Annotated in this window: 59 protein-coding genes (2 of these 59 only partly in view); 33 read left to right on the top strand and 26 right to left on the bottom strand. The window is 65.9% G+C overall.

What is annotated here, in order from left to right; genetic code table 11:
* From ON32_RS23220 to ON32_RS23190, 7 genes are all read left to right on the top strand, one after another.
* Positions 1–178 carry the final stretch of an MCE family protein gene (locus ON32_RS23220; protein WP_040793152.1) on the top strand. 818 nt of this gene lie to the left of the window's left edge, so the window shows 178 of its 996 coding nt (coding positions 819–996); its start codon lies off the left edge, out of view; it ends in the stop codon at positions 176–178.
* A complete protein-coding gene (locus ON32_RS23215) occupies positions 175–1,254 on the top strand; it encodes an MCE family protein (RefSeq protein WP_040793086.1) in 1,080 nt (359 codons plus the stop codon). The genes ON32_RS23220 and ON32_RS23215 overlap by 4 nt, the downstream gene beginning before the upstream one ends.
* The gene (locus ON32_RS23210; RefSeq protein ID WP_040793085.1) at positions 1,251–2,354 is read left to right on the top strand and encodes an MCE family protein; all 1,104 of its coding nucleotides are present in this window, start codon (positions 1,251–1,253) and stop codon (positions 2,352–2,354) included. The genes ON32_RS23215 and ON32_RS23210 overlap by 4 nt, the downstream gene beginning before the upstream one ends.
* On the top strand, positions 2,354–3,514 hold the full coding sequence (locus ON32_RS23205; protein ID WP_040793151.1) for an MlaD family protein: 1,161 nt from the start codon (positions 2,354–2,356) through the stop codon (positions 3,512–3,514). Before ON32_RS23210 ends, ON32_RS23205 begins: the two co-directional genes overlap by 1 nt.
* 140 nt (positions 3,515–3,654) lie before the next feature.
* On the top strand, positions 3,655–4,674 hold the full coding sequence (locus tag ON32_RS23200; protein ID WP_040793084.1) for a prolipoprotein diacylglyceryl transferase: 1,020 nt from the start codon (positions 3,655–3,657) through the stop codon (positions 4,672–4,674).
* A gap of 39 nt (positions 4,675–4,713) precedes the next feature.
* Positions 4,714–5,385: a hypothetical protein gene (locus ON32_RS23195; RefSeq protein ID WP_157224297.1), complete on the top strand. Its 672-nt coding sequence runs from the start codon at positions 4,714–4,716 to the stop codon at positions 5,383–5,385.
* A 447-nt stretch (positions 5,386–5,832) separates the two neighbouring features.
* On the top strand, positions 5,833–6,600 hold the full coding sequence (locus ON32_RS23190; protein ID WP_157224296.1) for a hypothetical protein: 768 nt from the start codon (positions 5,833–5,835) through the stop codon (positions 6,598–6,600).
* Positions 6,601–6,661: 61 nt separating this feature from the next.
* Here ON32_RS23190 and ON32_RS23185 read toward each other — a convergent pair whose 3' ends face one another.
* Positions 6,662–7,867, bottom strand: coding sequence for an IS256 family transposase (locus ON32_RS23185; protein WP_217998095.1), 1,206 nt, complete (start codon positions 7,865–7,867; stop codon positions 6,662–6,664).
* A gap of 227 nt (positions 7,868–8,094) precedes the next feature.
* Between ON32_RS23185 and ON32_RS23180 the strand changes: the two genes are divergently transcribed.
* The gene (locus ON32_RS23180; protein WP_157224295.1) at positions 8,095–8,436 is read left to right on the top strand and encodes a hypothetical protein; all 342 of its coding nucleotides are present in this window, start codon (positions 8,095–8,097) and stop codon (positions 8,434–8,436) included.
* Positions 8,429–8,749 carry a hypothetical protein gene (locus ON32_RS23175; protein WP_040793081.1) on the top strand — a complete coding sequence of 107 codons (321 nt, stop codon included), beginning with the start codon at positions 8,429–8,431 and terminating at the stop codon, positions 8,747–8,749. Before ON32_RS23180 ends, ON32_RS23175 begins: the two co-directional genes overlap by 8 nt.
* 79 nt (positions 8,750–8,828) lie before the next feature.
* On the opposite strand, the gene ON32_RS23170 is transcribed toward ON32_RS23175, so the two are convergent.
* Positions 8,829–9,989: a helix-turn-helix domain-containing protein gene (locus tag ON32_RS23170; protein ID WP_040793080.1), complete on the bottom strand. Its 1,161-nt coding sequence runs from the start codon at positions 9,987–9,989 to the stop codon at positions 8,829–8,831.
* Positions 9,990–10,190: 201 nt separating this feature from the next.
* Here ON32_RS23170 and ON32_RS30595 point away from each other — a divergent pair, with 201 nt between their 5' ends.
* Both ON32_RS30595 and ON32_RS23165 read left to right on the top strand, forming a co-directional pair.
* A complete protein-coding gene (locus ON32_RS30595) occupies positions 10,191–10,319 on the top strand; it encodes a hypothetical protein (RefSeq protein WP_281032248.1) in 129 nt (42 codons plus the stop codon).
* Between the two features lie 23 nt (positions 10,320–10,342).
* The gene (locus ON32_RS23165) at positions 10,343–10,681 is read left to right on the top strand and encodes a hypothetical protein (RefSeq protein ID WP_040793079.1); all 339 of its coding nucleotides are present in this window, start codon (positions 10,343–10,345) and stop codon (positions 10,679–10,681) included.
* A gap of 475 nt (positions 10,682–11,156) precedes the next feature.
* Here ON32_RS23165 and ON32_RS23160 read toward each other — a convergent pair whose 3' ends face one another.
* The 8 genes from ON32_RS23160 to ON32_RS27305 form a co-directional block, all read right to left on the bottom strand.
* Positions 11,157–11,801, bottom strand: coding sequence for a ribonuclease H family protein (locus tag ON32_RS23160; RefSeq protein WP_040793078.1), 645 nt, complete (start codon positions 11,799–11,801; stop codon positions 11,157–11,159).
* A 10-nt stretch (positions 11,802–11,811) separates the two neighbouring features.
* Positions 11,812–12,282 carry an SRPBCC family protein gene (locus ON32_RS23155; protein WP_040793077.1) on the bottom strand — a complete coding sequence of 157 codons (471 nt, stop codon included), beginning with the start codon at positions 12,280–12,282 and terminating at the stop codon, positions 11,812–11,814.
* Between the two features lie 122 nt (positions 12,283–12,404).
* Complete coding sequence (gene lhgD, locus ON32_RS23150; RefSeq protein WP_245551251.1) at positions 12,405–13,598, bottom strand: L-2-hydroxyglutarate dehydrogenase; 1,194 nt, start codon at positions 13,596–13,598, stop codon at positions 12,405–12,407.
* 199 nt (positions 13,599–13,797) lie between these two features.
* Complete coding sequence (locus ON32_RS23145; RefSeq protein WP_051133591.1) at positions 13,798–14,637, bottom strand: TIGR03084 family metal-binding protein; 840 nt, start codon at positions 14,635–14,637, stop codon at positions 13,798–13,800.
* 101 nt (positions 14,638–14,738) lie between these two features.
* Complete coding sequence (locus ON32_RS23140; RefSeq protein WP_040793076.1) at positions 14,739–16,094, bottom strand: DUF445 domain-containing protein; 1,356 nt, start codon at positions 16,092–16,094, stop codon at positions 14,739–14,741.
* 99 nt (positions 16,095–16,193) lie between these two features.
* Entirely contained in the window at positions 16,194–16,628 is a 435-nt protein-coding gene (locus ON32_RS23135; protein WP_040793075.1) for a PaaI family thioesterase, read from the bottom strand.
* Entirely contained in the window at positions 16,625–17,209 is a 585-nt protein-coding gene (locus ON32_RS23130) for a TetR/AcrR family transcriptional regulator (protein WP_051133590.1), read from the bottom strand. Before ON32_RS23130 ends, ON32_RS23135 begins: the two co-directional genes overlap by 4 nt.
* A 62-nt stretch (positions 17,210–17,271) precedes the next feature.
* Positions 17,272–17,877: a DUF1707 SHOCT-like domain-containing protein gene (locus ON32_RS27305; protein WP_157224293.1), complete on the bottom strand. Its 606-nt coding sequence runs from the start codon at positions 17,875–17,877 to the stop codon at positions 17,272–17,274.
* Positions 17,878–18,038: 161 nt separating this feature from the next.
* On the opposite strand from ON32_RS27305, the gene ON32_RS23120 reads away from it, so the two are divergent.
* The gene (locus ON32_RS23120; protein WP_040793074.1) at positions 18,039–18,464 is read left to right on the top strand and encodes a hypothetical protein; all 426 of its coding nucleotides are present in this window, start codon (positions 18,039–18,041) and stop codon (positions 18,462–18,464) included.
* 52 nt (positions 18,465–18,516) lie between these two features.
* Positions 18,517–20,055, top strand: a complete 1,539-nt coding sequence (locus ON32_RS23115) for a molybdopterin-dependent oxidoreductase (RefSeq protein WP_051133588.1) — start codon at positions 18,517–18,519, stop codon at positions 20,053–20,055.
* 62 nt (positions 20,056–20,117) lie between these two features.
* On the opposite strand, the gene ON32_RS23110 is transcribed toward ON32_RS23115, so the two are convergent.
* A complete protein-coding gene (locus ON32_RS23110) occupies positions 20,118–21,998 on the bottom strand; it encodes an ABC transporter ATP-binding protein (protein WP_040793073.1) in 1,881 nt (626 codons plus the stop codon).
* A 127-nt stretch (positions 21,999–22,125) separates the two neighbouring features.
* Between ON32_RS23110 and ON32_RS23105 the strand changes: the two genes are divergently transcribed.
* A complete protein-coding gene (locus ON32_RS23105; RefSeq protein WP_051133606.1) occupies positions 22,126–25,005 on the top strand; it encodes an FAD-binding and (Fe-S)-binding domain-containing protein in 2,880 nt (959 codons plus the stop codon).
* 276 nt (positions 25,006–25,281) lie between these two features.
* Positions 25,282–26,229, top strand: a complete 948-nt coding sequence (locus tag ON32_RS23100) for a DNA-3-methyladenine glycosylase family protein (RefSeq protein ID WP_051133605.1) — start codon at positions 25,282–25,284, stop codon at positions 26,227–26,229.
* An 11-nt stretch (positions 26,230–26,240) separates the two neighbouring features.
* Here ON32_RS23100 and ON32_RS23095 read toward each other — a convergent pair whose 3' ends face one another.
* The gene (locus ON32_RS23095) at positions 26,241–26,444 is read right to left on the bottom strand and encodes a hypothetical protein (protein WP_040793142.1); all 204 of its coding nucleotides are present in this window, start codon (positions 26,442–26,444) and stop codon (positions 26,241–26,243) included.
* Positions 26,445–26,906: 462 nt separating this feature from the next.
* Here ON32_RS23095 and ON32_RS23090 point away from each other — a divergent pair, with 462 nt between their 5' ends.
* The 3 genes from ON32_RS23090 to ON32_RS23080 all read left to right on the top strand — a co-directional run bounded on the left by ON32_RS23090 (position 26,907) and on the right by ON32_RS23080 (position 28,406).
* The gene (locus tag ON32_RS23090; protein ID WP_306307668.1) at positions 26,907–27,860 is read left to right on the top strand and encodes a helix-turn-helix domain-containing protein; all 954 of its coding nucleotides are present in this window, start codon (positions 26,907–26,909) and stop codon (positions 27,858–27,860) included.
* Positions 27,857–28,087, top strand: coding sequence for a DUF397 domain-containing protein (locus tag ON32_RS23085; RefSeq protein WP_040793072.1), 231 nt, complete (start codon positions 27,857–27,859; stop codon positions 28,085–28,087). Before ON32_RS23090 ends, ON32_RS23085 begins: the two co-directional genes overlap by 4 nt.
* Before the next feature lie 181 nt (positions 28,088–28,268).
* A complete protein-coding gene (locus ON32_RS23080) occupies positions 28,269–28,406 on the top strand; it encodes a hypothetical protein (RefSeq protein ID WP_245551249.1) in 138 nt (45 codons plus the stop codon).
* Positions 28,407–28,440: 34 nt separating this feature from the next.
* Here the strand turns inward: ON32_RS23080 and ON32_RS23075 are convergent, their stop codons facing one another.
* From ON32_RS23075 to ON32_RS23050, 6 genes are all read right to left on the bottom strand, one after another.
* Positions 28,441–29,187, bottom strand: coding sequence for a succinate dehydrogenase/fumarate reductase iron-sulfur subunit (locus ON32_RS23075; RefSeq protein ID WP_040793070.1), 747 nt, complete (start codon positions 29,185–29,187; stop codon positions 28,441–28,443).
* Between the two features lie 2 nt (positions 29,188–29,189).
* A complete protein-coding gene (locus tag ON32_RS23070; protein ID WP_040793069.1) occupies positions 29,190–31,133 on the bottom strand; it encodes a fumarate reductase/succinate dehydrogenase flavoprotein subunit in 1,944 nt (647 codons plus the stop codon).
* Positions 31,134–31,148: 15 nt separating this feature from the next.
* Positions 31,149–31,985, bottom strand: a complete 837-nt coding sequence (sdhC, locus tag ON32_RS23065) for a succinate dehydrogenase subunit SdhC (protein WP_040793068.1) — start codon at positions 31,983–31,985, stop codon at positions 31,149–31,151.
* 267 nt (positions 31,986–32,252) lie between these two features.
* On the bottom strand, positions 32,253–32,540 hold the full coding sequence (locus ON32_RS23060) for an Rv0250c family protein (protein WP_040793067.1): 288 nt from the start codon (positions 32,538–32,540) through the stop codon (positions 32,253–32,255).
* A gap of 161 nt (positions 32,541–32,701) precedes the next feature.
* Positions 32,702–33,748: an alpha/beta fold hydrolase gene (locus ON32_RS23055; protein ID WP_083874731.1), complete on the bottom strand. Its 1,047-nt coding sequence runs from the start codon at positions 33,746–33,748 to the stop codon at positions 32,702–32,704.
* 349 nt (positions 33,749–34,097) lie between these two features.
* Positions 34,098–35,279 (bottom strand): DUF8462 domain-containing protein, encoded by a 1,182-nt coding sequence (locus tag ON32_RS23050; protein WP_040793066.1) that lies wholly within the window; start codon positions 35,277–35,279, stop codon positions 34,098–34,100.
* 166 nt (positions 35,280–35,445) lie between these two features.
* On the opposite strand from ON32_RS23050, the gene ON32_RS23045 reads away from it, so the two are divergent.
* From ON32_RS23045 to ON32_RS23030, 4 genes are all read left to right on the top strand, one after another.
* Entirely contained in the window at positions 35,446–35,742 is a 297-nt protein-coding gene (locus tag ON32_RS23045; RefSeq protein WP_040793065.1) for a hypothetical protein, read from the top strand.
* A 484-nt stretch (positions 35,743–36,226) separates the two neighbouring features.
* The gene (locus tag ON32_RS23040) at positions 36,227–36,808 is read left to right on the top strand and encodes a C40 family peptidase (RefSeq protein ID WP_051133587.1); all 582 of its coding nucleotides are present in this window, start codon (positions 36,227–36,229) and stop codon (positions 36,806–36,808) included.
* Between the two features lie 3 nt (positions 36,809–36,811).
* Positions 36,812–37,213 (top strand): RNA-binding S4 domain-containing protein, encoded by a 402-nt coding sequence (locus ON32_RS23035; protein ID WP_051133586.1) that lies wholly within the window; start codon positions 36,812–36,814, stop codon positions 37,211–37,213.
* 251 nt (positions 37,214–37,464) lie between these two features.
* Positions 37,465–38,418, top strand: coding sequence for an MBL fold metallo-hydrolase (locus ON32_RS23030; protein WP_245551248.1), 954 nt, complete (start codon positions 37,465–37,467; stop codon positions 38,416–38,418).
* A 39-nt stretch (positions 38,419–38,457) separates the two neighbouring features.
* On the opposite strand, the gene ON32_RS23025 is transcribed toward ON32_RS23030, so the two are convergent.
* Positions 38,458–39,435, bottom strand: coding sequence for an NAD(P)H-dependent flavin oxidoreductase (locus tag ON32_RS23025; RefSeq protein WP_174361664.1), 978 nt, complete (start codon positions 39,433–39,435; stop codon positions 38,458–38,460).
* Positions 39,436–39,769: 334 nt separating this feature from the next.
* On the opposite strand from ON32_RS23025, the gene fadD5 reads away from it, so the two are divergent.
* Entirely contained in the window at positions 39,770–41,350 is a 1,581-nt protein-coding gene (fadD5, locus tag ON32_RS23020) for a fatty-acid--CoA ligase FadD5 (protein ID WP_040793063.1), read from the top strand.
* Positions 41,351–41,479: 129 nt separating this feature from the next.
* Here the strand turns inward: fadD5 and ON32_RS23015 are convergent, their stop codons facing one another.
* A complete protein-coding gene (locus ON32_RS23015; RefSeq protein ID WP_040793062.1) occupies positions 41,480–43,867 on the bottom strand; it encodes a lysylphosphatidylglycerol synthase transmembrane domain-containing protein in 2,388 nt (795 codons plus the stop codon).
* Positions 43,868–43,991: 124 nt separating this feature from the next.
* Positions 43,992–44,399, bottom strand: coding sequence for a MerR family transcriptional regulator (locus ON32_RS23010; RefSeq protein WP_040793061.1), 408 nt, complete (start codon positions 44,397–44,399; stop codon positions 43,992–43,994).
* 63 nt (positions 44,400–44,462) lie between these two features.
* Here ON32_RS23010 and ON32_RS23005 point away from each other — a divergent pair, with 63 nt between their 5' ends.
* From ON32_RS23005 to ON32_RS22995, 4 genes are all read left to right on the top strand, one after another.
* Positions 44,463–45,359: a polysaccharide deacetylase family protein gene (locus tag ON32_RS23005; RefSeq protein WP_040793060.1), complete on the top strand. Its 897-nt coding sequence runs from the start codon at positions 44,463–44,465 to the stop codon at positions 45,357–45,359.
* A 25-nt stretch (positions 45,360–45,384) separates the two neighbouring features.
* Complete coding sequence (locus ON32_RS29710; protein ID WP_217998094.1) at positions 45,385–45,630, top strand: SGNH/GDSL hydrolase family protein; 246 nt, start codon at positions 45,385–45,387, stop codon at positions 45,628–45,630.
* An 8-nt stretch (positions 45,631–45,638) separates the two neighbouring features.
* Positions 45,639–45,983: a GDSL-type esterase/lipase family protein gene (locus tag ON32_RS29705; RefSeq protein ID WP_217998093.1), complete on the top strand. Its 345-nt coding sequence runs from the start codon at positions 45,639–45,641 to the stop codon at positions 45,981–45,983.
* A 98-nt stretch (positions 45,984–46,081) separates the two neighbouring features.
* A complete protein-coding gene (locus tag ON32_RS22995; RefSeq protein WP_040793059.1) occupies positions 46,082–46,870 on the top strand; it encodes a GntR family transcriptional regulator in 789 nt (262 codons plus the stop codon).
* A gap of 59 nt (positions 46,871–46,929) precedes the next feature.
* Here ON32_RS22995 and ON32_RS22990 read toward each other — a convergent pair whose 3' ends face one another.
* Both ON32_RS22990 and ON32_RS22985 read right to left on the bottom strand, forming a co-directional pair.
* The gene (locus ON32_RS22990) at positions 46,930–47,442 is read right to left on the bottom strand and encodes a pyridoxamine 5'-phosphate oxidase family protein (protein WP_217998092.1); all 513 of its coding nucleotides are present in this window, start codon (positions 47,440–47,442) and stop codon (positions 46,930–46,932) included.
* 98 nt (positions 47,443–47,540) lie between these two features.
* A complete protein-coding gene (locus ON32_RS22985) occupies positions 47,541–47,930 on the bottom strand; it encodes a hypothetical protein (protein WP_040793057.1) in 390 nt (129 codons plus the stop codon).
* A 112-nt stretch (positions 47,931–48,042) separates the two neighbouring features.
* On the opposite strand from ON32_RS22985, the gene ON32_RS22980 reads away from it, so the two are divergent.
* The 4 genes from ON32_RS22980 (at position 48,043) to ON32_RS22965 (ending at position 51,131) form a co-directional block, all read left to right on the top strand.
* Positions 48,043–48,612: a TetR/AcrR family transcriptional regulator gene (locus ON32_RS22980; protein WP_040793136.1), complete on the top strand. Its 570-nt coding sequence runs from the start codon at positions 48,043–48,045 to the stop codon at positions 48,610–48,612.
* A 105-nt stretch (positions 48,613–48,717) separates the two neighbouring features.
* Entirely contained in the window at positions 48,718–49,176 is a 459-nt protein-coding gene (locus ON32_RS22975) for a nuclear transport factor 2 family protein (protein ID WP_040793056.1), read from the top strand.
* 378 nt (positions 49,177–49,554) lie between these two features.
* Complete coding sequence (locus ON32_RS22970) at positions 49,555–49,962, top strand: YciI family protein (protein WP_040793055.1); 408 nt, start codon at positions 49,555–49,557, stop codon at positions 49,960–49,962.
* Positions 49,959–51,131: an RNA polymerase sigma factor gene (locus ON32_RS22965; protein ID WP_040793054.1), complete on the top strand. Its 1,173-nt coding sequence runs from the start codon at positions 49,959–49,961 to the stop codon at positions 51,129–51,131. The genes ON32_RS22970 and ON32_RS22965 overlap by 4 nt, the downstream gene beginning before the upstream one ends.
* Before the next feature lie 63 nt (positions 51,132–51,194).
* On the opposite strand, the gene ON32_RS22960 is transcribed toward ON32_RS22965, so the two are convergent.
* Positions 51,195–51,659 (bottom strand): Hsp20/alpha crystallin family protein, encoded by a 465-nt coding sequence (locus ON32_RS22960; protein WP_040793053.1) that lies wholly within the window; start codon positions 51,657–51,659, stop codon positions 51,195–51,197.
* A gap of 238 nt (positions 51,660–51,897) precedes the next feature.
* Here ON32_RS22960 and ON32_RS22955 point away from each other — a divergent pair, with 238 nt between their 5' ends.
* The gene (locus ON32_RS22955; RefSeq protein ID WP_040793052.1) at positions 51,898–52,851 is read left to right on the top strand and encodes a DUF5996 family protein; all 954 of its coding nucleotides are present in this window, start codon (positions 51,898–51,900) and stop codon (positions 52,849–52,851) included.
* A 78-nt stretch (positions 52,852–52,929) separates the two neighbouring features.
* Here the strand turns inward: ON32_RS22955 and ON32_RS22950 are convergent, their stop codons facing one another.
* Both ON32_RS22950 and ON32_RS22945 read right to left on the bottom strand, forming a co-directional pair.
* Positions 52,930–54,057 carry an NAD(P)H-dependent flavin oxidoreductase gene (locus tag ON32_RS22950; protein ID WP_040793051.1) on the bottom strand — a complete coding sequence of 376 codons (1,128 nt, stop codon included), beginning with the start codon at positions 54,055–54,057 and terminating at the stop codon, positions 52,930–52,932.
* Positions 54,058–54,281: 224 nt separating this feature from the next.
* Positions 54,282–55,730, bottom strand: coding sequence for a glycosyltransferase family protein (locus tag ON32_RS22945; RefSeq protein ID WP_083874730.1), 1,449 nt, complete (start codon positions 55,728–55,730; stop codon positions 54,282–54,284).
* 196 nt (positions 55,731–55,926) lie between these two features.
* Between ON32_RS22945 and rpsF the strand changes: the two genes are divergently transcribed.
* Positions 55,927–56,154: the 5' portion of a 30S ribosomal protein S6 gene (rpsF, locus tag ON32_RS22940; protein WP_040793050.1), read on the top strand. The gene runs 60 nt beyond the window's last position; the window shows 228 of its 288 coding nt (coding positions 1–228); it begins with the start codon at positions 55,927–55,929; its stop codon lies beyond the right edge, outside the window.

The following is a 56,154-nucleotide window of genomic DNA, read 5'->3' as shown; positions in this document are numbered from 1 at the left end:
CACCGGTCTGCAGAAGAACAAGGACAACCTGGACCGACTGTTGTCGATCATGCCGCCCTCGGTGCGCTACCTGACCAATGCCTGGGGTAACGGCAACTACGCCGAGGTCGGCGCCCCGTGGCTGTTCCCCGACAACTGGCTGTGCTTCGCGCAGGTTGCCGAAGGGTGCGAGGGATGAATCTGAAGAACACCGCCAAAGCCCTGATCATCGGGGTGACCGCGCTTGCGCTCGGCAGCTGCTCGGTGGTGAACAACGCGGTCGGCAACACCATCCAGGTGACCGCCGACTTCGAGAACATCGCAGGCATGTTCGAGGGCAACCCGATCACCGTCCTCGGACTCGAGGTCGGCAAGGTCGACAAGATCGTGCCGCACGGTGATCTGGTCGAGGTGCACATGTCGCTGGACGGCGATGTGAAGATCCCCAAGGACGCGATGGCCGTCCTCATCTCGCCGTCGATCGTCACCGATCGGCATATCGAGATGACCCCCGTCTATACCGAGGGCGAGACCCTCTCCGACGGCGACCATCTGCCGCTGGAACGCACCGATACCCCGATCGAGCTGGACACGCTGCTCAAGACGATCGACCGGTTCTCCGCGGCGCTCGAGCCCAAACCGGGACAGGAAGGGATCGGTCCGCTGTCCGGTCGGGTGCTGTACCCGATGCTCGACGGGCAGGGCGAACGCATCCGCGACACCCTCAACGCGCTGTCGAGCGCAGTCAAGGTCGGTGTCGACAACAAGGACGCGTTGTCGAACATCATCATCAAGCTCAACGAGCTCACCACCATGCTCGCCGAGAACGACCAGTCGGTGCGCGACTTCAGCAACCAGGTCACCCAGATGTCGACGCTGCTCGCCGAGCAGGCGCCGGGTCTGCAGGCCACCCTGGACCAGTTGCGGGGCTTCCTGAGCAACACCAGCACGACCCTCACCCAACATCAGGATCAGCTGGCCGACACGCTCACCCGGATGAACACGGTTATCGAGCAGTTGCGGGCGAACGCCCACGGGGTCACCGAGGTGGTCGATGTCGCGCCGCTGCTGCTGCAGAACATCGACCGGTCGATGAACCGGGAACTCGGCTACATCCGACTGCACGCGCTCATCGGGACCAACCTCAACGGTGAGTTGGTCAGCCTGTTCTGCGAACGAATCCAGATGCGGGCCGATGGCTGTCGCACCGGCCGGATGGAGGACTTCGGGCCCGATTTCGGACTTACCGCCGCACTCCTGGGACTGACGAAATGATGCACCGAAAGATCGGACGAGTCCGCCGCACCGCAGTTGCGCTCGCGGCGGTGGGTGCGGTGTCGCTGGCCTCCGGCTGCGGCCTCACCGTGGAGGATGTGCCGTTGCCGAAGCCCGGCCTCAGCGGTGAGACCTTCACCGTGAAGGCCGTATTCGACAACGCGTTGAATCTGCCGGACCAGGCGAAGGTCAAGATCGGTGGTTCCGATGTCGGTGTCGTCACCGATATCGAGACCAAGAACTTCCAGGCCATCGTCGAGCTGAGCATCCGCAAGGACATCGAGCTGCCGGTGGGCACCACCGCCGAACTGCGCCAGGCCACTCCGCTGGGCGATGTTTTCGTGGCGGTGTCCAAGCCGCCGACCGAACCCGGCGTGGAACTTCTGAAGGACGGCGATACGCTGCCGCTCGAGCAGACCTCGGCGGGTGCGACCGTGGAGGAACTGCTGCTGTCGGTATCGCTGTTGTTCAACGGCGGTGGTATCGCCCATCTGTCCCGGCTCGGCTCGGAGCTGGATTCGATTGTCGGCGGGCGCAGCGACCAGGTGGTGCACCTGGTCAACGAACTCACCGGCGTGGTCGGCAGTATGAACGCCAACTCCGCCCGGATCGACAGTGTGCTCAGCGAGTTCTCCGTGCTGGCCGACACCATCCAGTCGCGCCGCGACAGCCTGGGCCAGGTGGCCGATACGCTGCCGGACATGATCGGCGCGGTGGCCGAGAACAACCGGGCTCTCGGTGATCTGTTGACCAAGGTCGCCACCATGAGCGCTGCGCTCGGCGACTACTCCAACACCACCGGCGGTGAACTGGCCAACCTGCTGGACAGCACCGACCGACTCATGGCCGCCCTCGCGGCGACCGGTGACAGCTTCGGCGCGCTGCTCGACGCCTTGCACGAGGTCAAGGACCCGGTTGCCGCGACCTTCCGTGGTTCCTCCCTCGCGGCGCAGGTCTCCATCACCAGCCTCGATGTCGCCCTGCTCACCGCGCCGGGTACCAGCAAGTTCTTCGACGTACGAGATTTACAAGACTTCGCGGGCAGCCTCATCCAGGTGCTCCAGGCCGTCTACGGTCGAGTAACGGGAGGCCAGCGGTGATCAAACGGCACAAGATCCTGTTCTCCAATGTCGGCCTGGTGCTGGCCCTGGTGATCGGCGCGACCTACCTCGCAGTGGAGGTCATGCGGTTCAATCCGCTGCGCAGCACCTACACGGTCACCGTGAACCTGGATCGCTCGGGCGGTCTGCAACCCGGCAACGATGTGACCTTGCGCGGATACCGAGTGGGTGAGGTCGATTCGATCGAGATCACCGACGGTGGCGCCGGTATCGAGGCCAAGGCCACGATCGACTCGCGGTACGCCATCCCGGTGGACACCCAGGTCGCGGTGCAGGCGCTGTCCGGAGCCGGTGAGCAGTACATCGACTTCCGCCCGGCGGGCGAGGAGGGGCCGTTTCTCACCGACGGTTCGGTGATCGACTACGACCCGGAACGGGTGCACACCCCCGTGCCGATCACCGAGGTGCTCGAGAATTCCAGCGATCTGATCTCCCAGATCGACCCGAAGAAGTTCTCGGTGATCCTCAACGAACTGGATACCGCACTCAGCGGTGGTCCCGACCAGCTTCGATCGCTCATCGAAGGGGTCAGCCTGGCCGTCGCGGGTCTGGACTCGCTGCTGCCGCAGACCACCAATCTGATCGCGAACCTGCGCACCATCGCGGCTACGACCTCGCTGGCGCAGCCGGATCTGGGCACCTTGACCCATAACTCCGGGGTGCTGTTCGAGCAGTTCGACAAGGCGAACGCCGAACTGCAGAGTGTGCTGGCGGAGTCGCCCGGCCAGTTCGAACAACTGGGCGCGGTACTCGACACCAATATCGATCCGATCACCACCATCGCGCAGAACTTCGTGGCGGTCACCCGTGCCGCGCAGCTGCGCACCCCGGCGCTGCGGGCGCTGTTCCCGGCCCTGGAGCTCGGTGGTTCGGCACTGGGAGTTCCCGCCCACGACAACGAGTTCCACACGGTGCTCGATATCTGGTTCCGGCCGTACTGCCAGTACCGGTCGACCCCGATGAAACCGCAGGTCATCCAGGACGGCACACTGCCGAAGTGGAACTACTGCGATAACCCGCCCCCGGGTCAACAGATCCGTGGTGCGGCCAACGCGCCCAGACCGGACGTGCCGAACAACGGCGCGCACATGCCGCCCGGGGTGGATCCGAACGAACGGACCTTGCCGCCGGTGCGGTAAGGCGGGTACCGGTTGTAGGCCGCCGGGTGTGGCCAGGCATACTCACGCACTGATGTGATGCCGCGCTCACCCGGCGAGCGTTATGACCGGACAACACGGCACATCGGCAACGGTGTGCCGGGAAGGTGTGAACGGTACCGATGTCCACTGAAGACGCCGTTTCCGAACCGAAGGAGCCGGAGGGCACGGACGTGCCCACGGAAATCACCGAGAACGAGACCGCCGGCGGCGACACGGCCGAATCGGCGGATATCGGCACTTCGGCGGACACGAAGACCGTCGATACCGATACCGCCGTATCGGCCGAGGGATCGTCGAAAACCGATACGGAGAAATCCCCGACCGGCGAAGCCGAGAAGTCGGGCGATTCCGATGCGGCGGTCGTGGCCCGCAAGACCCCCGCCGCCGACACCGAAGCCGGCAAGGCCTCCGAGCAGGACAAGACGGTCGAGTCCGCCACCGGCGAGGGTGGGGATGCCGAGGACGTCGAGCAGGACAAGACGGTTGTGCTCGACAAGTCCTCCACCGATGAGGCCGAGAGCGGCGAGGACACCGGCTCGGATAAGACGGTGCAGATCGATAAAGCCTCCGCGAGCAGCACCGCCGCGGCCGAGAAGGGCGACAGGTCCGATGCTCGGGCGAAGTCTTCGGCGAACGAGAAATCGGTGCTCAGCCGTGGCCGCCTCCTCACCGTCGTGGCGGCCGTACTGCTGATCGCGGCCATGGTCGCGGTGGGTGTTTTCGCCTTCCAGGCCAAGGATCGCCGGGAGGAACTGGACCGACGCGCCGCCGCCACCAAGGCGGCCTGCGACTTCGGCCACAACTTCGCCACCTACACTGGCGACCGGGTCGACGATTACCTGAGCCGACTGGATCAATCCGCGACCGGCGAGTGGAAGAAGCTGGTTTCCCAGATCGGTCCGGACCTGAAGGCCCGGTTCGCGGAGCGTCAGGTCAGCTCCTCCGCCGGTGATGTGCAGTGCGGATACGAATCCGGGTCCGACGACAAGGCGCGCGTGGTGCTGATCATCGATCAGAGCTTCACCACTGCGGGGTCGGCCACGCCCGGCCAGGTGAAGGTCGCGGCGAATGTCGATATGGAGAAGGTGGGCGACCGGTGGATGGTCGCCAACTTCGATACGCCGATGGTGCAGCAGTAGCCGGCTTCCGTCGTGAAGAAAGAGAGTGGGACCACTGACATGGCCGAAGACGACGCTGTCGAACCGGTGACCGCCGAAACCGGAAAGGCCGATAAGGAGAAAACCGCGGGCACCGGTGGTGTGCGCGGGATGCTGCCGATGATCGCCGCCTTCGTGGCCGGGGTGGTGCTGGTCGCGCTGGTCGTCTCCGGGGTGGTGTTCTTCCGGGAGGCGTATCGCAGCGGTGGAGAACTCGCCGCGCAGGACGAGGCCACCCGCGCCGCGTGCGATTTCGCCGAGGCCACCAACACCTACGACTACGCCGGTGATCTGGACGGATTCATCCAGAACATGAAGGACAGGGCCACCGGTAACGTCGTTTCGTCGCTGGAGAAGAACTGGGAAGTGGTGCGCCAGCTGTTGACCGAGTCGAAGGTCAAATCCTGGGTGGACCAGGTGAGCTGCGGCTTCCAGTCGGGTGACGCCGAGAGCGCGCGGGTGTTGGTCAATATCAGCCTGATGAAGACCAATGCCGCCACCCCCGAACCCAAACAGCAGGACATCGCGGTGATCGCGGGCCTGGAGAAGTCCGGTGACCGCTGGATTGTCGACAAATGGGATCTGGCGATGCTGGCCGGTGTCGGCAGCGAGGTCGGCGCCCCCGCGTCTCCGCCCGCTCAGGCCCCGGCTCCCGCACCGGGCGAGCAGCCCGCCCCTGCGCCGGGCAACTGAGTCGAGCAGGTATACGCGGCCGAAACAGCCCGGTATCGCCATTTCCACCCACAATGCGTGCGGTGGGGGGGAAGGTCATCGGATCGGCTTGTTTCATCCGGGATCGACCAATACGAACCACGGGTCGCGGTGGATGGCTCCCGGTGGTGGATTTGTCACATTCCCTTGCCTTTACGCGCATTCCGGGTATTCATGATCCTTCATGATGGCTCTTGCTCCGGATAGGGGGAAGCGTTCTGTTCTCTCCTTCGTTCGAGGAGGCAGCTCCCTGCCGGGTGTTCGATATCGGACCTTATGAGCGCTGTGAACTGCGGGGCGGTGGAGCTCTCGGCACCGGCCCGATGTATGCGCGTCGCAACCGATTCGCTCGCGAGATCACTTGCCGCCGGCGCCCATACCATCAAAAACAGTGTCGGTACGTTCGCCGAGGAGTTTCGCGGTGCGGGGATGGGCGCGCGGAACGTCGACGGAAACGGCGCGAACGTTATCGACCGGATGGGCAACACCACCCGATCGCGCGGTCCCTGGCTGATCGGATGGGACGCCTCCATGCGGCATTACACATTCGAACCCCATCAAGTGCGCAGTATGCGGATGGTGGACCACGAGGGAAATCTCATCGGAGTTTCGTTCCCCACCCAGGACGGGAGTCGACAGGGCATCTCGGATTACCAGGCCTACTCGACATGGTCACGAATGCCGAACCGGTTGAGCGACAAGGAATACATCCCCAATAGGGGCGCGATCGGGCGGGCCCCCGGACCCGCATTGCCCGCGCCGTGGGCCGACGACGCCAGAGAAGGAATGCTCTACGTGCACTCGCATTCCGGCCCACGAGGTTTCGAGATCAAGGTCAATGTGGGCACCGACCAGGAGCCCGACTGGAGAGTACTGCTCGTTCCCGGCCCCTTCTTCGGCCATGTGCTCGCGGCGAACAGGCATTTTCAGGCCGCTTCGCGGGCAGGTCCGGGCAAACCGCTGCTGATGCTGGCCTGCCATGCCGGTGACCCCGAGTACGGTCATGCCGCACGAACGGCGGAGGTGCTGCACCGCGCCGGTATGAACCATGATGTCTACGCCACGGTCGATATCAACCGTGCCCGTTGGGCCACCGAGACGGGTACGGCGATGGTCTACGTGGACGTACCCCCCGGCACCGAGCCTTCCGACGCCATTACCGTCATCCGGGCCCCGCGCTCCCGGTCCGAGACCTGACGACAACCGTTCGGTTGTACGCGGGTCTGTCCAGTTAACGGCTGATCTTGGTTGTTGATTCTCAGTGGTTGGTGGGGGTGAGGCGGCCTTCGAAGGCGATCTGGAAGGCGTTCAGGGGCGCTTTCCAGCGCATGGTCCATCGCTTGCGGCCGGCGCCGGTCGGGTCGAGGCTCATCAACGCCATGTAGACGCACTTCAGGGCCGCGGTCTCGTTCGGGAAGTGCCCGCGAGCGCGCACGGCCTTGCGGATGCGGGCGTTGACCGACTCGATCGCGTTCGTCGAGCAGATGACCTTGCGGATCTCGACGTCGAAGGCCAGGAACGGCACGAACTCCGACCAGGCGTCCGACCACAGCTTCACGATCGCCGGGTATTTGCCGCCCCAGACCTCCTGGAACTCCAGGAACCGCTCGGTCGCCGCATCCTCGGTCGGCGCGGTATAGACCGGTTTCAACGTTTTGGCGATCTTGTCCCAGTCCTGACGGCCGGCGTAGCGGAAGCTGTTGCGCAGCAGATGGATCACGCATGTTTGCACGATCGTGCGCGGCCAGACCGCCTCCACCGCCTCGGGTAGGCCTTTCAACCCGTCACAGACGAGCATGAGCACGTCTTCGACGCCGCGGTTCTTCAACTCGGTGAAAACATGCAGCCAGTACTTGGCGCCTTCACCACCGTCACCGGCCCAAATACCGAGGATGTCGCGATGCCCATCGACAGTGACCGCCATCGCGACATAGATCGGCCGGTTCGCGACCTGACCGTCCCGGATCTTCACATCGATAGCGTCCACGAACAGGACTGGGTAGACGCGGTCCAGTGGCCGGTTCTGCCACTCGGCCATTCCGTCGATCACCTTGTCGGTGATGATCGAGATCGTCTGCCGTGACACCTCGGCGCCGTAGACCTCGGCCGGATGCGCGCTGATCTCGCCGTGGGTCAACCCCTTGGCCGACAACGACAGCACCATCTCGTCCACCCCGGACAGCCGGCGCTGACGTTTGCGCACGATCTGCGGCTCGAACGTGCCGGCGGTGTCACGAGGCACCTTCACCTCGACCGGCCCGATATCGGTGACCACCGTCTTCGACCGCGCGCCGTTACGGCTGTTACCACTGTTGCGACCAGCCGAGTCGTGCTTGTCGTAGCCGAGGTGATCGGTGACCTCACCCTCGAGTGCGGACTCCAGCACCCGCTTGGTCAGCTGCTGCAACAACCCGCCGGCTCCGGTCAGCGCCAGACCGTCAGTGCGGGCCCGGTCGACCAGCATCGCGATCAGCTACTCGTCGGAAACCTCCGCCGCGGGCTTGCCACCCGGCTCGGTCACGACCTCGTCCACGACCGACCGGCCACGGGACAGCCAGAGGCCAGAGACCAGGGGCTTGGGCCCTCTCCCCGGGCTCCCTCCTCCATCGGGACGCTCTGTGATCTTCCATCCGCGCATGCATCCGGTAGAACCCGGGGGTAGGCCGGGGGACCTGACAGGAGGTAGGACCCATGCGCCACAGCAGTGAGGCCCGAAAGATGCTGCGTGCCCTGGACGCAGAGCTGGAAGCCGTATCTCTCCGGCTGGGCGAACCCGTGGAATGGTCCGAGCGCGATCGGGCCGTTTTGGAGCTGATCGCGTCCAATATCAACCGGAAAGTGGATCTTTCCGAGCGGTATACGGATGCCGAGGACACCAAGACCCGGGTGAAGTTGTCGGCGGAGTTGCGGTTGCTCGAGGCGGCCCTGGCCCGGCTGCTCAAGCAGATCGATCCGGAGCCGACCGTCACGTCCCCGCGGTCGGTGCAGGCATCACGGGCGGCTCGGGCGCGGTGGGATCGACGCCGTGCCTAGGTTCACCGCGGCCCGGCCCGGTCTGTACCGGTGGGTGGGCGAGCAACTGGAACGCCGGTATGCCGCCCCGGATCCGCGGGGGGTGCTCGCCGCCGAGAGTGGCCTACCGATCGCCGAGCTTCCGCGGCCGGTGCCGGTGGAGTTGCGGCGGTACCGGGACGGCCTGCCGGTGAGGGTACCGGCGTGGTGGCTGGACGGACACGACGCCCGCACGGCCGGATTCATCGGCGTGGTCCCGCGTGATCGGGCGGTGCGGTCGATGGCCTACCTCATCGGGCCCGACGACAAGGTTACCGGCGCCGACAACCGTTGAGCGTGAGCAGGCAGTGACAGGTTGTCACTCTCTCCTCAACGTCCGCCAGGCGGACATCAGGTCTCGGCGACCTCGAGCTCTACAGCGTCGTGCCGAGCCATGACGCGAAACCCACCAGGCCCTCACTCTGTCGACGCTGCGCCGCCGCTATCCCGTGCACCGTTTCCCGCACCGACGGGTGCAAGCGAGTCTGCTGAGGTGCCGCGGCACGGGCCTTGTTCAGCGCGACCAGGGCCTTGTCCGGCTTCCCTGCCATCAGCCACGCACGGGCGTTGTCCTGCCAGTGGTGGGCTACCCGGGTACGCGATGCCCCGGCCGGATAGGTGAGCTTGGCGCCCTCGACCGCCGACCGGTTCGGGTCGCCGGCTTCCAGCTCGACCGCATGAGAGTGGATCTCGGTATTCAGCGGACCGAAGTCCACCAGATACAGGTCCGTCTCACCGGTGCGCGAGGCGATCTCACGGGCCGCTCCGATATGGTCGGACGCCCCCGAGTAGTTCAGTTTCCGGGCATCGTTCACCGCGGCGGCAAGGTGGGCGTAGCCACCCAGGACCAGCCCGGCGCGGCTCTCGTCGGCCGCCGCTATCGCCGAGTCGATGAGTTGGCCGGCGACCTCGGATTCCCCGTAGTGGGTGAGCACCCGGGCGCGGGCCAGGATGGAGAACGCGCCCCAGTTGGGGTCATCGGCCATCGGCGCGTAGGTGTCGGCCAGTTCCAGCGCGGGCAGCGTGAGCAGTAGGTGGCCGGTCCGGCGGGCCGACCACTCGGCGAGCACATACGCGGCCGTGAGCAGGGTGTAGGCGTGGGCCTTCTCGTCCCCGGACAGCTCCCGCACGGCGCCGTGCAGTCGACGGATGATGCCGGGCAATACCTCGATGGTCTGTCGGGTGCGGTCCCGGCGGTACAGGTCCTGCGCCGCGGATAGGTCTGCCTCGAGCTGCCCCAGTGGACCGGGCTCCATCGCCCGCGCGTACCGGCTTTCGGTCAGCAGCACGGACAGCTCATTCACGGCGTCCGACAACGGTTTCCCGTCGTCATAGGGTGCGCCGGTCAACTGTTCTGGGGTGATCCGTAGCGCGCGGGCCACTGCGGAGATGAACCCGGGCGAGGCCGGTTCCCGTCCCTGCTCCACCGCCTTCACCATGCTCAGGCTGTAGGCCGCGCGCGAGGCGAGCGCGCGCTGGCTGAGCCCAGCAATCTTGCGCTCCGCTGCGATCCGCTGCCCCACGTTCTCGCTCATGCCCCGAGGGTAGATCGATATCTCATCGCTGTCCCTCCACTGGCCCTCTGGGCACTTGCCGGACGAGAGCCTTTTCGGTAGCACTCGGCGCCGGGTTGACTCCCCGACTGCCCCGGCGCCGGGTGCCTTCCAGCAGCAGGGGACGAGAGGGGATCCACCATGAGCCATGCCGAACCATCACCGTTGCCGGACCGTACGCCGATGCGCTCTCAGGCGATCGTGACCGCGCTGACCATCTGGGAACTCACCGACGCTCGCGTGGATGCCGATGCGTGCGACGACGTGGAGTTACTCGGGCGCATCGCCGAAGGACTGAGGACCAGCGCGTAACCGGGACGGCAGGGGAACATCACGTGACGAAACCGAAGGCTCTCGGATATCTGCGCAAAGACAAGTCCGGCATCCATCAGCAGTGGGACGAGGCCCAGATGCGCAGTCTGGCCAAGCGGTTCGGGTACGACCTGGGCAAGGTCATCGTGTTCGGCGAGTTCACCGAGGACCCGATAGGCGAGCTGGTGCACGCGGTCGACCGAGCCGGAGCCGAGGCCTTGTTCGTTCCCGGCCTCGAGCACTTCGACGGCATCGTGCCGCGGACGTTGGTGTCGGTCGTCGATGTGATCACCGTGAGCCCGACGCACACCTACGCCCGATGGTCGACCGGGCAGCTACCCGCCGAGGTCGACGGGGCGTAGGCCTGGCCGAGAACCTGGGGGTACTTGCTCAGTGCGTACCCCCTGGCCGCCCAGCTTGCCGGCGTCGACAATCTTGCGGGATCGCGCAAAATTACCGGACGCGGATACCGTCCACCAGGCGGAGGGAATCGGCCGGGGTACTCACTTTCGAGTACCCCGGCCGATCATCTTGCCGGCGCCGACAAAATGACCGGTCATGCCGCTATCGGAGTTCTTCGGCGGTCGCCGGAAAACGGTGGGGTAAGCGGTGCTGAGGGCATCCGCCGTGGGCACATTTTGGGCACAATCCACCGTGAAAAAGGGTGATTTAGCGTTATCACGCGTGATGTCGATTTGGCTATATCCGCAGGTAAAATTAGGAAACTGGAGGCCCTGGCGCCCCCGGCGGTGGGTCGAGCCACCACCGCCGGAGGCCTATTCAGGCGGTCTGTTCATTCGTATACCCCGCGACGAGGGAGCGATGAACCGGCATTGTTCAGAACAATGTCAGCGCTTGCTCCGTCGTCGCGGGTGTTGCGGCCCGGGCGGCCGCCTTCTCCGCAGCCTTCCCTGACGCTGCGGGGTCTTTGGGGGCGACCACGGTATCAATGATCACCGGGTTTTTGTCGGAACGACGCGCTGTCCGAGTGGTGTCGTCTTCCGGCGTAAGCCCTTTCACTGTAGCGATTTTCGTAGTGCTTCCGCTGTCGCCGGCGGCTGCTCGGCGAGCGGCGGCGCCGGCAAGCGCATCGGCCTGCTCGTTGTAGTAGTTGCCGACATGCCCACGGACCCAACGGAATCGAACCGGCCCGGGGCGGGTGGCTATGGCGCGGTCGATCTGCTGGATGAGTTCGGCGTTCTTCACCGGAGCGCCGTTCGAGGTGCGCCAACCGTTGTTGCGCCAGCCGGCGATCCATTCCGAGGCGCACTTGATGGCATATAGCGAATCGCTTTCGATCAGCAGCGGTTCGGGGCCCGGGTGGGCGCGAATGGCTTCGAGGAGCGCACGTAGTTCGGCGATCTGATTGGTACCCGACGCCGCGCCGCCACTGTCGGCGCCGCCCGTGTGATCGACCCATGCCCAGCCGATGGCGCCACCGGGATTGCGCAGGCAGGATCCGTCGGTACTCACGATGATCATGACAGGCACCCTAGGGGACTCGGCCGACAATATCGGTTCCGTGGAATTCCTCTATCTCCCTTCGCAAATGCGATTCGCTACGGCGTAGGGCCGCGCCCAGTATCGCGTAGATTCCGCGATCGGCGAGACGTCCGATGATTCCGCCCGGTTGAGCATAGTTCAGTTCGGAGGTCAGGACCGACCTGCCGGGGCCCAGGGGGTCGAAGCGCAGGGTCAGTCGGGGGTTCAGTCGGGATCGGATGGCATAGCCGATCACCGCGTCGTGGCGGTATTCGACGATCTCACAGGTGAGAACGAGTCGCCAGAGCAGGAATCGAAAGCGCAGGGTGAACAGGGCACCCTGACCGGAGGGGGTTCCTTCGTGCGGGGTGCAGTCGGTGACGCCGAACATCCAGTGGGGGATTGCCAGTGGGTTGTCCGTGTAAGCGAAGGCGACATCGACGGGTGCGCTGACGTCGCATGCGTATTTGATGTAGCCCACAGGCCTCCCTCCACGGCTATGGACAAAATACTACAGAATTCCGCTTTATTGGAGGGTTGGCGGGTTGATCGATAGCCGATTCGCCTGACTGTGATCCGTTGCCCATCTGTCCTGCGAAGGTATCAAAGTCGGTCGGCGATGTATTCGGCGATGGGTAGGGCCGAAGTAGCGGCAGGCGATGGGGCGTTGAGGACATGCACCGATCGCGGTGTGCGCTCGATGAGGAAGTCGTGGACCAGGGTTCCGTCGCGCAGCACGGCCTGGGCTCGGATTCCCGCCGGTCTCGGCCGTAGATCGGCCAAGGTCAATTCCGGGCAGTAACGACGGCATTCGGCCAGGTAGCCGCGTTTGAACAGGGAATTGCGCAGTTCACGCGCGCCGGTGCGGACATGGGTCCGCGCCACTTTGTGGAAACCCCGGTAGCCGAGTACTTCTCGGGCGTCGCGCAGATCGATACTGCCCTTGCGATACCCCTCCCGGGACAGGCCGAGCACCGCGTTCGGCCCCACGGTCAGTTCACCGTCGATGGTGGGGCTCAGATGCACGCCGAGAAACGGCAGCTTCGGATCGGGGATGGGGTAGATCAGGGTGCGGACCAGTCCGGCGCGTGAGCGCGGCAGCTGGTAGTACTCCCCTCGGAACGGCACGATCCGCAGGGAGATACGTAGGCCCGCCATGCGGGCGACTCGATCGGACTGGAGCCCGGCGCAGGCGATGAGGGTGTGCGCCCTCCAGGACCCCATGGGTCCGGAAACCGTGACCGCTTCGTCCGTTTCGGTAATGGCGGTGACCTGCGCGCCGAGCTCGATCCGGCCCCCGGCGGCGCGTATCTCATCGGCCAGTGCGGTGGTGATCCGGGTGTAGTCGACTATGCCGGTGCTCGGAACGAACAGCGCCCCGACGCCCCTGACCCGAGGTTCCCGGCGGGTGAGTTCGGCGGCGTCGAGCAGTTCGACTTCGACACCGTTGGTCACCGAACGTTCGTAGAGAGCGAGCATTCGGGCGTGTTCGGTGGAGTCGGTGGCCACGAGCAGTTTGCCGCATTCGGCGTAGGGAATGTCGTGCGCCGCGGCGAATTCCTTCGTCGCCACCGCGCCGCGCCGACACAGTCGGGCCTTGAGGCTGTCCGGGGGATAGTAGATGCCGGAGTGGATGACGCCACTGTTGTGCCCGGTTTGATGGGTGCCCAGCGAATCCGCCTTTTCCAGCAGGAGCAGCTCGGCTCCGGGGCGTCGGCGCAGGATCTCCCGTGCCGTCGCCACCCCGACGATTCCGCCGCCGATCACACAGAAGTCGTACACACCCTGCCCGTTCACCTCGGGCCGGCCACGGTGGGTCGCCGGCGTATCTGTTCAGGTACGTCGGCAGTGTAGGCACGGGGAGCCGGCGGCGCGTCGACATCGGTTTCCGGCAGGTTTCGCGCTACGTGTGCGGGGTATTTCTCTCAGGCCGGCGAGCGCCACACCCTACTGCCGCGAGACACCGGCCAACGACGTCCGACCTGTCGCCCCAGGCTCATTCGGGTCTGGCGCTCGCCCGCTTCGCTTCGGATGGGTCGAATTGTCCCGCGGCTCGGCCGTCACCGGGTGGCCCGGCGAACGCCTGGGCGATGGTGAGCCATTCGGCGGCATCCGTTCCGGTGGTGTGTAGGGCCAGATCATCCGGATGTCTGCGCTGGGTGACCAGGAGGCAGAAGTCCAGGGCGGGTCCGGTGACCCGTTGTGTCGCCTCGGCCGGTCCCCAGGTCCAGCGCTCACCGGAGGGCGCGGTGAGTTCGATACGAAACTCCGTGGCGGGCGCCTGTCTGCCGTGCAGCGTGTAGGCGAAGTCCCTGGTCCGTACGCCGATATGGGCGATCGAATGCAATCGGTCGGTCGGTGTCCGGACCACCCCGAGGGCATCGGCGACATCCTGTCCGTGTGCCCAGGTTTCCATGAGTCGTGCGGTGGCCATGGAGGTCGGGCCCATCGGCGGTCCGAACCAGGGAACCTTACTGCCGGCGGGTACTGCGCGCAGGGCCTCGGTGAGAGCGGTACGGGCGCGCCGCCATCGGTCGAGCAGTTCCGGAATCGGAGCGCCGGCGGCGGCCTCGGCCGCGTCGTCGACGAAGGTGTCCATATGGGACACCGCGCCGGCCAATAGGTCGGCGAAAGCCGTGCCGCCGGTGCGGGCATCGGTGGCGGCCAGGGTCGCGACCTCGTCGGTCCAGGCGAGATGGCCGATCTGGTGGGCGATGCGCCAGCCCGGCGCGGGGGTGGGTATCGCCCAGTCGGCGGGCGGTAGCGGCGCGACGAGGCGTTCCAGTTCGTCGCTTTCCGCGGCGAGATCGGCCAGTAGCGGTTCCAAGGCGACCATGGGGCTCCTCTAGCTTCTCGGCGCTCACCGGGGACTGTGGTTCAGCATCGCAGCACCGCAGAATAAATACAAGCACGCTTGCTTGTATTTATCGGTCGGGATTACCAACCGAAAACCAGCAGGTGGGTGACCCCGACCACCAGACCCAGCGCCGCGCCGTGCAGATACAGCAGCCAGGCGTCCTGCTCCACCGAGGCGTAGAACATCTCCATGAACTCCCCCGGGGTGAGCGCCTGGAGTTTGCGGGCCGCGAAACGATCGATCTGCTCGGCCTGCTCTCGGATGAACTCCTCGTCCTCGGTCAGGCTCGGAGCCAACCCCACGGCCGCGCCCGCGGCGCCGACCTTGAGATTGTCGAACTGTCTCCGGCCGAATGCGGCGCGGACCACCGAGGTGGTCGGACCGAGCTGTCGGTGGATCTCGTCGGAGATCAACCCCTCCAGCAGCAGTCGGGTTTTGTCCCCATTGGATCCGTTCAACAGCTCGTCGGACAGGTTCGGCAGGGTCAACACCTGGTAGGCGAGGATATGCGCCAGATCGGTGGCCGCCTGCTGCTGCCGTTTGGCCAACAGGGCCTGTTTCCACAGGTACTTGTAGCGCGGTTGGGGATCACCCGGGGTGAACACCACCCGGATGGCGATAATGTTCACCACCACACCGATAACGGCCGAGACCAGCAGCACGATCACCCAGGCCGGCACCAGGCCGAGCACCGGCAGATCGCGATGCGCGTGCAGGTACAGCGCGAGCAACAGCCCGAACGGCGCGCCCAACAGGCCGACCCGCACCATGAACTTCAGCTCCGGCGCCGCGATGGTGGTGGTGAGGTCCTTCAGGATATGCGGGTTGTCCCGCAGATAGCCGATGACGAAGCCCTTGATGTCGATGAGCTGGTCGATATTGTCACCCAGTGAGGCGAACGCCCGCCGACACAGTGTGGGCAGCTCCCGGTCGACCCGCTGATAGACGACCTGCCGCATGGTCCGCGGCAGGGTGCGCCACAACTCCGGGTTCTCCCGCTCCATCACCTCGTCGACAATCGACCGCACCTGTTTGCGCGCCGCCGTCGCGACGTGGTCGGAGATACCGTCGAGGTCCAGTTCGTGGATGAAATCCCGCGGACTGCCGATCCGCAGCAAAGCCTTGTCCACGCAGATACTGGCCATCTTCTCCGCGCGGGCCGGGATGAAGCCCTGGAATCCGAACCGGCTGCCGTCCGCGGAGAAGGTCGGCAGCACCTGCACGCGGCGCGGAAAGTACGGATACAGTACGCGTAGCCCCGGTATGTAGACGCCGCGGAAAACCACCGGCCAGAACAGCATGAGCACACCGGTCCAGTTGGTGAGCCAGCCGGCCAGCGCGCTGAAGATCGGAAAACTGACCAGGTCGACGACGAATCGGGACTGGCCGGTCACCTCCTCCCAATTGATCAACACCCCGGACGCGAGTGTGATCATCGCGGGTTCCCTTCGGCCTGGCGGTGGATGGTGCAAAGGACACCACATTCTCACCGGCCGGAACAGGTGTCAACGCGGGGCCGGGGTTCGGGTTCCGCCTCAGAACAGCTTCCGCTCCACGCTGCGGGTCGTGCCCTGGGCCACCGCGCACAGCGTCGGTGCGGCGTCATCGGTCTCGGCGTAGATCTCGCAGGAAACCACCGCCTGCCGGGTGGTCGAGCCGATTACCCGGGCCTCGGCACGCAGCCGGGAACCCGCGGCGGGACGCAGATAGGTGATGGTGAAACCGCCGGTGAGCACATTGGCGCCGAGAACGGTGCCCGCGGCGAAGGTGAGGGTGTTGTCGGCGACATAGGACAGGACGCCTCCATGGACGAAGCCGAACTGTTGGGCCAGCTCCGGACGGATCGGGACGATCAGTGTCGCGGCGCCGTCGCCGAACGCGGTGATCTCGGTGCCGACGAGACCGGCGAACGGCTGGGCCGCGAGGATCTTTTTGGCGAAGTCGAGATCGAGGGCGGTGGTTTCGGTCATGCGGGGGCTCCGTCGGGTGTTTCGGGGTTCGCTGTGGCGAGGGTTTTCCAGGCGGCATCGGCCAGTTCCGGAGCGACGGTCGGCGGGACGCGCTGGATACTGCCCGCCAACCACTGCCGGCAGTACTCCTGCGCCGGACCGAGCCAGAGCGCGTAGACGAGATCGAGATCGAGATCGCGAACCGCGCCGTAGCGGGCATGGGTGCGCCACCAGCGGGCGATATTGCCCATGAACTCGCGGTTGCTGTCGCTGTCGCGTACCCCAGGGGGGCGCGCGGAGGTGAGAATCGTTGCGCGATAACGGTTTTCGTGGACCCACCGCAGATGTTCGGTGACCCCGCCCATAATGCCCGCTTTCGCATCGGCGCTCTCCCCGACCACGGCCCAGAAGTGCCGTTGGTAGTCGGCGAGGGCATGGGCCCATACCTGTCGATACAGCTCTGCCTTGTCCGGAAAGTGGTGGTAGAGCGCGCCGACGCTGGCGCCCGCCGCCTCCCGGATCTGCGCCAACGTCGCGTCCAGTGCGCCGTGTTCGGCGAATTGACGCTCGGCGGCGAGCAGCAGCCGATCTCGAATCTGCATACACAGAATTTAATTCTGTTCCGAGTGTCGGGCAATACCCCCGTGCCCCGGAAACGCGGGAATCAGCGCGGACGGCGCAGCAGCCAGGCCCAGAACGAACGGCGGGGGTAACGCGCCTTGATCGCGCCCGAGACGACCCGGCCCTCGACCCGAATGAGCGGCGCGTCGGGCAGCCGCGGCAACAACACCTTGTCGACCACGCTTCCGCTGTTCGTCACGACACGATCGAAATCCACCCGCCAGCCGTGCGGAACGATCAGCACCACGGTGCCCGAGCTGATGTCCACCCGCAGGGTCACCTCGGGGTAGGGACAAAACGCCTCGGTGAAGTCGAAGGTGATACCGCCCGACTCGCAGCGGGCGATCAGCTCGCTCGGCACGGTCCAGGCCCCGGCCTTCTTGCGGTTACCACTGGAGACGACCAACTCGATCGGTTCCGCGGCCGTATCCGGCAAATCGGCGGTGACGGCGGCGAGTTCGGTGTACGTCGTGGCCGAATACGCCTGAACCAGGCGTCGGTCCAGCTCGGTCAGGTCCAGTCGACCCTCCCGGACGGCCAGTTGCAATCGGCGGACGGTGATATCGCGTTCGGCATCACCCACCCGAGGGATCGGTGTCGCCGTTACGCGGTCCGGCGGGTTTTCCGTGTGCTCGTGCGCATCGGTCATCGGTGGGGCCCCTCGTTCGTACTGCGGGAAATCGTACGGGGCGCAATCGTCGGGGGAACGGTTCGAATCCGCGGTGCATCGTCTCGGCCGGATACCGCCGGGAACGATTCGTCCCACCTTCGTCACTTCTGTCGGCACGGGACGAGCGTTAGATTCCGAACATGAACTCGGTCGCGTGGCACCTGCTGTGGTTTTTCCCGATGCTCTGGTTGGGGATGGTTCTGGCCATCTCGTTCTTGGAAGCACCGTTGAAGTTTCGGGCCCCCGGGGTGACCCTCGCGCTGGGGCTCGGGATCGGCAGGCTGATATTTCGCGCATTGAACATCGTGGAGCTCGCGCTCGCGCTGGTATTGGTGGCGGCGGCGCTCGTGGTGACGCCGTCGGGAGCCACCTGGTTGTGGCTCGGCGCGGCCGTGGTCATTCTCGTGGTACAGGTCGCGGCGGTGCGTCCGCCACTGTCGCGGCGCTCCGATCGGGTACTGGCCGGCGAGGATCTGCCGCGGTCGCGCGCGCACTATTGGTATGTGGGGTTGGAGGTTGCCAAGGTGGTCGCGCTGATCGGGCTCGCCATAGTCGCGGCGCCGTGACGAACTTCGGGCGGACCCGGCCCCGACGGATGACGGCGAGGTCGAGCCGACGATGAACGAGGCGAAGCAGATGCAGCGGCATACCGGGCTCGGCCCGGTGGCCGCGGGTCTGGCCGGTCTCGTGGCGGCCGCTGTGATCCTGGGCGTCGGTGAACTGGTGGCGGCCCCGATCGATCCCGCCGCGGCACCGTTTCTGGTGCTGGGCGACACCATGGTCGATCGGACACCGTCGGCATTGCGTGAATTCGCCATCGAACGATTCGGCACCCACGACAAACAGGCGCTGTTCGCGTCCATGGCGGTGGTGGCGGCGCTCCTCGCCGTCGTCGTCGGGCTGCTGGAACGACGCCGCCCGCCGTACGGCGCCCTGATACCGGTGGTGCTGGGTATACCGGTCTGCGGTGCGGCGCTACAACGACCGAACGCGACGGTATGGTTCGCTGCTCCCACCGTGCTCGGGGTGGCGGCCGGTATCGCCGTCCTGCGGGTGCTTCTCTCCGGCGGACACTCACGCACCGTCGAACCGTCCCGACGCAGGTTCCTGGTGTTGACCGCCGGCGCCGCGGCGATCGCGGCGGGCGCGGCGACCGCCGGGCGGTGGGTGGGGGCTCGGATGCGTGCCGTCACCGCCGACCGGGCCGAATTCCCGGTGCCCACACCCGTCGCGCCTGCTCCCGCCCCACCACCGGGCACCGATCCGCCGGTTCCCGGCCTCACCGAATTCATCACCGCCAACGACCGGTTCTACCGAATCGATACCGCCTTGCGGCTACCCGCCGTCACCAGTGACGAATGGCGGTTGCGTATCCACGGCATGGTCGATCGGGAGCTCGAATTGAGCATGGACGATCTGCGGAAGCGGACCGCGATCGAGAAGGTGGTCACGCTGACCTGTGTGTCCAACGAGGTCGGCGGCGATCTGATCGGCACCGCGGCCTGGACCGGTTATCCGCTGGCCGATCTCCTCGCCGCCGCCGGTGTGCACCCGGACGCGGATATGCTGCTGTCCCGCAGCGCGGACGGTTTCACCGCGGGTACTCCCGTCGCCGCGGTGACCGACGGCCGGGACGCATTGCTGGCCGTCGGGATGAACGGTGCTCCTCTGCCGATCGAGCACGGTTATCCGGCGCGATTGGTCGTTCCCGGTCTCTACGGCTATGTGTCGGCGACCAAATGGGTCGTCGATCTCGAACTCACCAGGTTCGATCGGGCCCTGGCCTACTGGACGGTGCGCGGCTGGAGCGCGTACGGGCCGATCAAAACCGCGTCCCGGATCGATGTTCCCCGCGCGTTCGCCACCCTGGCGCCGGGACCGACGACGGTGGCCGGAGTCGCCTGGGCGCAACACCGCGGTATCGCCGCGGTGGAGGTCCAGGTGGACGACGGCCCCTGGCAGCGGGCCGAACTCGCGCCCGAGTACTCGATCGATACCTGGCGTCAGTGGACGTGGCGCTGGGACGCGCCGGTCGGCAGACATACCTTGCGGGTGCGTGCCATCGACGGCACCGGCGCGGTTCAGACCGAAGCGTCGGCTCCACCGGCACCGGATGGTGCCACGGGTTGGCATACCCGACAGGTGACCGTCGCCTGATGGGAGACATCGGCTCGGTCGCGGGGCGCACCCGCGCCCGGTGGGGCGACGGGTGCGCGATCCTATGCCACCGCGGGGGCCGGTTCTTCGGCGAATTGGGTGCGGTACAGCTGCGCGTATCGGCCGTTCGCGGCGAGTAGTTCGGCGTGGTCGCCGCGTTCCACGATATGGCCGTCCTCCACCACCAGGATCTGGTCGGCGGCGCGAATGGTGGAGAGCCGGTGGGCGATGACCAGCGCCGTCCGGCCTGCCAAGGCCTCCGCCAGCGCCGCCTGTACCGCCGCTTCGGACGTGGAGTCCAGGGAGGCGGTCGCCTCGTCCAGAACCACCACCCGAGGTTGTTTGAGCAGCAGCCGGGCAATGGTCAGCCGTTGGCGTTCCCCGCCGGAGAGCCGGTAGCCGCGTTCTCCGACCACCGTGTCCAGACCATCGGGCAGTGACCGGATCAGGTCCCGCAGCCGGGCCCGGCTCAGCGCGTCCCACAGTTGTTCCTCGGTCGCGTCCGGTCGGGCCAGCAGCAGATTGGCCCGGATGGTTTCGTGGAACAGGTGACCGTCCTGGGTCACCAGGCCCACGGTTTCCCGGATCGACTCGGTCGTCAGTTCCCGTACGTCCACCCCGTTCAACCGCACCGTGCCCGCGTCGACGTCGTAGAGGCGCGCCACCAGTTGCGCGATGGTCGACTTACCGGCTCCGGACGAACCCACCAGGGCGATCAACTGTCCGGGTTCGGCCCGCAGCGAGATATCGTGCAGCACCTCGACGCCGCCGCGGTGGTCCAGGGTGGCCACTTCCTCCAACGAGGCCAGCGACACCCGGTTCGCGGCCGGATAGCCGAACCGCACCCCGTCCAGCTCCACCGAAACCGGGCCGTCGGGGATCGGTCGCGCATCGGGCGCCTCTTCGATCAACGGTTTCAGATCCAGAACCTCGAAGACCCGTTCGAAGCTGACCAGCGCCGACATGATCTCCATCCGGGCCCCGGCCAGACCGGTCAGCGGGGCGTACAGCCGGGTCAACAACAGTGACAGCGCCACCACCGAACCCGCGTCCAGCTGTCCCTTCAGGGAATACCAGCCGCCCAGGCCGTATACGAGGGCGACCGCCAGCGCCGATACCAAGGTCAGCGCGGTGATGAACACCGTCTGCAACATGGCCGTGCGGACCCCGATATCGTGCACCCGCCGGGCCCGCAGGGCGAACTCCGCCGATTCCTGCCGCGGCCGGCCGTACAGTTTCACCAGGGTGGCGCCCGGAGCGGAGAATCGTTCGGTCATCTGGGTGCTCATGGCGGCATTGAGGTCGGCGGCCTCGCGCTGGATGGCGGCCAGCCGTTCGCCCATCCGGCGGGCCGGTATCACGAACACCGGCAACAGGATCAGCGACAACAGGGTGATCTGCCAGGACAGTCGCAGCATCACCACCAGGGTGAGCGCCACGGTGACCACATTCGACACCACCCCCGACAGGGTGTCGCTGAACGCCTGCTGCGCCCCGATCACATCGTTGTTCAGCCGGCTCACCAGCGCGCCGGTACGGGTACGGGTGAAGAAGGCGATCGGCATCCGCTGCACATGGTCGAAGACCGCGGTTCGCAGATCCAGGATCAGTCCCTCGCCGATGCGTGCGGACAACCACCGGATGGTCAGGCCGAGACCGGCGTCGAGGACGGCGAGGGCGGCGATGATCAGCGCCAGGGTCACCACCACCCGAGGCTCGGCGCCGCCGACGATACCGTCGATCACGCGCCCGGCCAGGAGTGGAGTGGCCACTGCCAGCAGCGCCGCCACCACACTCAACAGCAGGAATATGCCCAGTCGGCGGTGATGTCGACGAGCGAAGCCCAGAATCCGGCGTGCCGTGGCCGCGCTGAACGGGCGACGCTCGTCGGGGGCGTGCGCCCGTTGGTAGATCTGGTTCCAGGCAACCGATTCGATGCTCACGATATGTCCTTCCGCCGGTGGAGCGATTGAACCCCGGCCCCCCGACAGTAGAAGCTCAACTATTGTTGAGGTCAAGTGATTCGGTGCGGGTCGGCGAATGCGCGGGGTCGCGGCGGAGATATCGCCTATGGTGATCGGTGTGACCGACGAGCATCGGCGACGGACCGCGTTGGCGCAACTCCTGCGCACCCGGACCGGTGCGGCGGTGGATATCGGAGACCGTCGCCGCACCGAATACTCCTCGGACGCCTCCAATTACCGTGTACTACCCGAAGCGGTGATCTTCCCCCGCGACGACTCCGAAACCGTCGCGGTGCTGGAAGTGGCCCGCGCCGAGGGCATTCCCCTGACCGCGCGCGGCGCCGGCACCTCGGTCGCGGGCAATGCCGTGGGCCCCGGCCTGGTACTGGACTTCAGCAGATATATGCACACCATCGTCGAGGTGGACCCCGAGCGCCGCACGGCGCGCGTGCAGCCCGGGGTGGTGTTGTCGGCGTTACAACGCCGAGCGGCCGGACACGGGCTGCGGTTCGGGCCCGATCCGTCCACCCAGAACCGTTGCACCCTCGGCGGCATGATCGGCAACAATGCCTGCGGACCGCATGCGGTGGCCTGGGGACGAACCTCCGACAATGTGCGCGAGCTGAGAATAGTGGACGGCACGGGGACCGAGCGTCGCCTGGCCGACGATCTCGGAGTCCTTCCCGGACTCACCGAATTCACCCACTCCGCCCTCGCCGTGCTGCGCACCGAGCTCGGCCGATTCGACCGACAGGCATCCGGCTACGGTCTGGAACATCTGCTGCCGGAACGGGGCGGTTCAGTGGCCAAATCCTTCGTGGGCAGCGAGGGCACCTGCGGTCTGCTGCTGGAGGCGACGGTGGCACTGGTGGAAATTCCCGCCGCCACCATATTGGTCGTGCTCGGTTACCCCGACCTGGCCACCGCGGCCGACGATATCGCCGCGGTGACGGCGGCCGCGCCGGTTGCGGTGGAAGGGATCGACGCCCGCCTGGTGGACGTGGTGCGCGCCCACCGCGGCAGTGTGCCCGAGCTGCCGCGCGGTGGTGGCTGGTTGTTCGTCGAACTGGCCGGGGAGAGCCCGGAGGCGGTGCGGGCGACGGCCGAGACATTGTCGCGCGGTACCGGCGCGATCGACGCCCGCGTCATCGACGATCCCCGTGCGGCGGCGGCGCTCTGGCGTATCCGGGCCGATGGCGCCGGCCTGGCCGGTCGCACTCTCGACGGAAATCCGGCTTGGCCGGGCTGGGAGGATGCCGCCGTCCCGCCCGAACGACTCGGCTCCTATCTGCGGGATTTCGCCGAACTCACCCGGGACCACGACGTGGACGGTTTGCTCTACGGGCATATCGGCGACGGCTGTATCCACGTGCGACTGGACCTGCCGATCGCGGAGGCCTCCCCCCGGTTCCGGTCCTTCCTGTTCGACGCGGCGGAGCTGGTGGTCGGTTACGGCGGATCGCTCAGCGGTGAACACGGTGACGGCCGGGCCCGTTCGGAATTGTTGTCCACCATGTACTCTGCCCGCGCACTCTCGGTATTCGCCGGATACAAGGCACTTTTCGACCCCGACGACATCCTGAATCCCGGGGTCCTGGTGCGGCCGCGTCCCCTCGATACCGATCTGCGCCTGCGCGGCCTGCCACCATCGCCCCCGGCGCGCGCGCACGGCGGTTTCGCCTACCCCCGCGACGGCGGGGATCTGGCCACCGCCGTGCATCGTTGCGTCGGGGTGGGCAAATGCCGGGCCGACAACCGGTCCGCCGGCGGTTTCATGTGTCCCTCGTATCTGGCCACGGCCGACGAGAAGGACAACACCCGCGGTCGCGCCCGAGTATTGCAGGAGGTTGTGCGGGGTGCGCTGCCGTGGTCCTCGCCGGCGGTGGCCGAATCACTCGATCTGTGCCTGTCCTGTAAGGCCTGCCGTTCCGACTGCCCGGCGGGTGTCGATATGGCCACCTACAAATCCGAGGCCCTGTACCGCCGCTACCGGCGTCGGCCGCGCCCACGCGACCACTATGCGCTCGGTTGGCTACCTCGCTGGCTGGCGGCGGCGACCCGGATACCCCGGGTGGTCAATGCGGCGACCCGAATCGGACCGTTGCGCCGAATAGGACTGCGCGCGGCGGGGGTCGACCCTCGCCGGGAGATACCCGCTTTGGCCGAGCGGCCGTTTCGGCGGATTCGCGGCGCGGAATCGGTCACCGGTGCGGCACCGCCGGACGCACCGACGGTCCTGCTGTGGATCGATACCTTCACCGATGCCTTCGACCCGGATATCGCCACGGCCGCGGTGCGCTTGCTGGAATCGCTCGGTTACCGGGTCCGCACACCGCGCCGCCGGGTGTGTTGCGGACTCACCTGGATAAGCACCGGCCAACTGGACGGCGCCCGCGCCCGGTTGCGCGCCACCCTGGACGAGCTCGACGACCACGTGCGTTCCGGCGGTATCGTGCTCGGTCTGGAGCCCTCCTGCACGGCGGTGCTACGGGCCGACCTGCCGGAACTGCTCCCCGATGATCCTCGCGCGGCGGCCACGGCCGCGGCGGTGCGTACCCTTGCCGAATTCCTGACCGCGATCCCGAACTGGCAACCGCCGCGGTTCGACGGCCGATCGGTCGTGGTGCAACCACACTGCCACCATTACGCGGTACTGGGATTCGACGCCGACCGCCGGCTACTGGCCGAGACCGGGGCGCGAACGACCGAGATCGCCGGATGTTGCGGTCTGGCGGGCAATTTCGGCATGCAAGCGGGTCATTACGATATTTCCGTCGCCGTGGCCGAGAACGGGATCCTGCCCGCGCTGCGGTCGGCGCCCGAGGACGCGGTCATCCTGGCGGACGGTTTCTCCTGCCGGACCCAGGCGGCCCAACTCGCCGGGCGGCGGGCCCGGCATCTGGTGCAGTTCCTGGTGGAGGATCGAGCGTCCGCCGTTCGGGCCGGTCAGAGGCCGAACGGCAGGGCACCGGGCGGGATACGGTAGCCGGAGCTACCGGCGAAGAGCCCGCCCCAAACGTCGAGCAGCCAGTTGAGCGCATTGGTGATCATCTGACCTCCAACCGTGACGACAATCGGTATCTGCTCATTCGGTGCGGATATCGACCCGGATTGCACCCTTGTTACGAAATAATCCCTGACCTGCGAGAATGGCATGGAGCAGAGGTAATGGCCCGGTTGCGCGGCGCAGTTCGACCGAGCCGTTCCGCCTCTTGCCATGGGCCGGTGTCCGCCCGTGGAACGAGGCGAGCACAATGGGCCGGTGCGCACTCCCCCCGCCAGGCCGGCCGCCTCGCGCTCCGGGGCGACCCGGACCTTGACGGCCGATGTCCCGATCGATCTGGCGCACACCCTGGCTCCGCTTCGGCGTGGTACCGGCGACCCCTGTCACCGGGTGACCCCGGACGGCGCGCATTGGCGCGCTTCCCGGATGCCCTCCGGACCGGTCACCTACCGGCTCGCCCAGGCCGGCCCGACCTCGGTCACCGCGCATGCGTGGGGCGCGGGGGCCGAGGAGTTCCTCGATCGTCTCGATCGGATGCTGTGTGTGGACGAGGATGTCAGCGATTTCGTGCCCGTCCACGACAAGATCGCCGAGGCGCATCGACGCTATCCGGGTCTGCGGATGGTGCGGACCGGACTGGTTTTCGAGACCTTGGTGCCCACGGTGCTGGAGCAGAAGGTGCACACCTCGTCCGCCCGGGCGGCGTGGCGGATGTTGGTGCGTCGTTTCGGCACTCCGCCGCCCGGCCCGGCGCCCGAGGGTATGCGGTTACCGCCGGACGCCGAGACCTGGCGTCGAATACCGTCGTGGACCTATCACCAGGCCAATGTCGGACCGCAACGGTGGCAGACGATCGTCCGCGCCGCCCGAGTGGCCGATTCGCTCGAGCGCACCGCCGACCTACCGTTGGCCGAGGCGACGCGTCGGTTGCGCACCGTTCCCGGGATCGGGGAGTGGACGGTCGCGGAGATCGCCCAGCGCGCCTTCGGCGACGCGGACGCCCTGTCCGTGGGCGATTTCCACCTGTCGACCATTGTGGGATGGTCGTTACTGGGGCGGCCCATCGACGATGCGGAGATGGTCGAGTACCTCGAACCCGTTCGGCCGCATCGTTATCGGACGGTTCGGCTGCTCATGATCAGTGGTCAGGGCCGCAAGCCGAAGTTCGCTCCGCGTATTCCGGTGGTCGACCACCGATGGCACTGAGAGGGGAGCGGCTAGCGCAGCGCCCGGTCGTCCAGCACACATCTGCCGCTTTCCACCAGGGTCGCCCGGGCGCGGCGACGCACTCGACATTCGTCGACGGTGCAGTCCAGGTGTAGCTGCATTGCCGAATGAGCCTGTTCAGGGGTCATGACACCCGGATCGGTTCCGCAGGCGAGCAACGCGGCGAGGTGCATGTTCAGGTTGGTCAGTTGCATCACGCGACCTCCTTCCGCGCCCGCGATCGCGGGCCCTGTCGGGTCTTCGACGACGCTGTGTTTTCGGCCATGACTCCTCGCTTTCGCGTGGGGTACCTGTCCTGAGTTTCTGTCGTGCGTTGTTACCAGTGGGGCTGGTGATTCTGGTGATGCAGACTGTAATGTGCCGTAGTGCCATTGGCGCGTTGCCGTGGCCCGTGGTTTCCGCCGGCGATGTGTTCCGTTGCCGGTAGCGGTTTTCCGGCCGTGGCAGACATCCAGCACACCACCATCTGCCGACCCAGGGGCGAGACTCGCACAATCTTGCAAGTTTTCGTGCGAATTCCCAGCACGAGATCCGGTGCGGAGGGCAGGATTCTCCATAGTGGACGAAGAACCCTCTGCCCGGACCAGGTGACGGGGACTGTTCGTGGCCGCCCCGGGCGTGCCGGGCATCCATCCGAGAGCAGAACGGAGCATGCGGTGTCAGCAGGTTCAGTGAGTTCGGCCGGCTCGGTTGTGGAAGAGCGGTATTCGGCCGCCGGCACCCGTGGTGCCGCGGTCGCGGTGACCAGCCTGCCGAAGCGACAACTCGGGCGGTATCTGCGGGACTGGCGTACTCAGGCGGGGCTGACCATCGCCCAGGCGGCCCGGCTCATGGAATGGGGTGCCAGCACCCTGCAGCGGTTGGAGAAAGGACAGGCGGAGCGAATCCGCACCATCGATATCCAAGAACTGTGTCGGATCTACGGCATACCCGACTCTTTCGCCGACGGCCTGATAGGCCTGGCACGGCAGACCGCGGCCGATAGTTGGTGGCATGCCTTCGACGGCGGAATCCCGGCGAGCTTCGACGTATACCCGGGGGTGGAGGCGGCGGCCGAAGGACTGCTGATCTACCAGCCGGAACTGGTACCCGGTCTCATGCAGGCCCCGGACTATCTCCGCGCGCTGACTCGCACCCACTACGCCGACGAATCCGAGGCGGAACGAGAGCGCAGGGTGCAACAGCGAATACAGCGCCAAGCGCTCATCACTCGAAAGAATTCACCGGCGCGGGTCCACGCGGTGATCGGCGAGGCCGCACTGCGCCGAGTTGTCGGCGGTCCCAAGGCAATGGCGGCGCAATTGCGCCATCTTGCCGATCTCGGTACTCGGGACAATATTTCGGTACAGATCCTCCCGTTCACCGCCGGAGCGCCGCTCGGAATCGGTGTCGGGCAGTTCACGGTGCTCGATTTCGGGGTCGATCGGGCCGGGCGGCCGGTGGAGCCGCCGCTGGTGCATACCGCAGGTCTGACCGGTGATCTCTATTTGGAGAGCCCGTCCGACCTGCGGCGGTACGATCATGCCCACGAATGCCTGCGGCGCTGTGCGCTGGATGTTCAACAGAGCAGGCAGCAATTACGGCAGCTGGCGAAGGAGTACCTGGGATGAGTGTGCACAACGGCACCGATATCGACCTGTCCGGCGCGACCTGGTTGCGTGCCGACGGCGAGCCGGGGACGCACAGTGTGGAGATCGCCATGCTGGCCGATGGGCATGTCGGTATGCGCGATGGCAAGAACCCCGACGGACCGGTGTTGATCTTCACCCCGGGCGAGTGGGCGGCGTTCACCGCCGGTGTGCGCGACGGTGAATTCGACCGTCCGGAATCGGCCTGATCGCGATCACATGACCTCGCTCTTCGATTCGGGAGGACCATCAGCAATAGTGTCGCCCTGTGCACCGTTCGCCACGCGGTGCGCAGGTTTGGCCGTTCACATAACGGGTAGACAACAAGTTGTGGACCGTGGGATCAAAAGTTCCCTTACTCGGTACCGCAGGCCGGCCCCGAACGATTGGTTGGAATGGCTCATCGTCGGACTGCTTTTTGCGGTATCCGCGGTGGGAGTATTCGTACTGACCAACTCCGTGATGTCGGCATTGTTCGTCGGCCTGCTGGTATGGCTGGTCGCCGAAGGTGTGGTGGCGATGCTCTGAGACGGATCGCCACCCCCGGCATCATCTACTCGGTTCAGCGACGAAAAAGCTTATTGCCCAACCAGACCAGTGGGTCGTACTTCTGGTCGACGACGCGCTCCTTCAACGGAATGAGCGCATTATCGGTGATCTTGATATTTTCCGGGCAGACCTCTGTACAGCATTTGGTGATATTGCAGTAGCCGAGCCCGTGTTCTTCCTGGGCGAGTTCGCGTCGATCGGCGACGTCGAGCGGATGCATTTCCAGTTCCGCGATCCGCATCAGATAGCGCGGGCCGGCGAATGCCTGTTTGTTCTCCTCGTGATCGCGCACCACATGACAGGTGTTCTGACAGAGGAAGCATTCGATGCATTTGCGGAATTCCTGGGACCGCTGCACATCCACCTGCTGCATTCGGTATTCCCCCGGTTTCAAACCGGGGGGCGGTGTGAAAGACGGTATTTCGCGAGCTTTTTCGTAATTGAACGACACGTCGGTCACCAGGTCGCGGATCACCGGAAAGGTGCGCATCGGCGTCACGGTGACGATCTCGTCCTGGGCGAAGGTCGACATCCGGGTCATGCACAGCAGCCGCGGTCGGCCGTTCACCTCGGCCGAACACGAGCCGCATTTACCCGCCTTGCAGTTCCAGCGCACCGCCAGATCGGGGGCCTGGGTGGCCTGGAGCCGATGGATGATGTCGAGCACCACCTCGCCCTCGTGCACCGGGACCGTGAAATCCTGTAATTGTCCGCCGGTCGTATCGCCGCGCCAGACGCGGAACTTGGCGTCGTAACTCATCGCTACGCCTCTCCTGTATTGAATGCGGCGTTCCCGGCCGCCGGATGTGCGGCGAGCTCCTCCGGGGTGTAGTACTTCTCCAGCTCGCTCAGTTCGAACAGGCTCAGCAGTTCCGGCCGCATAGGTATCTGCTCTTCGACCGTGACCTTCACCCCGGGAATCGTGCCCTCGGCATCGGCGGGGTCGATCGCGCACACCAGCAGTTTGTTTCGCCAGGCCGGGTCCATGGCCGGATAGTCGTCGCGAGTGTGCCCGCCGCGGCTTTCGGTGCGCAGCAGCGCCGCCTGCGCCACGCATTCGCTGACCAGCAGCATATTGCGTAGGTCGAGGGCCAGATGCCAGCCCGGATTGAATTGGCGATGCCCCTCCACCGTGACCCGGGCATACCGTTCGCGCAGCTCGGTCAGTTTGGTGATCGCCTCCCGCACCTCGGCCTCCTTGCGGATGATGCCGACCAGGTCGTTCATCGTCTGCTGGAGCTCGGTGTGCAGGGAGTAGGGATTCTCGCCGACGCCGTCGGAAGGCGGATCGAACGGGGCGAGGGCCGCTGCGGCCGCGGCGGCGATATCGTCCTCGGATACTCGGGGCCGGGTGCTCAATCCGGTGACATAGGACGCCGCGCCCAGTCCCGCCCGGCGACCGAACACCAGCAGATCCGACAGCGAATTGCCGCCGAGCCGGTTGGAGCCGTGCATACCGCCGGAGCATTCTCCGGCGGCGAACAGTCCGGCAACCTTGGCCGCCCCGGTATCGGGATCGACCTCGATACCACCCATGACGTAATGGCAGGTGGGGCCGACCTCCATCGGTTCCTTGGTGATATCGACGTCGGCGAGTTCCTTGAACTGATGGTGCATCGACGGCAGCCGACGAATGATCTCCTCCGGACTCAGCCGGGAGGCGATATCGAGGTAGACGCCGCCGTGTTCGGTGCCCCGGCCCGCCTTGACCTCCTCGTTGATGGCCCGCGCGACCTCGTCCCGGGGCAGCAGATCGGGGGTGCGGCGTGCGGAGTCGTTATCGCGCAGCCATTGGTCGGCCTCTTCCTCGGTTTCGGCGTACTGACCCTTGAAGACCGCGGGAATGTAGTCGAACATGAACCGCTTGCCCTCGGAGTTCTTCAGCACTCCGCCGTCACCGCGTACACCCTCGGTGACCAGGATGCCCTTCACACTGGGCGGCCAGACCATACCGGTCGGATGGAACTGCAGGAATTCCATATTGATCAGCGTCGCCCCGGCCCGCAGAGCGAGCGCGTGACCGTCACCGGTGTACTCCCACGAGTTCGATGTGACCTTGTAGGACTTGCCGATACCCCCGGTCGCGAGCACCACGGCCGGGCTCTCGAACAGGATGAACCGGCCGGATTCCCGCCAGTAGCCGAAGGCACCGCTGATCCGGTCGCCGTCGGTGAGCAGCTCGGTGATCGTGCATTCGGCGAAGACCTTGATCCGCGCCTCGTAGTCACCGGTTTCGGCGTAATCCTCCTGCTGCAGCGCGACGATCTTCTGCTGCATGGTCCGGATGAGTTCGAGTCCGGTGCGGTCACCGACATGCGCCAGGCGCGGGTAGGTGTGTCCGCCGAAGTTGCGCTGACTGATCCGGCCGTCGGGGGTGCGGTCGAACAGGGCGCCGTAGCTTTCCAGCTCCCACACCCGGTCGGGAGCCTCTTTGGCGTGGAGTTCGGCCATACGCCAGTTGTTCAGGAATTTCCCGCCGCGCATGGTGTCGCGGAAATGGGTTTGCCAGTTGTCCTTCTCGTTGGCATTGCCCATCGAGGCCGCGCAACCGCCCTCGGCCATGACGGTATGCGCCTTGCCGAACAGGGATTTGCATACCACCGCGACGGACAGACCTTGTTCGCGCGCCTCGATCACCGCACGTAGTCCGGCACCGCCGGCTCCGATGACGACGACGTCGTAGGCGTGCCGTTCCACTTCGGGCATAGCCGTGCAAACTCCTCAGTCGATGAAGCGAAGATCGGAAATCGTGCCACTGGCCACCAACATGACGTAGAAGTCGGTGAGCACCAGCGTGCCGAGCGTGATCCAGGCGAGTGCCATATGCCGAGTGTTCAGCTTGGAGACCTGGGTCCAGAACCAGTAGCGCACCGGGTGCGCGGAGAAATGCTTGAGGCGTCCACCCGCGATATGTCGGCACGAATGACACGACAGGGTGTAGGCCCACAGCATGATCACATTGCCGGTCAGGATGAGACTGCCCAGCCCGATCCCGAACCCGCCGGACCCGCCGTGGAAGGCGCCGATCGCGTCATAGGTGTTGATCAGCGAGACGATCACCGCGACGTAGAAGAAGTAGCGGTGCACGTTCTGGATGATCAGCGGTAGCCGCGTCTCTCCGGTGTAGCGGCTGTGCGGCTCGGCGACCGCGCAGGCGGGGGGCGAAAGCCACACCGAGCGGTAGTAGGCCTTGCGGTAGTAGTAGCAGGTGAGCCGGAAGCCGAGCAGGAACGGCAGCACCACGAAGCCGAGCGGCAGAATCCCGGGCAGCTCGCCGAACGGGGTGCCGAAATGGCTCGATCCCGCTACGCAGGAAGTGCTCAAACAAGGGGAATAGAACGGTGTCAGGTAGTGGTACTCGGGCACCCAGTACGCCGTGCGGACATAGGACCTGATCGTCGCGTAGACGACGAACGCCGCCAGTCCGATGACGGTGATCAATGGGGGAACCCACCACCGGTCGGTGCGTAGGGTACGCGCCGTGATGCGGGCCCTGGTCTTGCTGAATACGCCGGTTCCCGCCTCTGCGGGGGCGGCGGTTGTCGTTGCGGCGTTCATCGGTCGCTGCCTCGCTCATCCGCGCTGCGGGCGGTCATGTATACCTCCCGATCGAATGTGATGCTGAGCACCATACGACACGCTCGCTATCGAATGAGCAGGGTCTTGCCAATACCGACCGCCCTCGATGAGAGTGATTTGCACCACATCAACCCTGTGGACCGTATTCGCGGGCCATGGGTGAACCCTCCGCAAACGCCAGTGGCCGGAGTCGCCGCGCGGGCGAATCCGGCCACTGATCCGTGGTGGTGAGCGGTGTTGTGGGGGTCAGGGGGTGCGGGGGCGTGAATGGAACCCCAATCCTTCGTCCTGAGCGCCCATCCAGGCTGCTTCGTCGGACTTGCTGTCCGGAACGTAGATGATCTCCTGGCTGCGTTTCGGCACCATCGGCGGCGGACTCTGTTCGATTTCCTCGGTGTCTATGAGGAGTCGTTCCAGGTCGTTCTCCAGTCGGCGTACCGGGCCGGCATCCCCGTAGTGGGCGCGCAGCACGTCTATGGACTGCCGGAGTTGGCCGACGGCATACCGGAGTTCCGCGAAGTCGCTGCGTGTCATCGATACCTCCTGGGTTCATGTCCGGTCGTCGGTTCGGGTGCCGCCGGGGCCGCGCTGCCGGGGTGGCGGCTGGATATGTGATCGACCGCACAAGGTGATCTACAACACAGTACGTCAAAATCTCGTTTCCGGCTCGTGGGACGACGGGGAAGGTCCGGATCTCAGGCCACCGCGCGTTGGGCCGCCGCCCCGTCACCCATATCCGCGCCGGCGCCGAACGCCGTGTCGACAGCGCGTTCGACGAGTCCGATGATCGAGTGGGCGACTTCTTCCGCGCATTCGACGATCACGCTGTGACCTGCGCCTTCCAGTCGCACCAACCGGGATTCGGCGAGTTGTTCGGCCAGAGCGGCCGAATGCGCGAATGGGACCATGAGGTCCGCGGAACCGGCCAGAATCAGCGCGGGAACGGAACCGAGGCGATGCAGTGACGCGGTCTCGTCGAAGGTCGTCAGGGAAGCCAGGAAACCGGTCACGGTCGGCAGATCGGTCTCGTTTCGGATGGTTGTGGCGAGGGCGCTCATTCGCGCGACGCGGGGGTCGCGCGCCGTTCTACTGCCGGCGAGGGTCTTGGACGCGATAAATTCGATGGTTTCGGCAGTCAGTTTTCTGGATGTCCGAAGGGCTCGCGGGGCCCGACGCACCGCGCGCTGTAGCGAATTCACGGCATATCGATTCAGCAGTCGACCGAGTCCGAGCCGGGTGAGACCGCCTGCGGCCCCGGCGAGCAGCCCCACCCCCACCACGCGGGTGCCGATGGCCGCCGGGAACAGTCGGGCATAGGCCAGGATTGCCATGGCCCCCATCGAATGCCCCACCAGAACCACCGGGCCTCGGGGCGCCACCGCGCGGAGCACCGCGTCCAGGTCGTGGCCCAATTGGTCGATGGTGTAGGTGCTCGGATCGGCGGCTCCGGAAGCGCCGTGACCGCGATGGTCGTAGAACACCATTCTGGTGGCGTCACCCCAGTGGTCGAGTAGTCGTTCGCGCAGATGCCGCCACGATTCGGCGCGCAGGCAGTGGCCGTGGACGAAGGCCACGGTCAGAGGTGCCTCGTCGGAGCCGGTGATGCGAACGGCGAGGGGGACTCCGTCGTCGGTGTGGACGGTGTGATGGCGATCCGGATGCGGATTTCGCGACTGTTCACTCGGGTTTCGGTCGGGCGCGGTCGGACGATGGATCGGTGTCCGGCTGCGGGTGCTCGACATCTGACCTCCTGGCATCCGGTCGACACGGCGGGTGGGGCGGATACTCGGGTTTTCGGTGGGGTCCGCCGGCGTCGTTAACCGGATGTCTCGCCTGTTATGGACACGTTGTCCGGTATGAGGCGAGGTGGAGGTTCTTCGATTTTCTATGTATATCTAGAAAAATTGCTAGAAATAGGTATATAGAGCTCGAGATCGGTCGAGTAGTGGAGTATCGGGTATTCGAGCGTGCGTCCTAGAGGTCGCTAGATTCCGCTGTCGAGTGGCGACGGTTCCGCCTCATCGCGAACTGTCTCTCGTCCGGCGGGTGGTCTCGACTGTCGAGAAAGTCGTGCGCTCGCGATAATGCCGGTCAGACACCACGCAGGTAGCGGCCGAAATGCGGGACGGTGAAGCCGATGGCTCCCCGTTCGGCGGAGTAGATCAGCCCCTTCTTGATCAAACCGTCCCGGGCCGGCGACAGCGACGCGGGTTTGCGGCCCAGTTCGCGCGCCACCGCGGCCGTCGAGACCGGGCCGTCGTCGCCGGACAGATCGGCCATTGCACGCATGTACTCCCGCTCGGCCGGGGTGGCGCGCTCGTAGCGCGAACCGAAGAATCCGACCGCCAGCTCCTCCTCGGCGGTCGGCGCGGCCACCTCCACATCCTCGGCGGTGATGGGGCTGCCGGGGGCCTGGTCCCAGGTGGCCTTGCCGTATGCCTGAACGAAGTACGGGTAGCCATCCGCCTTCCGATACAGCGCCTCCAGCGCCTCGTCGGAGAACTTCACTCCCTCTCGTTCGGCCGGTGCGATCAGGGCCCTATCCGCCGCTTCCCGGTCCAGTCGATCGATGCGGTGATAGCCGAACAGGCGTTCGGAATAACTCTTCGAGGCCGAGAGCACTGCGGGAAGATGCGGAAGGCCGGCCCCCACCACGATCAACGGGGCGGCGTCCTGGCTCAGTTCGTGGCAGGCGCCGCAGATCGCCGAGATATCGGTGGGGGTCAGGTCCTGCATCTCGTCGATGAAGATCGCGATGCCCACCCCGATATCGCCCGCCAATGCGGCGGCCTCCATCAGCAGCTCCACCAGATCGATCTCGATATCGCCGGAATCGGCCCGTCCGGTCACTGCCGGCACATCGATTCCGGGTTGCCAGCGTTCCCGCATGCCCTTGTCGGCGCTCGCGCGCAAGGCGAAAGCCTTGAGAATGCCGAGGAAGTCGTCCACCCGCTCGGGATTGCGGTGCGCCTTGGCGATCGCTCGCACCGCCATGTGCAGTGCCGACGACAGCGGGCGACGCAGATTCTGGTCGGGGCGTGCCTCGATCTTGCCGGTGCCCCAGCCGCGGGAGACCGCCGCAGAACGAAGTTGGTTGAGCAGGACCGTCTTTCCGACACCGCGCAATCCGGTGAGCACCACACTGCGTTCCGGACGTCCGCGCGCCACCCGCTCCACGACGATATCGAAGGCGGTGAGTTGTTTATCGCGTCCGGCCAGTTCGGGCGGGCGTTGTCCGGCGCCGGGGGCATATGGATTGCGCACGGGATCCATACCCCGACACGGTAGCGCCTGCCTACCGGAATCTGCGGGACTCTAAAGGATGCCCTAGATATGGCTATCGCTGTGTGTGGAGCATCGGCGCCGCGCGCGTAACGGCCTATGCTGGTCGCAATCAGCTCCATCGCGATCGGCTCCGCCGAGGATTGGGGTGGTGGTTATGTCGGATCAGTCCGCGCCGACCACGACAGCCGAGGTTGTCGAGGCCTGGGAGGTGCCGCCCGGCGCACTGGCGGCGACACGTATTCGGGACAATATTCTGCAGGCCGTTCGTCATGGTTATGACGATCCGCAGCTGATCGCCGACCTGGCGGTGGGTCCGTTGGTCATGGCGGTGGGGCAGCTCGAGGTCGCTCTCGCGGACGCGCGGCGCCGTATCACCGAGTTGGAGGCGGAACTCGGACGGCGCTTCGCCGGTCCGTCCGGTCTCGGCGATACCGCGAACAATAGGGGCTGACGCGAACCGTAGGGGCCGAGCGTATGTATGGGCCGGGCGGCGCGGAAGATGACCGTGCACGGCGGTTCGGCGTGGTGCGACAGCCGTGGTCGGTGAAATCCGGGCCGATCGGAAAGTTTTTGGAGCCGTAAAGGGACGACCTGCGCTTTTGGTGTCGAGACCGCTTTGTGATCTACGGGCGGCCGCTCGAATCCCTACTCGCCCAAGCGATCTGTCTCATTAGTGCACTTCACGGGAATTTTCTGGCTCCTCGGCTGGACAACCCGCCGTGGGCATCGTAATCTCCTTGTGACTTAGTGGAGTCAGTCGCTCCGAAAGTGGGGCGGCGCCGCTGGGTCACCGCTCGAACCGACCGTTGCGACCCCGCATTCGCGTAGCGATCGGTTCACGTGGGAGAGCAGTAGATCGGAGACGCAGCGCGGTGGGTAAACACAGCTTGCAGCGGGAATCTCGGTTGCCGAATTCCGTCAGGGGTGCGCTTGTCATGGGCGCCGTAGCAGCAACGACCGGCACCATGCCCGCTATTCCGGCGATGGCGGCGACCACCACCATCGATATTCCCGGCATCGGCAAGTTCGATGTCGAGGTTCCCGATCAGTTCCAGCAGCAGGCCGAGGATCTCAACGAGCAGCTGCAGCAGACACTGAGCGCGCCCGGTCCGGCCTTCGAACTGCCGAACTTCATTCCCCCCGATCTCGCCCCGCCCGCGCCGCAGCAGGCCACCGCCGGTGATATCGCCCTCGATGCGGCCAAGACCAAGGTCGGCGCCATGTACTCCTGGGGCGCCGCGGGCCCGCACACCTTCGACTGCTCCGGTCTGGTCCAGTGGGCCTTCCGGCAGGCCGGGGTCGAGCTGCCCCGCACCAGCTTCGAACAGTCCCATGTCGGTGCTCCGGTCGCCTTCCAGAATCTGCGGCCCGGCGATATCGTCGTGACCAATGGGGGCGGTCACGTGGGTATCTACGCCGGTGACGGCAAACTGTTGAACGCCGTGCAGTCCGGCCAGCCGGTGAGCTACACCAACCTCACCCCGGACGAAGTGGTCACCGCACGTCGTATCGTGTAAAGAGTGGCTCGCGCCGAATCCGATCAGAACACCGCTACTCAGGCTCGCGTCGATTCCTGGACGTGGGCTGTGCGGCTTTTCAAGACTCGTTCCGCAGCCGCGGCGGCCTGTCGGGGAGGCCATGTTCGCGTCAACGGTGTCACGGCGAAACCGGCTCAGCCCGTGCGTCCCGGGGATGAGGTCCGGATCCGAGCCGGCGGTATCGAACGCATCGTGATCGTCGAGCGCATCATCACCAAACGGGTGGGTGCTCCGATCGCTGCCCAGTGTTTGATCGACCGCAGCCCGCCGCCACCGCCGCGGGAGCTCCTCGCGTCCATGCCGCGTCGGGACCGTGGCTCCGGACGTCCCACCAAACGGGAGCGCCGGGAAACCGATCGGCTGCTCGGCCGCACCAATCGCTGACCCGGCCGCTGCCGTATATTTCGCGTGCCGCAGGCAGCCCGATTGACGTATATGTCGCGATTTCATGCGATGATGTCACCGGGTGTGGGGTCATCGGCGAGTCGATACAAAGCCAGCGTTCGGCACCCGTGACCTCCGCCCGTACGCTTCGGTCACCCCCGGCCGTGAGCGGCTTCGTGGCCGGAATATCCATCGAAACCACCGTGGGAATGGGACTTCCGCCATCCCGTACGGTCGCCTACGGTGGCCTGGTGGTCGAAACCAGCACCGGGCGAACCCCCACCCTGCCGACTCTGTTGCGCTGTTGTGCCGCCCTGGCGGCCACACCAGGGCGGCTCCTGCGGCCGCGCCGGCCGAACACCGCCCTGCTGGCCCGGCTGGAGCCCGCGCCGCTGTCCCCGGCCCGGACTACGGTCGTCTTGACCGTTCTCGTCCAGGCCCGGATGGCCGCCCCGGCCACCATTGTCGCCGAGGGGGTGCGCAGCCTGCGGGAACTGCCGATGGCCATGGGCGCCTATCTCGTCGAACATCCCCGAGCGCGTTTCCTGGTCGATCCCGCCTTGTGCGCGGAGGTGCACCGCCGGGTTATCCCGGACCTGCCGTTCCCTCTCCCGCTGCTGGTCTCGCCGGAGAAACCGGTGCTCGGTCTGTCCGATGCGCTCGCGGCCCGAGATATCGATCCGGCCACCATCGATTTCGTACTGCCCACCCACCTGCATTGGGACCATGTCTCCGGTCTGCACGACCTCCCGGACACCGTCTCGGTGCGGCTCCCCGCCGCCGAGCTGGATTGGGCCATCGCGGGGCCGCATGCCCCGGCCGGGGTGGTGCGTTCCCCGTTGCGGGGCCGCTCGTTCGACACCGTCGAACTCGACGGCCCCCCGGTGCTCACATTCGAACGCAGTCTGGACCTGTTCGGTGACGGCGCGGTGCTGTTGGTGGATCTGCCGGGACATACGCCGGGCAGTATCGGTGTGTTGCTCGCGGTGGAAGACGGCAGGCGAGTGCTGCTGGCCGGTGACGCCGTCTGGAATCGACTGCAGATCGAGCTGTTGCGGGAGAAGGCTCCCATGCCCGGCCAGATCTTCGATATGGACCGGGACGCCGCGTTCGACACCATCCATCGGCTCCATGCCCTGCCGGACGGTATCGAGGTCGTCGCCGCACACGACTACGACGCGGTCATGGCGCTGGCGTCACGGTGACGGGTGGTCCGCTGTGGACGGACCACCCGGTGAATCGGATCAGACCGAAACCACGTACTCCGTGAGTTGGGCGCGGATCAGTTCCTCGGCCTCGCCGACCATGCGGGAGATGAGTTCGGCGCAGGTCGGGATGTCGTGGATCAGTCCCTGGCACAGGCCCACCGACCAGATACCGGCATCCAGATCGCCTTCTTCGAACACTCGCCGGCCGCGCGCGCCGGAGACCAGTTCGCGCACCTCCTCGAAGGTGCCGCCCGCCTTCTCGATCTCGACCACCTTGCGGCTGACCTCGTTGTCGGCGACGCGGGCGGTGTTGCGCATGGTCCGGAAGATGAGCTGAGTGTCGCGCTCGGAGTTGGCGACGATCTTCTCCTTGACCTTCTGGTCGATCGAGGATTCCTGGGTGCACAGGAAGCGAGTGCCCATATTGACGCCGTCGGCGCCCAGGGCGAGCGCGGCCACCAGGCCGCGGGCATCGGCGATACCGCCGGAGGCGATGATCGGGATGCTCAGGGCGTGCGCGGCGGCCGGGATCAGCACCAGACCGGGCACATCGTCCTCACCAGGGTGGCCGGCGCATTCGAAACCGTCGATGCTCACGGCGTCGACGCCGATCCGCTCGGCCTTGAGCGCGTGCCGCACGCTGGTGCACTTGTGCAGCACCTTGATCCCGGCCTCCCGGTAGGCGGGCAGGAACGGTTCGGGGTTGCTGCCCGCCGTTTCCACGATCTTGACCCCGCTATCGATGATGGCCTTTGCGTACTCCTCGTACGGCGGGGGGTTGATCGACGGCAGGATGGTGAGGTTCACCCCGAATGGTTTGTCGGTGAGTTCCCGGGTGCGTTCGATCTCGCGGCGTAGATCGTCGGGTGTGGGCTGGGTGAGCGCGGTGATGAAGCCGAGCCCACCGGCGTTGGCGACGGCCGCGACGAGTTCGGCCCGGCCGACCCACATCATGCCGCCCTGCACGATCGGATGTTCCACACCGAAGGTTTCGGTGAACCTGGTCCGCAGCATAGGGCCTCTCCTCTATATGTTCGCCGACGCCGCAGCGTCTGGCTGAATGGTGCCACGGTCTACCTGCTCCGATCAACTCAGAAGTAAGCCGGGATTCGCATAAGTGATGAAATCTATGGGGCGAATCTCGCCGTCTGGCTCACGCGGCTTACGTGCCAACTCCCAGCTAGAGAACGGTTGTAGCCGTAGTGGGCGGGCTTGCGGGGAATTAACCGCTATTCGGGTCCGATTTCCTTGTTTCGGGGTATGTGAATTGCTATTCTGCCGACATCGCCCGTCAGTGACGTCGGACACTCCGACGGCGGAGCAGCGGGAGCCGAGAGGAGTTCGTGGTATGACCAGCGCAGTTCAGGCGCTCGACGAGCCGATGAGATCACGGCGCAATCACTGGAACAATCAGATTGCCACTCATGCGCTGATGCGCCCCGATGCCGTAGCGCTACGGTTCCGTGGTCAGGACACCACCTGGAAGCAGTTGCACGATCGGTCGCTGAAGTTCGCCGACGCGCTCGCTCGGCGCGGTGTCGAGTTCGGGGATCGAGTGCTCATCCTGGCGCTCAACTACCCCGAATATCTGGAGGCCGTTTTCGGTATCAACGCCCTCGGCGCCATCGCGGTCCCGGTCAACTTCCGGCTCACTCCGCCCGAGGTCGCCTATATCGTCGCCGACAGCGGGGCCAAGGCCATTGTCACCGATACGGTGTTGCAGCCGCTGGCCACCGGCGTCCAGGCGCAGGCGCCCACACTGGAGTCCTGCTTCGTGATCGGGGGCAGTAGCGGTGACGGCGTTATCGGCTTCGACGACGCGCTCGCCGAGGAAGGCGAGCCGCATACGCCGCTGGATATTCCCGAGGACACCCCGGCACTCATCATGTATACGTCGGGTACCACCGGAAGTCCCAAAGGTGCCATCCTCACCTACAACAATCTGAACGCCCAATCGCTCACCTGTATCCGGGCGTTGTCGATGGAACCCGACTCCATCGGTTTCTGCACATCCCCGCTGTTCCATATCGCCGGTATCGGCAGTCTGGCGCCGGCGTTCATGCTGGGCGCCAAGACCGTGCTGCACCCGCTGGGCGCCTTCAATGCCACCGAGTTCCTGGACGCGGTGGAAGCCGAGCAGGCCACCAGCGCGTTCTGCGTGCCCGCCCAATGGCAGCTCATCTGCGACGAGCCGACCGTGAAACAGCGCAAACTGGCGCTGAAGGCATTGAGCTGGGGTGCCGCCCCCGCCTCGGACACCGTGCTGAAGGCGATGGCCGACTGCTTTCCGAACGCGTTCAATGTCGCGGTGTTCGGGCAGACCGAGATGTCGCCGATCACCTGTGTGTTGGAGGGCAAGGACGCCATCCGCAAGCTCGGTTCCGTGGGCAAGGTGATCCCGACCATCCAGGCCCGGATCGTCGACGACGAGATGAACGATGTGCCGCCCGGCGAGGTCGGTGAAATCGTCTATCGCGGACCGACTCTCATGCAGGGCTACTGGAACAAGCCCGAGGCGACCGCGGAGGCCTTCGCCGGTGGCTGGTTCCATTCCGGCGATCTGGTCCGCCAGGACGAAGAGGGGTTCATCTATGTGGTGGACCGTAAGAAGGACATGATCATCTCCGGCGGGGAGAACATCTACTGCGCCGAAGTGGAGAACGTCCTCTTCGCGCACCCCAAGATCCGAGAAGCGGCGGTGATCGGTCGGCCGCACGAGAAATGGGGCGAGGTGCCGGTGGCGGTGGTCGCGCTCAACGACCCGAACGACACGCTCTCCCTGGAGGAGCTGGAGCCGTTCCTCAATGAGAACCTGGCCCGGTACAAGCACCCCAAAGACCTGGTGCTGGTGGCCGAGCTGCCGCGCAATGCCAGCGGCAAGGTAGTGAAAGTGGAGCTGCGCAAGGAATTCCGCAGCCCTACGGCATAGCGCCACGGTAGGAAACCACACCCGTGGTTTCACGTGAATCACCGGCGATGGGGCGGGTGACCCCTCGGTCCACCCGCCCCATCGCCGGTGTGCGCATATCCGCCTGATTTCCCGGGCCGACCGGCGAGGTCAGATCATGTTCTTTTCCGTCAACCGACGCATGACCTGCCAACCGCAGAACACCGGGATCCAGCAGGTGAGCACTCGATACAGCAGCACCGACGGCACCGCCACCTCCGCGGGTAGACCGAAAGCCGCCAGACCACCGATCAGCGCCGCCTCCACCGCGCCCACACCACCGGGGGTCGGGGCGGCCGAGGCCAGGGTGCCGCCGATCATGGTGACGATGGTGACGGTGACGAAATTGGCGCCCCCACCGAAAGCCTGCACACTTGCCCACAGGGCCAGCGCCTGACCGAGGGTCAGCGCGGCACAGCCGAATACGATGATGGCGCAGCGTTTCGGGTCGCGGGCCAGTCCGGCCAGTTCGCCCACCACCTCCTGCACCTGCGGCCGAACCGAATACTTCAGCCAACGCCGCAGTTTCGGCACGAACATGAAGGTGCCGGCGATACCCACCCCCACCCCGACGATCAGATAGATAACGGTGGGAGCGGGCACGAAATGCGAGAGATCCGTACTCGTACCCGCCGCGACGCTGAACAGCACCAGCAGTCCGATATGGGTGCTCACCTGCACCGCCTGCTGCAATGCCACGGCCGCGCTCGCTCGCACCGCGCCGACGCCGCCCTTCTGCAGGAAGCGGACACTCAACGCCAGACCGCCCACCCGCGCGGGTGTGGTGGTGGCGGCGAAGGTATTGGCGATCTGCATGACCACCAGCGGTACGAACCGCACCTGACCGGAGACACAGGCCCACAGGGCGGCCGCGGTGCCGAGGTAGGTCAACGACGACAGTGCCAGCCCGGCCAGGGCCCACCACCAGTTGGCGGTCCGCAGTTGGCTGAAGAAGGTCGGCACCGCGCTGATGAAGGGGTAGGCGACATAGACCAGACCGATCAGCAGAGCGAGCTGGATGAGGTTGTTCCGGTTGAATCGGGTGATCTGCTCGGCCTCGATCCGGTCCTGTCCGGTCTGCTCGCGGACCTCTTCGCGCGCGGCCGAGACCACGGCCTTCCAGTCGGGGATGCATTTGCGGATGCCGGCGGGCATCGCGGATTTGGTCAACCGGCGGGAAGCGGTGAGTACCGGCTCCTCACCGAGGGTCGTGATAGCGGCGCGCACCGCCGGTTCCCGCCCGTAAACCGCCGTGGTCGTGACCAGCAACTGGGCGATATCCGACTGGAGTTGCGCATCCGAGGCGCCCAGTTCGGCGGTGTTGAAGCCGCTGAACCGGATGGACCCGGTGGCGGTGCGGTGGATTTCGGTCGGCCACAGCTCACCGTGCGAGATCTGTCGTTCTCGCAGCTCGCGCAGCGCGCGCCAGATTTGGGCCGGGGCGTCCGAATCGTCGGTGTCGAATCCGATCTGTTTGCCCTCGGGCAGGGTGTGCGCGTACAGCATCCACCCGCGGGCCAGCGCCGACACCGCCACCGGCCGGTATGCGGCCAGGTCGAGATCCCCGAGCGCGAGTGTCATCAGGGCGCGATGTTCGACGGCGCGGTGCATGGAACCGTGCAGTGGCGCCGTCTCGCTGGAGCGGAAGGTCAGTAGTCGCCACAGCTGACGCACCGCGCTGTGGCTGCGCTGGTTCTTGCCGTACAGCTTCACCAGCAGGGCGCGTTCGGGTCCGGTGACATCGGCCGACAGGACGAGCGGTCCCGGTCCGGCCGGTCGCACCACCGTGAACCGAGTGACGGTGTATCCCCGACGGGCCAGGAGTCGCACCGCGGCCTCCAATGGCACCTCCAGTGCGGGCGTGCCGACGGCGAGCACGATCACCGCGCCGACCAACCAGCCCACCGCCAGCCCGAACATCGCCCGGGCGGGGACCACCGTGCTGACCACCAAGTGCATCGGCGCGAAGGCCAGCAGCAGAAACCACATCCAACGTCGCGGTTTGACCGGCAGCCACGGGCTGGACACGGTGAGCACCGCCGCCAACATGGCGATCCAGCGGGGGTCGTCCAGGAACTGTTGGAGGAACGTTTTATCGGGCAGGGTCTCCGGTAGCTGGAGATGCCACTGCGGTGCGGACAGGCCGGTGGGGGTGATGGACAGCAGCAGGACCGTGGCCAGGCCGGCCGCGGCATAGCCGGCGAGCAGTTTCCACTGGCGGCCCAGAATCAGTTCGATCAGGATGGCGAACGGCAGGATCAGAATGGTGATGCCGTAGAGCAGATAGACCAGATTGGCCTGGTCGGGGTTGAGAATCCCGACAATATTGGAGACCGATCGTTCCAGCGCCAGCCACTCCGGCCGGGTTATGAGCGACCCGGCGATCACCACCCCCACGCCGATCGCAGCGAAAACGACCCTAAGGATATCGCTGGTGCGCCGGGTCGGAGGCTGCAGCAGGCTGCCCGTTACGGGAATGTCCCGCCCATCGACTCGCATGTCGTATCGGTGCCTTCGGATCGAGGTCCAGCTGTGTCGGCTGCCTCGTTCGCTCACTCGTCGAGAATATCCAGGCTGCCGAGCGGGACGATACACACCGGCCTGTCCGTTCGGGTCGGTCCGATCAGTGCTGGGGCGTCGCGAAGGGCTCGTCGGGCGCTTCACCGCCGTTGCCATAGGCTCGAACGGCGTCGAGGTATTCGCTGATCGCGTCACGGTTGCGCTCCAGACAGCGGATGCGGTCGGTCATCCGGTCGCGTTCGCGTTCGAGCGTCGCGAGCATTTCCGGTGTGGCGTCCGGAAAGTAGATGGTGCGGGGTTTGTCCAGGCAGGGCAGTATCTGTTTGATGATCCGGGTGGGTAGGCCGGCATCGAGGAGGCCGCGGATCTGGAGGACGCGATCCACGAAGCGTTCGTCATAGTCGCGGTAGCCGTTCCGGCAGCGCCGCGCGAGGATCAGGCCCTGCTCCTCGTAATACCGCAACAGCCGCCGGGATGTGCCGGTGCGCTCGGCCAATTCTCCGATCCGCATATGATCGATATCACTCCATCGTGGTTGACCTTCACATCAATGTGAAGGTTTGAGGATAACCGCATGGACAACGAAATCTTCGACTACAGCCCCATCGTCGACCGCACGCCGATCCACTGGCCCGGCAATGCCCGGGTGGCCTTCTATGTCGGACTCAATATCGAGCACTTCCACCTCGACCGATCCGCCACCAGTATCTACCCCGGCACCGCCGACCTCGTCCCGGATCCGTTGAACTACGGCTGGCGTGATTATGGCGCGCGCGTGGGTTTCTGGCGAGTGCTGGAAATATTGGACCGACACGGTATTCGGGCCAGCGCGCTGCTCAATTCCGAGGTGGTCGAGCACTATCCGCAGATCGTGGAAGCCGGTCGGCAACGAAATTGGGCCTGGTTGGCGCATGGCAGCACCAATTCGATTCTGCACACCGACCTGTTGGTCGACGAAGAACGCGTGGTGCTCGCCGATGTGATCGATACCATCGAACGTGGCACCGGCACCCGGCCTCGGGGCTGGATGGGGCCCGCCCTCACCGAAACACCCCACACCCCGCAACTGCTCGCCGAACTCGGGCTGAACTATGTGCTGGACTGGACCAACGACGACCAGCCCTATCCGCTGCGGGTTCCCGGAATGCTCAGCGTGCCGTACTCGGTCGAGTTGAACGACATCAGCATGTTCGTCGGCGCCCGGATGACCGGACCGGATTTCGTACGCGTGCTGACCGACCAGCTCGACCAACTCTTCGACGAATCGGAGCGAAGCGGGCGGGTGATGGCATTGGCGCTGCATCCCTTCGTCATCGGACAGGCGTTCCGCGCCAAATACCTGGACCGGGCCCTCGAATACGTGGTCGATCATCCGGGGGTATGGCTGACCACCAGCGACGAGATCGCCGAACACTACGCGCGTGAGACCGGTCTCGACACCGGTGTGGCCGACGCCTCCGCGCATTCGTGAAGCGACGGATTGCGACAATCGGCGGGTGAGTCGTGATCTGCGCATCTGCTTTGTCGGAGATTCGTTCGTGGCCGGAGTCGGCGACCCCACCGCACTCGGCCGGACCGGTCGTCTCACGGCACACGCCGCCGCCGCGGGACAGGCGCCGACCGGCTACAACCTCGGTGTCCGCCGTCGGACCTCCACGAATATCGCCGCCCGTTGGCAGGATGAATGCACGGTGCGGCTCCCCGCCGGAACCGACGCCCGGGTGGTGTTCTCGTTCGGGTGAACGACACCATGGTCGAAAACGACCGGCCGAGAGTGGACCCGGGCACCTCGATCGCCAATCTCATCGATTTTCTCGCTACCGCCCGGGACCTCGGCTGGTCGGTGCTGGTGGTCGCCCCGCCACCGGTCGACGATCCCGCCCACAATCTCTGTACCGCGGAACTGGACGAACGCTTCGCCGAGGTCTGCGCGGACGCTCGGGTTTCGTACGCCGCGACCCACCGATCGCTCGCCGCCGACGAGACGTGGTGTGCCGAGGTGCGTGCGGGCGACGGCGCGCATCCCACGGCTCAGGGATACGAGGTCTTCGCGGATGCGGTTCTGCCGGTATGGCGGGAGTGGCTGGGTTACTGACCGGTGCAGATCGTCCGATCATATTGTGATTCCAGCTATCTACCGGCAGTTTTGCGAATAGACTGTCTGGGACGTAAACCCTGCAGAGAGGTGCAGTGATGGGGTCCCGCACGGTGGTCGCCGAGGTTGCCGATGAGTTGGCCCGCCGGGTGGCTGCCGGGGAGTACCGACCGGGCCGATTGATGCCGTCGGTTCGTCAGGTGGCCGAAGAATTCGAGATGAACCGTGCCACCGCGCAGCTCACTCTCGGACGGCTGGAATCCTATGGGTTCGTGGAGGCCCGGCGCGGCAAGGGGTTCACCATCCGCGATGTGCGGGAATCCGGCGGACTGGACGTGTACCGGCATCTGTTCCGGTTCTCGATCCCCACGCCCGAGGTCGCGATCGAGATGTTCCGCGATATCGTCGAGGTCGAACGCGGAATCGTCATGGACGCGTTGCTGTCGTATACCGGCGCCGCGCATATCGAATCCTCCGGCGTCATCGATCCGGCGCTGCTGAAGGTCGAGATAGATCTGCTGGACGAGCTGGCCCGCCAAGAGTCGCCGGACCACGCGAGCATACTGTCCATCGAGATCGGCCTCGTCCGAACCCTGCTCACCGCCTTGGGCTCCACCATGCAGCGGGCCATCCTGAACTCGATCGGCGAAATGGTGCTGGAGGTGCCGCAGGCGGTGGAGGCGTTTTTCGCCGTCACCGCCGACCTGCATGTGTTGGTGTGGCGAGCGTTGTTGGCGGTGTGGGAATCCGGCTCGGGGCCGTCGGAGACACAGGCGGCGCTGTTCGAGGATCTGTTCCGGGCGTACCACGACAAGGTGGTCACCCGTTTCGCGGAACTGGTGGGCGGCGGTAGCGGAACGGGCGAGGAGCTGCCCGTCGGTATCTGACCCGCCGGGACCACTCATGGCGGCGGCAACTCGTGGCGACGCTGTCCGAGTGGGGTTGCCTATACCCCGTCGGGGTGGGGGCGCTGTGCGGCCAATTGTGCTTCCAGTTCCTGGATGCGTTGTTTCAGTGGTTCGGTGAGGGCGCGCACTTCATCCGTGGTGAACCGGGGGGTGATGAGTTTCGGACAGTTCCAGTCGAAGGCCACGACCTCGACGGTCATGATGCCTTCGAGTTTGCCGTCGATTCCGGCCAGTTCGAGCGCTTCGGGATCCGGGTCGGGGTCGAATCGTGCGTGTCCGAGTAGTTTGAGCCGCTTGCGGTTCGGATAGTCGACCGCGATCATCGCGACCCGGTCGTCGCGGTCGAGGTGGCCGGCGGTGATGTACTGCCGGTTGCCGGTGCGTTCGGCCCACAGCAATCGGGTCGGTCCGAGCACCTTGACGAAGCCTGCCGGCCCGCCCCGGTGCTGGACGTATGGCCAGCCGTTGTGTCCGGTCGAAGCCAGATAGAAACTGTCACGCCGCGAGAGGAACTCGGCTTCCGCCGCGCCCAAACCCTCGGGCACGGGCACGGCGGAAAGCGCATGTTCGTAGCGGTCGAATGAGCCTCGACGGCGTTGGTGCGCCCGCTCATCCGGCCCGAACGTCAGAGAGAAGAAGTGACGCATGGTCAGAACGACAGGATGGAGTATCCGTTGTCGACGAGGGTGCGCAGGCCGGCCACACCGGAGGTTCCGGGAAGCGGGTTGTCCTTGATCAGGTCGATGCCGCTGGCCTCCACGCCTGCCCTGCTCCCGAAGATATCGGAGCATCCGCACGATGCGCCGGCGACGGTGTGGCGCACCGCCTGGTAGACGTCGTATGCGGGATGGTCGGGCGCGTTCAGCAGCTCGGGCCAGCGGGTGCCCGCACCGTGGAACTGCACGCGGACCTCGTCACCGGCCTGATCGAAGTCGTAGGCGGCCGCGAGTGCGTTGAACAGGCGACCGAGCGCTTCGTCGCCCCCGTTCGGGTCGCTCATCACGACCACGGCGGTTTTGGTTTCGGCTTCTCGGGTCATTCTCTTTCCTTTCGTCCAGCCGGTCGATCCGGTGCCACCCTCTGAGAACGATCGTTCTCGAGCGCTTTCGATAGTCTAGGGAACGATGGTTCTCAAGGCAAGGGAGGCCGCTGTGCAGGATGAAACGGATGCACTACGGGTGCTTGCCGCCGCCGACCGTTTGTTCAACGACCGGGGAGTGCAGGCGGTGGGGATGGATGCCATCCGCGATGCTGCGAATGTGCCGCTGAAGCGGCTCTATCGAAACTTCCCCTCGAAGGCGGACCTGGTGCACGCGGTGTTGGAGCGGCGCGACTGTGACGTGCGGGCGGCGATCGCGCGGTTCGTCGACACTCATGCGCGCACGCCCCGGGAGCGGGTGCTCGCCGTGTTCGACTTCCTGTTCGAGTGGTTCGCCGAACCTGGTTTCCGGGGCTGCCTGTTCATCAACACGGTCGGAGAATTGGGGGGCACCTCCGACGATGTCACCCGGATAGCCAGGCAGCACAAGTATGCGGTGCGTGACTACCTGGCCGATCTCGTCGCCGACTGTGCCGTTCCGACGGCATTGGCCGACCAGCTGCTGATTCTCGCCAACGGCGCGATGGTTACCGCTGCCATGCACGACGACCCCGAGGCCGCGCGTCGGGCTCGTGACGCCGCCGAGGTGCTCCTGTCGGCAGCCGAGCGTCACGGCGGATAGGTGTTACCGAGCCGGCGTTGCCAGTGCACCCCTGGACAGGAAAACGACCGTTCTCTAAGCTCTGCGCGAGAATGATCGTTCTCATGGCTTCGAGGAGGTTTCCGTATGAGTGCGCGACCGCCGTTCCCGCCGTTCGACGAGGAGACGGCACTGCAGAAGGTGCAGGCTGCCGAGGATGCGTGGAACACGCGCGATCCGGAACGGGTCGCGCTCGCATACACCGAGGATTCCGTGTGGCGCAATCGCGATCGTTTCGTCACCGGTCGCGCCGAGATCGTGGAGTTTCTGCGGCAGAAGTGGGAACGCGAGCTGGACTACGCCCTTCGCAAGGAACTGTGGGGATTCCGCGGCAACCGGATCGCGGTGCGTTTCCAGTACGAATGCCGCGATCGTGCGGGACAGTGGTGGCGCAGTTACGGCAACGAACTGTGGGAGTTCACCGACGAGGGACTCATGTCACGCCGCGAGGCGAGTATCAACGATCTGCCGATCGAAATCGGTGAACGGCGCATCTTCGGCCCGCGCCCCGTCGGTGAACGCGGAGTGCTGCTGCCTATCCGGTGAGCCGACACAACGGGCGCGTACCTTTGATGCACCGCCTCGATTGCCCGCCAGGGCACGACGCTGGAATATACCGCCGCCGAGTGGGACGCCTTCATGAAAGGCATCGCGGATGAGCAGTTCACGCGGTGCTGACGCTCGGCTCCCGAAAGCCGGCCCGGCCGGATCGCGGGCCCGAAGCGATCGCCGAGGACTCACCATGGGCCGGTGACGCCCGGGACACGAGTACGATATCGGCCGCCCGATCATGCGCCGCTGCCATGTGAGCGGGGCTTCCGAAAAGTCGCGAAAAATTTCGGCAGCGGATGTCGAGAACATCGTGACGGCTCCGTCCCAGGGGTGACGACCAACCAGGGTCGCGAGTTCTGAAGGGAGAACGCCATGGCCAAGTACCTGCTCCTCAAGCACTACCGGGGTGCCCCGGCGGCCGTCAACGATGTGCCGATGGATCGGTGGACGCCCGATGAGATCGAGGCGCATATCCGGTACATGAACGATTTCGCGGCCCGCCTGGAGCGTAGCGGCGAATTCGTCGACGCCCAGGCCTTGGCCCCGGAGGGCGTCTGGGTTCGCCACGACGGCGAGGGCAAACCGCCCGTCACCGATGGTCCGTTCGCGGAGACCAAGGATCTGATCGCGGGTTGGATGGTTATCGACGTCGACTCCTACGAGCGCGCTGTCGAGTTGGCCGGTGAATTGTCCGCGGCCCCCGGGGCGGGTGGCAAACCGATCCACGAGTGGCTCGAGGTGCGGCCGTTTCTGACCGCGCCGCCGACCGTCACCGAATGAGGGGTGCCGATGTGCTGGACGAGGGCCGGCTGCGGGACCTGATCCCGGGGGTTCTGGCGGCTCTCGTCCGGCGCGGGGCGGACTTCGCGACCGCCGAGGACGCTGTCCAGGACGCCTTGGTCCGTGCGCTCGAGACGTGGCCGGGACGGTACCCGGACGACCCCAAGGGCTGGTTGATCACTACGGCGTGGCGGCGCTTCGTCGATCTCACCCGAGCCGATACCGCGCGGCGCCGCCGCGAGTTGCGGATCGTCGAGGAGCCGCCGCCCGGCCCGACCGTCTCCGTGGACGACACACTGCGGCTCTACTTCTTGTGCGCACACCCGAGCCTGAGTTCCAATTCGGCCGTCGCCCTGACCTTGCGGGCCGTCGGCGGTCTGACCACCCGGCAGATCGCGCAGGCATATCTGGTGCCCGAGGCGACCATGGCCCAACGGATCAGCCGGGCCAAACGCACCGTGAGCGCTATCGGATTCGATCGTCCCGGGGAGCTGCGCACCGTGCTCCGGGTGCTGTATCTGGTGTTCAACGAGGGGTACAGCGGTGATGTGGACCTTGCCGCGGAGGCCATTCGGTTGGCCCGGCAGTTGGCCGCGATCGGTGACGACCCGGAGGTCGCGGGGCTGTTGGCGCTGTTTCTGCTGCACCACGCCAGACGTCCCGCTCGGATGCGCGCCGACGGCAGCCTGGTGCCCTTGGCCGAGCAGGATCGTGGCCTGTGGCGGCACGACCTGATCGCCGAGGGGGTAGCCGTGCTCCAGGCCGCGCTGGCCCGCGACCGGCTCGGCGAGTATCAGGCCCAGGCCGCGATCGCCGCCCTGCACGCCGATGCCCGGACGGCCGAGGAAACCGACTGGGTGCAGATCGTGGAGTGGTACGACGAGCTGGTCCGACTCACCGACAGCCCGATAGTGCGACTCAATCGCGCCGTCGCCGTCGGTGAGGCGGACGGACCGCGTGCGGGGTTGGCCGCGCTGGCCGAACTCGATCCGAAGCTCCCCCGATACACCGCGTCGTCCGCCTACCTGCACGAGCGCGCCGGTGATATCGCCACGGCGGCGCGGCTCTATGTCGAGGCCGCCGCGCAGGCGCACAATCTCGCCGAACGCAATCACCTCACACTCCGGGCGGCCACCCTCCGGCAACGCCTCTCGGGTACGGGCGGGTGAGCGCCCCGGGATCCCGAGGCGTTTCCCGTTTCGGTGGGACGCCCGGATATGAGGTGTCGGCTCCTACTTCGAGCCGGAGGTTATTGCGATTCGGCGTGGTTTGGCCTTCTCGGCCTTCGGGATCCGGACGTGCAGCACCCCGTCGCTCAGGGAGGCCTCGACCTTGTCCGTATTGATGTTCTGCGGCAGGGTCACCCGGTAGTCGAAGTGTCCGGTGTGCCGGGCCCGTTGCCGGACCTCCTTGCCGTCGGTCTCATCCTTCATATCCCCGTGGATGTGCAGTTCCTGACCCGCCACGTCGACGTTCACATTCTCGCGGGGAACGCCCGGCAGTTCGGCGTCCACCTGGTAGTCGTTCTCGGTTTCCGACAGATCTGCCAGAGGCACCCAGCTGCCGGTCATGGGCTCGACGATGCGGTTGAAGTACTCGTCCATCCACCGGCCGAACCTGCCGGGCAGGTCGTCGAGTTCGCGGAACGGATCCCATCGGTTCATATCGAAGGCGGAACGGCGAGCAGGCAGTGTCATAGCATGCTTCCTTCCTGACGATGTGAGGTTCACGCGGCGGGCCGAGCCCCGCCATCGCCGACGTTCCCCCTATTGCGCGCGTCAAACGCGGCCGAGGGGCGGTGTGCCACCGGTGAATCGGGGGCGGGAGGCGGCCGGTGAGGCGTGGATGGGGCAGTCGCTGCCGTGGTGACGTCGGTATGGACCGCGCCGAGTCGCTTACCGCATTCACGGTGGCCGTGCGCGTACCTTCATCGATATGCCCGCTACCGAACCGTTACCCGCCATACCGCTGGAGTCGTGGCGTCCCGCAAAGGAGACCCTGCACCGGTTCACCCAAATCATCGGCAAGGTCGCCTTGGCGAAGGGAATCCGGCGCAACCATTGGTGGCATATGACCTTTCGGCTCACCGCCCGCGGCTGGACCACGCGACCGTTGGGCAATGCCCGCGGCGGTCCGGTGTTCACCTGCGCGTTCGATGTGTTCGACGAGGTCTTGCGGATCGCGACCACCCGGGGCGAGCAGGTGGAGGTGGGTCTGGTCGGACAGTCGGTCGGCTCGTTCTACCGCGAGGTGATGGCCGCCTTGACCGGCCTCGGCATCGAGGTCACCCTGCCTCACCCGTATCCGTTCGATCTGCCCGACGCCGACCGGCCGTTCGCCCAGGACACCGAACACGCCCATTACGACCCCGATCAGGTGCGGCACGCTTTCACCGTGCTCGGCCGGGTGGGATTGATCCTGGAGGAGTTCAGCGCCGAATACTCCGGCAAGATCAGCCCGGTGCACTTCTTCTGGCACACCTTCGACCTGGCCGTGCAGCGCTTCTCCGATCGCATGATCGATATGCCGCCCCACGTGGATCCGGTGACCCGGGAGGCCTATTCGCGCGAAATGATCAGCGCCGGATTCTGGTTCGGCGATGACAAGGTGCCCGCACCCACGTTCTATTCGTATACCGCGCCCGAACCGGAGGGGCTCGCGCGGCGGCCGTTGCGCCCCGAGGGCGCGCACTGGGTGGAATCGGGGTCGGCGCATTCCGCCTATTACCCCTATGACGAGGCACGACGCACCCCGGACCCGGTCGAATCCGTGCTGGAGTTCTTCCGGAGCGCCTATGCGCACGGTTCGGACCTGGCGGGTTGGGATGTCGGCGCGCTGGCCTGCCCGGGCGGTATCACCGACCCGGTTCTGGGTGCACCGGCCATCTGACGGCCACTCGCCAGGGTGCGCGATCCGCCGCGATCGGGTCGGCGCCGGTGACGCGGTGGTCACCGGCGCCGACCGTGCTCAGGCGTTGCCGTTGAGTTTGTTCAACCGCTCACAGGCCTCCACGTACTCCTCGATGAGTCGGTTGACCACATCGGCGGAGCGTTCCACCTTGGTCATCATGCCCACGACCTGGCCGACCGGGTTGAAGTTCACGTCCTTGGCGGCTTCCGGGTAGCGGTGGCCGCGCTTCACGCCGTCCAGGGCCACCATCATCTGCAATGGCATGGGCAGCGGATCGGGGGTGTCCGGACGCTCCCACGCCTCGGTCCAGTCGTTGCGCAGCATGCGGGCGGGCTTGCCGGTCCAGGCCCGCGAGCGGACGGTGTCGTGGCTGGTGGCGTCGATATAGGTCTGCATCTGGGCCGGCGGGACGTTCGCCTCTTCGACGGTCAGCCAGATCGATCCGGTCCATGCGCCCGCGGCACCCATCGCCATTGCCGCCGCGACCTGGCGGCCGTCGGCGATACCGCCCGCGGCCAGCACCGGCAGATCGCCGACCGCGTCGATCACCTGCGGCCACAACACCATGGAGGAGACCTCACCGCAGTGCCCGCCGCCCTCGGTGCCCTGGCAGACCACGAAGTCCAGGCCGGCCGCCTTGTGGTTGAGCGCGTGTTTCACCGAACCACACAGCGCGCCGATCAACCGGCCCGAGTCCTGGACCTGCTTGACCACATCCTCCGGCGGGGTGCCCAACGCATTGGCTACCAGCTTGGCCTTCGGATGCTTCAGGATCACCTCGACCTGAGGGCCCGCAGTGGTGGCGGTCCAACCGAGCAGTTTCGGGTGCACCTCGTCGGCCGGCAGTTCCGGCACCCCATGGTCGGCGAGCAGTTTGGCCGCGAACTCGCGGTGTCCGTCCGGGACATGTTTGGCCAGTTCGGCTTCGAGCTGTTCCGGGCTCAGTCCCTCGATGCCCTTGCCCTCGTACTTGGACGGGATCACCAGGTCCACGCCATAGGGGCGGTCGCCCACGTGCTCGTCCAGCCAGGCCAGCTCGACCTCGAGCTGTTCGGCGGTGAACCCCACCGCGCCGAGCACGCCGAGGCCGCCGGCATTGCTGACCGCGGCCGCCACATCGCGGCAGTGAGTGAAGGCGAAGATGGGGAACTCGATCCCCAGCCGATCGCAGATTTCGGTACGCATGGCGGTGGTGCTCTCCCTATGACTGGAACGAGTTGCATAATTGCCGCGCGACAGGCCTTGCGGCCGTCGCCACCCGTGTGCTCGAATGCGCCGAATACCGCATGTATCGGCCGTGGGGTGGGACGGCGTCGCCGAGCCGCGCCGGTGTCATATCTTGAATGTAACACGTTCTAGTTTTATTGGGGGGGCCGGTTTATCGTCCGCGCCGCCCGACCGGCCGGCGGTCAGCCGGTCGGCACCGGCTCCGCGAGCCGGCGCGGCACGTGATCGCGGAGGGGCCGCCGACGCAGGGGCGCCCGCAGGAAGACGAAGAACAACACCACCAGCAGGGTGGCTCGACCCCACACCCCGAACCGCACCACCGCCTCCATCACCTCGACCGAATGTCCGGTGCCGAGTGCGTGGAAATAGCGGAACACCCCCACCCCGATGGCGATATCGGCCACCAGATACGAACCGATCACCGACCACGGCACCTCGAGCAGAATCACGAAGGGCAGTAACCACAGCGTGTACTGCGGTGAATGCACCTTGTGGAACAACAGGAATCCACACAGCATCGCCCCGCTGACCCCGAGCCACGGATAGACCCCCGATTCGGTGTAGCGCGACCACCCCAGCCCCAGTGCCGTCGCGAACGCCGCCAACACCAGGATCGGCGAGACGATCGACACCGTGCTCTGCACCGGCCAGGACCCCACCGCGTCCACGCCGAACACCTGCCGCAACCCCCAGTACCAGATCGAGTTGGTGGTGATATCGGCCTGTCGTTGCCGCTGGAACTCGATGGACGCGCGCCAACCGTCGTACCCACCCACCGCGAACGGCAGATTGACCAACAGCACCGTCCCCACCGCGACGGCACCGGTCGCCAACGTGCCGCGGATATCGAATCGACGGTTGGATATCGCGGAAGAGGTCGCGGTCCGCGCAGCCGGGCGGACCGCGGCCTTCGCTCTGCTCTCGTCGAGGTCCGCGCGCCGGGATTCGTCTCCGCCGGTGAACACGTACAGCATCAGCGGGAGCACGAAGATCGCGGGATACAGCTTGAGACAGAAACCCACCCCCAGTAGGGCGGCGGCCTGCATGGCGCGGGTGCGCAGCGACAGCCGGGGCAGCATCACCATGACGTAGACCGCCCCCACCATGGTGCACACCACGGGTAGCTCCCAGTTGTGGAAGGCGTAGAGCACCAGCGGCGGACCGGCCGCCCACAGCAGTGCGGCCCGCCCGGCCAGCCGCACCAGCATCCAGGCGATGAGCAGCGCGAACGGCGCCAAAAGCAGCGCCGAGTACCAGAGGAACTGCGCGTCGTTGTCGGCTCGCAGCGCGCCCAGCCACATCAACAGGCCGCTGAGCACCGGATACTCCACCGCCCCACCGACCAGGGCGCCGTCCGGGGTGATCCCGCCGTGTATATAGGGGAAGACATGCCGGTCGATATCGCGGCCGATCCACAGGAACTGAATATCGGAATAGCAGACCGACGAATCCTTGACCAGGTCGAACCGTGTGCTGCGGCCGTCCGGGAAGAACGGTGTGCCGGCGCAGCGCGCCTTGTTCAGGAAGGCCACCATCACGGTGAGCCCACACAACAGCAGGACCGCCGCCGTGGCCATGGTGCGGTTCACGCGACCGGCAGCGAGCGCGAGGGCTGCGGGTCGATGGGGCATGTTCCAACCCTAGGCCGCCGAGCCGGCCGATGCTCGATCATGATCGGCGCCGTCGGTGGGCGGGTGGGCCGCCCGTCGAATGGATCGATTTCGCAGCTCGGCGCCCGCTCGGGTACTCTTGCCCGGTTGCTGACGCGACGACCTCCTGCCACGGACCGTCCGTGGCCGTTCTCAGCCCGTAGGAGGTGAATGGTTCGTGCGTCATTACGAAGTGATGGTCATCCTCGATCCGAACCTGGACGAGCGCACCGTCGGACCGTCTCTGGACAATATGCTCAGCGTGATTCGCGAAGACGGCGGCAAGATCGACAAGGTCGACATCTGGGGCCGCAAGCGTCTCGCCTACGAGATCCGCAAGCACGCCGAGGGTATCTACGCGGTGATCGACCTGACCGCCGAGCCCGCCACGGTGAACGAACTCGAT

It is taken from the genome of Nocardia paucivorans NBRC 100373 (assembly GCF_000308675.1).
In the GTDB taxonomy this organism is placed as follows: Bacteria; Actinomycetota; Actinomycetes; order Mycobacteriales; family Mycobacteriaceae; genus Nocardia; species Nocardia paucivorans.
The sequence above is the reverse complement of the archived record's forward strand: the minus strand, read 5'-3'. Positions and strand labels throughout refer to the sequence as shown.

Excerpts from the sequence above, each read along its gene's own strand:
- ON32_RS23145 (WP_051133591.1), bottom strand. The coding sequence starts at position 14,637 with ATGGTCGCCTTGGAACCGCTACTGGCCGATCTCGCCGCGGAAAGCGAC.
- ON32_RS23135 (WP_040793075.1), bottom strand. The coding sequence starts at position 16,628 with ATGACCGAAACCACCGCCCTCGATCTCGACTTCGCCAAAAAGATCCTC.
- ON32_RS29705 (WP_217998093.1), top strand. The coding sequence starts at position 45,639 with ATGGTCGAAAACGACCGGCCGAGAGTGGACCCGGGCACCTCGATCGCC.
- ON32_RS22965 (WP_040793054.1), top strand. The coding sequence starts at position 49,959 with ATGAGGGGTGCCGATGTGCTGGACGAGGGCCGGCTGCGGGACCTGATC.
- ON32_RS23040 (WP_051133587.1), top strand. The coding sequence starts at position 36,227 with ATGGGCGCCGTAGCAGCAACGACCGGCACCATGCCCGCTATTCCGGCG.
- ON32_RS22945 (WP_083874730.1), bottom strand. The coding sequence starts at position 55,730 with ATGCCCCATCGACCCGCAGCCCTCGCGCTCGCTGCCGGTCGCGTGAAC.
- fadD5 (WP_040793063.1), top strand. The coding sequence starts at position 39,770 with ATGACCAGCGCAGTTCAGGCGCTCGACGAGCCGATGAGATCACGGCGC.
- ON32_RS23200 (WP_040793084.1), top strand. The coding sequence starts at position 3,655 with ATGTCCACTGAAGACGCCGTTTCCGAACCGAAGGAGCCGGAGGGCACG.
- ON32_RS23015 (WP_040793062.1), bottom strand. The coding sequence starts at position 43,867 with ATGCGAGTCGATGGGCGGGACATTCCCGTAACGGGCAGCCTGCTGCAG.
- ON32_RS22960 (WP_040793053.1), bottom strand. The coding sequence starts at position 51,659 with ATGACACTGCCTGCTCGCCGTTCCGCCTTCGATATGAACCGATGGGAT.
- ON32_RS22970 (WP_040793055.1), top strand. The coding sequence starts at position 49,555 with ATGGCCAAGTACCTGCTCCTCAAGCACTACCGGGGTGCCCCGGCGGCC.
- ON32_RS23005 (WP_040793060.1), top strand. The coding sequence starts at position 44,463 with ATGGACAACGAAATCTTCGACTACAGCCCCATCGTCGACCGCACGCCG.
- ON32_RS30595 (WP_281032248.1), top strand. The coding sequence starts at position 10,191 with ATGCGCTCTCAGGCGATCGTGACCGCGCTGACCATCTGGGAACTCACC.
- ON32_RS23160 (WP_040793078.1), bottom strand. The coding sequence starts at position 11,801 with ATGATCATCGTGAGTACCGACGGATCCTGCCTGCGCAATCCCGGTGGC.
- ON32_RS23045 (WP_040793065.1), top strand. The coding sequence starts at position 35,446 with ATGTCGGATCAGTCCGCGCCGACCACGACAGCCGAGGTTGTCGAGGCC.
- ON32_RS23050 (WP_040793066.1), bottom strand. The coding sequence starts at position 35,279 with ATGGATCCCGTGCGCAATCCATATGCCCCCGGCGCCGGACAACGCCCG.
- ON32_RS23185 (WP_217998095.1), bottom strand. The coding sequence starts at position 7,867 with ATGCTGGTCGACCGGGCCCGCACTGACGGTCTGGCGCTGACCGGAGCC.
- ON32_RS23140 (WP_040793076.1), bottom strand. The coding sequence starts at position 16,094 with ATGATCACACTCGCGTCCGGGGTGTTGATCAATTGGGAGGAGGTGACC.
- ON32_RS22995 (WP_040793059.1), top strand. The coding sequence starts at position 46,082 with ATGGGGTCCCGCACGGTGGTCGCCGAGGTTGCCGATGAGTTGGCCCGC.
- ON32_RS23055 (WP_083874731.1), bottom strand. The coding sequence starts at position 33,748 with ATGTCGAGCACCCGCAGCCGGACACCGATCCATCGTCCGACCGCGCCC.
- ON32_RS23060 (WP_040793067.1), bottom strand. The coding sequence starts at position 32,540 with ATGACACGCAGCGACTTCGCGGAACTCCGGTATGCCGTCGGCCAACTC.
- ON32_RS23170 (WP_040793080.1), bottom strand. The coding sequence starts at position 9,989 with ATGAGCGAGAACGTGGGGCAGCGGATCGCAGCGGAGCGCAAGATTGCT.
- ON32_RS23010 (WP_040793061.1), bottom strand. The coding sequence starts at position 44,399 with ATGCGGATCGGAGAATTGGCCGAGCGCACCGGCACATCCCGGCGGCTG.
- ON32_RS23105 (WP_051133606.1), top strand. The coding sequence starts at position 22,126 with ATGGTGATCGGTGTGACCGACGAGCATCGGCGACGGACCGCGTTGGCG.
- ON32_RS22950 (WP_040793051.1), bottom strand. The coding sequence starts at position 54,057 with ATGCGTACCGAAATCTGCGATCGGCTGGGGATCGAGTTCCCCATCTTC.
- ON32_RS23085 (WP_040793072.1), top strand. The coding sequence starts at position 27,857 with ATGAGTGTGCACAACGGCACCGATATCGACCTGTCCGGCGCGACCTGG.
- ON32_RS23115 (WP_051133588.1), top strand. The coding sequence starts at position 18,517 with ATGAACGAGGCGAAGCAGATGCAGCGGCATACCGGGCTCGGCCCGGTG.
- ON32_RS22985 (WP_040793057.1), bottom strand. The coding sequence starts at position 47,930 with ATGACCCGAGAAGCCGAAACCAAAACCGCCGTGGTCGTGATGAGCGAC.
- ON32_RS23120 (WP_040793074.1), top strand. The coding sequence starts at position 18,039 with ATGAACTCGGTCGCGTGGCACCTGCTGTGGTTTTTCCCGATGCTCTGG.
- ON32_RS23075 (WP_040793070.1), bottom strand. The coding sequence starts at position 29,187 with ATGAGTTACGACGCCAAGTTCCGCGTCTGGCGCGGCGATACGACCGGC.
- ON32_RS22955 (WP_040793052.1), top strand. The coding sequence starts at position 51,898 with ATGCCCGCTACCGAACCGTTACCCGCCATACCGCTGGAGTCGTGGCGT.
- ON32_RS23130 (WP_051133590.1), bottom strand. The coding sequence starts at position 17,209 with ATGCAGATTCGAGATCGGCTGCTGCTCGCCGCCGAGCGTCAATTCGCC.
- ON32_RS23215 (WP_040793086.1), top strand. The coding sequence starts at position 175 with ATGAATCTGAAGAACACCGCCAAAGCCCTGATCATCGGGGTGACCGCG.
- ON32_RS23210 (WP_040793085.1), top strand. The coding sequence starts at position 1,251 with ATGATGCACCGAAAGATCGGACGAGTCCGCCGCACCGCAGTTGCGCTC.
- ON32_RS27305 (WP_157224293.1), bottom strand. The coding sequence starts at position 17,877 with ATGACCGATGCGCACGAGCACACGGAAAACCCGCCGGACCGCGTAACG.
- ON32_RS23095 (WP_040793142.1), bottom strand. The coding sequence starts at position 26,444 with ATGCAACTGACCAACCTGAACATGCACCTCGCCGCGTTGCTCGCCTGC.
- ON32_RS23195 (WP_157224297.1), top strand. The coding sequence starts at position 4,714 with ATGGCCGAAGACGACGCTGTCGAACCGGTGACCGCCGAAACCGGAAAG.
- ON32_RS23070 (WP_040793069.1), bottom strand. The coding sequence starts at position 31,133 with ATGCCCGAAGTGGAACGGCACGCCTACGACGTCGTCGTCATCGGAGCC.
- ON32_RS23180 (WP_157224295.1), top strand. The coding sequence starts at position 8,095 with ATGCGCCACAGCAGTGAGGCCCGAAAGATGCTGCGTGCCCTGGACGCA.
- ON32_RS23190 (WP_157224296.1), top strand. The coding sequence starts at position 5,833 with ATGGGCGCGCGGAACGTCGACGGAAACGGCGCGAACGTTATCGACCGG.
- sdhC (WP_040793068.1), bottom strand. The coding sequence starts at position 31,985 with ATGAACGCCGCAACGACAACCGCCGCCCCCGCAGAGGCGGGAACCGGC.
- ON32_RS23025 (WP_174361664.1), bottom strand. The coding sequence starts at position 39,435 with ATGCTGCGGACCAGGTTCACCGAAACCTTCGGTGTGGAACATCCGATC.
- ON32_RS22975 (WP_040793056.1), top strand. The coding sequence starts at position 48,718 with ATGAGTGCGCGACCGCCGTTCCCGCCGTTCGACGAGGAGACGGCACTG.